This window comes from Streptomyces sp. NPDC029138 (assembly GCF_055564375.1).
In genome coordinates this window covers 1-55,389 of sequence record NZ_JBVHWM010000069.1, presented here as the reverse complement: position 1 = coordinate 55,389, position 55,389 = coordinate 1, and the positions used below count along the sequence as shown (strand labels likewise).

The window sequence follows — 55,389 nt, the reverse complement described above, 5'->3', positions numbered from 1 at the left end:
CCCCTCCCACCCCCCTGTGCCCGGCGCTCTCCCCCCCCCCCCCCCCCCCCCCCCCCCCCCCCCCCCCCCCCCCCCCCCCCCCCCCCCCCCCCCCCCCCCCCCCCCCCCCCCCCCCACCACCTGGTCCTGGTCAGACCCTCGCCGCGCCGTTGAGGGCGGTGAGCGGGGTGTCGGCGAGGCCGAGTTCGCCCGCCTTGTCGAGGAGCTGCTGGAGGTGCCCGGCGTTCGTGCCGCCCGACTTCATCAGCCGCATCAGCAGGGCCGAGACGGTGAGGTTCTGCACGTCGGCCGTCGAGACCGAGCCGAGGATGCGGGCGAGGTCGTCGGTGAAGCTCGACGTGCCGTCCAGCCAGGGCTTCGCCAGCGTCTGCGCGGTCTCGGAGTGCTGTACGAAGGCGTCGACGCCCTTGCCGAGCGCGATCGAGCCGACCAGTTTGTCGAAGAAGACCGAGTCACCGCCGACGATGTTGATGTCGGCGTTCTCCAGACCGGTGGCGAGAACCGTGGCCTGCGCCTCCGCGACCTGGCGCTGCACGTCCAGTCCGGCCAGTCGGATGTCCTTCTCGGCCTGGATCCGCAGCCGGTACTCCTCGTGGCCCCGGGAGGCGTCGTCGAGGGCGGCCATCGCCGCGGCCTTCTCGGTGAGGCCGGCGGCCTCCGCCTTCAGCTTCTCGCCGATGCCCTCCGCCTCGGCGAGCGCCTTGGCTCGCACGCCCTCGGCTTCGGCCCGCAGCCAGGCCTCGGTCGCCTCCGCCTCGGCGCGGCCGACCTTCTCGATGACCTCCGCCTCCTTGTCGCGGACCTGCACGGCGGCGAGTCCCTCGGCGGCGGCCTCGGCCTGCACACCCTCGGCGAGCCTCAGCTTGGCCCGCGCGTCGAGGTCGGCCGTCTTCAACCGCGCCTCTGCCAGAGTCAGTTCCTCGGCGGCGCGGTGGGTGGCGGCCTGCTCGGCGGCCTCCGCGGCCTTGATGTCCTTGACCAGCTTCTCCTGCGCCTCGGCCTCCGCGGCGATGACCACGGCCTGCCGCTGCCGCTCGGCCTCCTCGACCGCGCGCAGCTTCTTGATGGCCTCCTCCTGCTCGGCGACCGTGCGGTCCACGGCGACCCGCTCGCGGATGACCTCGGCGATCTCCCGCTTCTCCGCCTCGACCTCCTTCTCGGAGGCGATCCTCGTCAGCTGGGTCTCCCGCTCGCGTGCGATGACCTCCAGCAGGCGGTCCTTCTCGATGCGCTCGTTCTCGACGGCGATGACCCGCTCGCGGTTCTTGGCGGCGACGGCGACCTCGCGGGCCTGGTTCTCCCGCTGCACGCCGAGTTGTTCCTCGGTCCGCAGGAAGGCGGACTGGGCGCGCAGCCGCTCCTCCTCCACCACCCGCGCGGTCTCGGCCTCCTCGCGGGCCCGGGAGGTCTCGATCTCCCGGCGCTGCTTGATCTCGGCGTCGGCCTGACGGCGCTCCAGCTCCAGGATGGCCTCGCGGGCGTCGACGTTCTGCCGGGTGATCTCCTTCTCCTCGGTGCGCTGGTACTCGTTGGTGCGCACGTGCTCGATCGTCGTCAGCTCGGTGATCTTCCGGATGCCCTGGGCGTCGAGCACGTTGGCGGGGTCGAGCTGGGTGAGCGGTGTCTGCTCCAGGTAGTCGATCGCGGCGTCCTCCAGGTGGTAGCCGTTGAGGTCGACGCCGATCAACTCGATGATCTTGTAGCGGAGTTCCTCACGCTGGGTGTAGAGGTCGGTGAAGTCCATCTGCTTGCCGACGGTCTTCAGCGCCTCGGAGAACTTCGCGTGGAACAGCTCCTGTAGTGTCCGCTGGTCACTGGCCCGCTGAGTGCCGACGGCCTGGGCGACCTTGATGACGTCCTGCACGGTCTGGTTGACCTTGACGAAGAACGAGATCCGGATGTCCGCGCGGATGTTGTCCCGGCAGATCAGCCCTTCCTTGCCGGCCCGGGTGATCTCGATGGTCTTCACCGAGATGTCCATCACCTCGGCCTTGTGCAGCACCGGCAGCACGACCTGCCCGGTGAAGGTGACATCGACCTTGCGCATCCTGGAGACGATCAGCGCCTTGCCCTGCTCGACCTTGCGGAACAGCCGGGAGACGACCAGCAGTACGACGGCGACGACGAGGAGGAAGGCGGCTGCGAGCACGCCGATGACAGTCATGGCATACGTCCTTGAGGCAGAGGCGGTCGACGAGACAGGCGCGCGTCAGTGAACGGTGCACTGCTTCGGTGCGGGTTCCGGTGCATTGGCACCTGCCGGTGTCCGGCACCGGAACCCTCCGCAGTGCTCCCCGCAGGTCATGATGGGCGACCGGTGCACGCCCGCGCATTGCCGGTGTCCGGCAGTGTTCACTAGGGTCTGCATGCCGGTGACCCGCTAAGAAAACGTCATCGGCGCGTCAAGATTCTGGGGGCGGCGTGACGGGGCGGGACATTCCCGAGCAGTACCTGGACGGCTATGCCCGCATCCTGGCCGATGTCTCTGCCACGGGCCGTCGCCTCACCCGGGAGGAGATCGAGTCCCGGCGGATTCTTGGCGAGCAGGCAGCGGAGGCGGGCTACGGACTACGAGCCCTCGTCAGCGCACATCTGACCGCCGCGCGCCCCGTCCGCTCGCAGAGCCCCGGCTCGCTCGACAGCACGCTGGCCGCCGTGCAACAGGCTGTGGACGCCTTCGCCGAGGGCTACGAACGCGCCCAGCACCTCGCCGTGCGCCAGGAAGAGGCCGTGCGCCGGGAGTTCATCGACGACCTGCTTTACGGCCGCAGCGACCTGGGCCGACTCGCCGAGCGCGCCGAACGCTTCGGCCTGCGCCTGTCGCACGCCCACGCCGTCGCCGTCGCGGAAGGCCCGGTGGCCTACGAGGAGGGCGCGCCGGTCGCCCGGCAGGTGGAGCAGGCGCTGCTGGCCCGCTTCGGCAACCGCAGCGTCCTGCTCACCACCAAGGACGGCCGGCTGCTGTGCATCGCCCCCGGCCACGAGGACGAGGTCCTGCCCTACTTCGCCAAGCAGGCCCACGCCGCCACCGACGGCGGCACGGTCGCCATCGGCCGCCCGCAGCCCGGCCCCGGCGGGGTGGTCCAGTCGTACGAGGAAGCCCTGAACGCCCTGGAACTGGCGGAACGGCTGGGTCTGGACGACCCGGTACTGCGCGCCGCCGACCTGCTCGTCTACCCCGTCCTGACCCGCGACCGGCAGGCCATGGCCGACCTCGTCCTCGGCACGCTCGGCCCGCTCACCACGGCCCGCGGCGGCGCCGAGCCGCTCCTCGACACGCTCACCGCCTACTTCGACTCGGGCTGCGTCGCCGCCGAGGCCGCCCGCCGCCTCTCCCTCAGCGTGCGGGCCATGACCTACCGCCTGGAACGCATCCACAAACTCACCGGCGCCAACCCGGCCGACCCCGCGCACCGCTACATGTTGCAGACCGCGGTCATCGGCGCCCGGCTGCTCGACTGGCCGGCCAAGGACCTCTGAGCGCGGCTGGAGGCACGGAGGTGTGCAATAACGGCCCTTGTGGCCGTGCCGCTCACTACCGAGGCTTTGGCAGTCCTGCTGATGGGGTGGGCCTCGATCTTTGCTGGTGCCGCGTCGACGCCTGCGGCACCCATGGGCAATGTCCGGGCGGCGCGGAATTGACACCGCCTGGCCGACGGGACCTCGCATTCCGGTTGCCTGGCATCAGCGGACTGCGTGGCAGCCTCACCAGAGCGCAGGGCGAGCCGCTCCCTGCTCCTGCGTCCGGCTCCACGCCTACCCCGGGCATCCGCTGTCGGAGGGAGTCCCGCCACCCCGTGACTATGTCTTCCGCCTCTTCGTGGCTGTGCGAGCCGACTTGGCGTTGACGGCTGCGTTGGTCCGGGCTGCGTGCGCACGCTGCGCTACTTCGGCTCCGAAAGATGACCAACCGGAGAGAGACGCGAGGAGTTCGGATGCGGCGGCTGCCGCTGCTGTCAGTCCAGCCATCGCTCTGGACATGGACGCTGCAGACCCAATCAGAGACGCGTACCGCCCGTTCGCGCCGGCCGTCCTCTCCGAGCACGCCACGGAATGGTTCATGTCGGCGGGCGCCCCCTTCATGTACCGTGTCGCCACCGTCCGACGGTGCCGAGCCGACCGCGTCGCGGCGGTCACCCACCACGACGGCACCGCCCGCGTCCAGTCCGTCGCCGCCGACCACCGGGGCCTGCGCGATCTCCTTGAGCAGTTCCGCGACCTCACCGGACTGCCGCTGCTGCTGAACACATCCTTCAACCGCAAAGGCACCCCGATCCTGCGGACCGCTGAGCAAGCCGTGGCAGCGGCGGTGGACCTGCGCCTCGATGCCCTCGCCGCCGGGACACCCTGCTGCTCGCCGACCACGTCCCCGATCCCCGTGCCGCGTCCCTTCGTACGAGGTGAGGCGGATGGACCCCATCGATCTCGACCACGTCCTGACCGTGCTCGGTGCCGCCGCGTGGAGCCCGGACGAACAGTCCCGCGCCCGCGTGGCCGCCGGCCTCGCGCTCACGGTCTACGACCGCCACACCCGCGACCACGGGGCGGTCTGGATCACGGGCCGGATCTGCTTCCGGTAGACCTCCTCGGTCAATTGGTCCGGGAGGCCAACTGTCCTGCAGCGTCATGGACGTATGTCAGCGTGCGGCCGTTGAAGTCCGTCTCCGCGGTAAGCCGGCCCGCCTCGTCGTAGGCGCCTTGATGTCGGCGGTCTTGATGTCCAGGACCTTGCCGGGCACCTTGCCGTCGCCCACCGATGAACCCCCGTTCGCAGTCGCGGTATCCGACCCCAGGGGAGACGGGTCAAGGAAAGGTCATGCCAACGGCATGCGCGCGCAATGTGTCGGCGGGTGAGAGTGCCCAACGCATTCTCCGCCGCCGGCGCGACGTCGGCCTCCGCTGGGTCCGGGAGGGGATCGGCTGGCTAGGCTTCGCGCGTGACGACCGAGTTGATCCTGCTGTCCCGCGTCGCCTGTCGTGGGCGGGAGGTCACCGCGCCTCGGCTGCGTGGGCTGGTGGCGTTGCTGGCCGGGGATCTGCGGGCCGGGTGCAGTACGGGGCGGCTGGTGGAGGGGCTGTGGCCGGACGCGGTGCCGGAGCGGCCCGGCAAGGCGGTGCAGGTGCTGGTGTCGCGGCTCAGGGCCCAGGTGGGTGCTGAGCTGGTCGTCAGTACGCCGACGGGGTACCGGCTGGCGCTGGACGAGGCCCAGGTCGACAGTTCCGCGCTGCTGCTGTACGAGGCGGCGAGCGCCGGGCGCGCGAGGGCGGGGGATCACGCGGGTGCCCTGGCGCAGGCCGAGGCGGGCTTGGCGCTGTGGGACGGGAGTGTGGGTGCCGGGGCAGGAGAGGATCTGCACGATCCGGTGGTGGCGCTCCGTACTGACCGGCTTCGGGCACACCGCTCGCTCGTTCGTTCCCGTGCGCTCGCGCTCGCCCGGCTGGGGCGGCGGGAGGAGGCCGCGGCGCCGCTGGCCGAGCTGGCCCGGGAGCTGCCCCGGGACGAGGAGGTGCTGGCGGAGCTGCTGCGCTGCGAGGCCGCCACCACGGGCCGGGCCGCGGCGCTGATCCGGTACGACGCCTATCGGCGCGGGCTGCGCGACGAGTTGGGCGCCGATCCGGGTCCTGAACTCCGGTCCCTGTACCAGGAGTTGCTGAACGCGGACGCGCCTCGGGTGCGGCAGGGAGTGCCGCACGAGCCGAATCCGCTGCTGGGCCGGGACGCCGACATCGCCGCCGTGGCCGCTCTGTTGCGCGAGGCCCGGGTGGTCACCGTCGTGGGCCCCGGCGGGCTGGGCAAGACCCGGCTGTCCCACGCGGTGAGCCGGGCGGCCGAGCAGCCCGTGGTGCACTTCGTGCCCCTGGCCGGTGTCACCGCCGACGACGACGTGGCCGCCGAGGTGGCCTCGGCCGTCGGCGCGGGCGAGGGCCGGCAGTTCGCCGGGGGCGGCGACGCGGTGAGCGGCATCGTCGGCGCGCTCGGTACGGGGCCCACGCTGCTCGTACTGGACAACTGCGAGCAGGTGATCGCCGGCGCGGCCGCCCTCGTCCAGGCCCTGGTGTCGCGGTCGAAGGAGCTGCGGGTCCTGGCCACCAGCCGGGCCCCGCTGGGGCTGACCTCGGAGTCCGTGTACGCCCTGCCGGAACTGTCCCTGACCACCTCGGTCGCGCTCTTCGAGCAGCGGGCGCGGGCGGCCCGGCCCGGCGTGGACCTGCCCGCCGACCGGGTCGCCGAGATCTGCCGCCACCTGGACGGGCTGCCGCTCGCCGTGGAACTGGCCGCGGCCCGGGTACGGGTGCTCTCCGTGGCCGACATCGCGCGTCGCCTCCGGGACCGTTTCGCGCTGCTGCGCGGCGGCGCACGCGACGCGCCCGAGCGGCACCGCACGCTGCACGCCGTGGTCGAGTGGAGCTGGAACCTGCTGGAGCCCGACGGCCGGGCGGCGCTGCGCGCGCTGTCGGTGTTCCCGGGCGGCTTCGCCGAGGACGCGGCGGAGTACCTGCTCGGTGAGACGGGGGACGCGCTGTTCCTGCTGGAGCAGCTCGCCGGTCAGTCCCTGATCAAGGTGGACGACAGCCCGTCCGGGGCCCGCTTCCGCATGCTGGAGACCCTGCGGGAGTTCGGTGCCGCCCGGCGCGCCGAAGCGGGCGAGGAGGAGGCGGTGACCGACCGGTTCCTGCGCTGGGCACGGGACTTCGGCCGCGCGCACCATGATGTGCTGTTCAGCAGCGACCCGGCGTCCTCCTGGTACCGCATCCGCGCCGAACAGGACAACCTCGTCCTCGCGCTCCGGCACGCGCTGGCCCGGTCCGACGGGCCCACCACCGCCGCGCTCACCGCCGTACTGGCCTCCCTGTGGGCCACCGACTCCCACTTCACCCGGCTCACCGCCCTCATCGCCGACACCGGCGGGCCGCTGTCCCGTTTCCGCCCCGGCCCCGAGGACGTCGAGCCGGCCCGCACCGCCGCGGCCGTGTGCACGGCCAGCCTCTTCATGGCCCACGGCCCGCACGCCGCACGGCCGTTGGTGACGCTGCGCCGGCTGCCGCCCGCTCCGCCCGACACGCTGCTGCGGGCGCTGGCCGTCGTGCTGTGCGCGGTCCCGGACATCCATCCGCCGGACTACGCGCGGCTGCGGGAGCTGTGCGACGCGGAGGAACCCCTGCTGGCGGGTGTGGCGGCGTGCTTCGCCAGCTACGTGTGGGACGCGGCGCACGAGACGGAGCGGGCGCTGGAGTACGCCCGCCGGATGCTCGACGCGCTGGAGCCGCTCGCCAACCCCTCCATGCAGCTGCTCTGTCACGGGCGGATCAGCGAGCTGTGTCTCCAGTCCGAGCGGGGCGCGGAGGCGTACGACCATCTGCGCGCCGCGCTCGACGCGCTCGACCGGTTCGGCGACTGGTCGGACTCGGTCGGTGTGCGGTGGGGGCTGGTGCTGGCCTGTCTTCAGCGCGGGGAGGTCGACGAGGCGGAGTACTGGCTGGGACTCGCGGCCCTGGACCAGCCGCCGGAGTCCGCGCAGATCTACACCCCCGATCTCCCGGCGCGCGCGGAGATCGCGCTGGCCCGGGGGCTGACGGAGGTCGGGCTCGGGCTGTGGCGCCGGGCGGTGGAGCGGGTGCGGGAGGACAGCCTGCTGTACGCCGGTGATCCGTTCGTGCATCCGTGGTCGCTTCAGGTGCAGTCGGCCGCGTTGGCGGCGCACGCGCGGCACGGGCGGCTGGAGCCGGTGGCGGGGCTGGCCGGGCAGCTGCGGGAGCGGCTTCTCGGGATGCTGTCCGGCTCCGCCAACGCCTCCGGCTCGTCGGGCTCTGGCGGCTTGTCCGCCTCCGGCGGCTCGTCCGGCTCCGGCGGCTCGTCCGCCTCCCCAGGTACCGCCGGCATCCCCAGCTCGCCCAGCACCCCCAGCTCCTCAGGAACCGGATCTCCGGTGGAACTGCCCGTCTACGGCACGGTGTTGCTGGCGCTCGGCCTCGCCGGGCTGGCCAGGGGCGAGACGGCGGCCGTACGGCTGGTGGCGCTGGCGGAGCGGATGCCGGTGGTGCGGGACTTCCCGACCCTGTCCTCGGCCCGGTCCCGGCAGGCGGCCGAGAACGCCGACAGGGCGGCGTACGCCGACGCGAGGTCGAGGTACGCCGCCCTGGGGCGGGAGGAACTGCGGGCGGCGGCGCTGCGCGAACTGAGCGCCGGGTGAGCTGTCGGGAGCCGAAGCCCGGGTGAGCCCCGAGAGGCTGAACACCGGCTCAGCTCCGCCGGGTTCAACGCCTCGGTTCCCGGTTGTACTGCGCCTTGGACCACAGGTAACCGAGCACGGTCAGCCCCACGCACCAGGCGACGGCGAGCACCGCGTTCTTCGTGCCGATCCCGCTGCCGAGCAGCAGCCCCCGCAGCGTCTCGATGAAGGGTGAGAACGGCTGGTACTCGGCGAACCAGCGGAACCAGCCCGGCATGGCGTCCACCGGCACGAACGCGCTGGACAGGAACGGCAGCATCACCAGCGGCGTCCCGATGTTGCTGGCCCCCTCGGGGTTGGGGCTCACCAGGCCCATGCCGACCGCGATCCAGGTCAGCGCGAGGCTGACGAGCGCCATCAGTCCGGCCGCCGCGATCCACTCCAGCGGCGTCGCGTCGGGCCGGAATCCGATGGCCAGTCCGATGCCCAGGACGAGCACCAGGGCCATCAGCGTCTTGATCACGCTGCCGATCACGTGGCCGATCAGCACGGAGGCGCGGGAGATCGCCATGGTGCGGAACCGGGCCATGATGCCCTCGGTCATGTCGGTGCACACGGATACCGCGGTGCCGAGCGAGGTCATGGCCACGGTCAGGAAGAGGATGCCGGGGACGAGGTAGGCGACGTAGTCGGCACGGTCCGCGTGCCCGCCGTTGATGCCGGCGCTCATCACGTCACCGAAGACGTAGACGAACAACAGCAGCAGGATGACCGGGGTGAGCAGGAGGTTCAGGGTGAGGGACGGATAGCGGCGGGCGTGCAGCAGGTTGCGCCGCAGCATGGTGAGGTTGTCGCGGAAGGCGTGGCCGGCGGTGCTCATCGGACGGTCTCCTTGTCGGTGGTCTGAGCGGGTACGGAGCTGCCGGTCAGGGCGAAGAACACGTCGTCCAGGTCCGGGGTGTGGACGGACAGCTCGTCGGCCTCGATGCCGGCGGCGTCGAGCCAGTCGAGGATGGCGCGCAGCTCGCGCTGGCTGCCGTCGCTGGGGATCTGAAGGGTGAGCCCCTCGTCGTTCCGGGTGGCCTCGCGCAGCGCGGTGGCCGCCCGCTCGTACGCCACCGGGTCGGAGAAGCGGAGTCGCACATGTCCGCCGGGGACGAGCCGCTTGAGCTGCTCGGCACTGCCGTCGGCGACGATCTTGCCTCCGTTGAGCACCGCGATGCGGTCGGCGAGCTGGTCGGCCTCCTCCAGGTACTGGGTGGTGAGGAAGACGGTCGTACCGCCGGAGACCAGTTCGCGGATGATCTGCCACATGGTGTGCCGGGAGCGCGGGTCCAGGCCGGTGGTCGGCTCGTCCAGGAAGATGATCCGCGGGCTGCCGACCAGGGTCATGGCGATGTCGAGACGGCGTTTCATGCCGCCGGAGTAGGTGGAGGCGGGCTTCTTCGCGGCCTCGGTGAGGTCGAACCGCTCCAGCAGCTCGGCGGTGACCCGCCGTCCCTCGTGCTTGGAGAGGTGGTGCAGGTCGGCCATGAGGAGCATGTTCTCCTCGCCGGTGATCAGCCCGTCGACGGCGGAGAACTGACCGGTGACCCCGATGGCGGCCCGTACCGCCTGTGCCTCGGCGGCGAGGTCGTGCCCGGCGATCCGCGCCTGGCCGCCGTCGGCGGAGATCAGCGTGGACAGGATGCTGACCGCCGTGGTCTTGCCGGCACCGTTCGGCCCGAGGAGGGAGAAGACGGTGCCGGCGGGCACCTGGATGTCGATGCCGTCGAGGACGGTCTTGTCCCCGTAGGACTTGCGCAGCCCGGTGGCCGCGATCGCGAGTTCGTGTGCGTGGTCCGTCGTCGTCATGCCGGGAAGCGTGCGGCCCAGGCGGTTCAGTGTGGCTTCAGGACGGTTTCAGGCGCTCGGGCGGGGCGGGAGGACGTTGAAACCGCGGGCACTCCACCCCGCGGCAGGTGCCCACAAAGCGGCCACGAGTTCCATCTGTCTGAGGACCAGGTCCACCGCCTCGGGTTCCTCCTTCGGTGGGTAGTCGAACATGGCCAGGACGCGGCGGATGCGGGTGCGGAGCTTGGCGCGTACGGGTTCGCGGGAGAGCCAGTCGACGGAGAGGTTCTTCCGGATGTCCTTCACCAGGGCACGGGCGATCTCGGCGAGGGTGTCCTGGCCGCCCTCCATCAGCTCGGCCATGTCCTGGTGGGCGAGTGCGTCGTAGAAGGCCAGTTCCGCGCGGGTGAGGGGCGGGTCGAACCGCTCGCCGCGGCGGGACTCGGCCGACACCTCCCGCGCCAGGGCGGCGAGTTCGGCGATGATCCGGGCGCTGGTGAGCTGCTGGAGCATGTACCGCTTCATCAGGTCGTCCAGGCGCTTGGAGAAGCTCTCGTTCCGGACGACGTTGTGCTCGGTCGCCTCGCGCATCCGCCGCTGGATCAGGCGCCGCAGCGCCTCGGTGACCAGGTGCGGCGTCTCGGAGTTCGCCAGCTCGCGCAGCTGCGCCTCGTCGAGGCGGGTGATGTCCAGCCGGCCGATCCCGGCCTCCGCGTACAGGTCGGTGATCTGGTCGGCGTCGACGACCGAGGCCGCCAAGGCCTGGAGGTAGCGCTGGACCTCGGCGCTGAGCGGTTGCCCGCTCGCCTCGCGCTGGGCGGCGTCGAGCTTGATCATCCAGGCCCGGACCTCGCTGAAGAAGGCGATGTCCCGGCGCCAGTCGGCCAGGTCCGCGCAGCGCTCGGCGATCTCGCGGCTCATCGCGCAGACGCGGTAGAAGCGGTCGAGCCGGGCGGCGGTGTCCTTGAAGCGGGCGGAGAGCGGCTTGGCGCCGGGCCGGACCCGGTTGCCCGGGTTCCTCGGGTCGCGCAGGAAGTCGGCGGTCAGGCGCAGGGCACGTCTGCGGGCGTCGGGGCGGGTCGTGTCGGCCAGCCAGTCACTCCAGCCGCAGCCGGCCAGCAGGCTTCTGACGGCCGACAGTTCGGTCCTGACCTCGGTGATGGCCCGGTCGATGTCCGCGCCGAGCGTCTGGTCCCCGCGGTCCTGGTCCGAGTACTCGCGCAGGGCCTTGGCGAGGGGGTCGGTGAGGGGCGCGTAGCCGACGAGGAGGCCGTCCTGCTTGCCCCGGAAGCGGCGGTTGACGCGGGCCAGGGCCTGCATCAGGTTGGCGCCCCGCATGGGGCGGTCCATGTACAGCGTGTGGATGGGCGGCGCGTCGAAACCGGTCAGCAGCATCGAATGGACGATGAGCAGTTCCAGCTCGTCGTCCGGGTCCTTGGCGCGGGCCTGGACGACCCGCTGCTGGGACGGGCGCAGGGCGTGGGCGCGCAGGTGCTCCTCGTCGGAGGGGTCACTGTGGAACACGATCTTCATGACGCCCTGGTCGGCTTCCTTGCCCACCCATTCCGGCCGCCGTTCGGCCAGCGCGTCGAAGAGGTGTACGCAGATGTCCCGGGTGGCGCAGACGACCATCGCCTTGCCGGGGCCGCCGATGTCCGGCCTGACCAGTTCCCGGCGTGTCTCCCAGTGGGCGATCAGGTCATCGGCGAGCTTCGCTGTGCGGCCGGGGGCGCCGTAGACGGTGTTCATCGTGGTGGCGTACGCGAGGGCACGGCGGCGCTCGGCGTCGTCCAGACCCTCGGTGAGGGCGTTGGCCTGCTCGTCCAGCGCACCCGGGTCGATGCCCTCGGGCAGGTCGACCTCGATGATGCGCGGCTCGTGGAACACGCGGACCGTGGCCCCGTCGTCGACGGCGCGCTTCAGGTCGTAGACGTCGATGTAGTCGCCGAAGACGGCGCGGGTGTCGGCCTCGGCCTTGGAGACGGGCGTGCCGGTGAAGGCGAGCAGCGTGGCGTGCGGGAGGGCGTCGCGCAGGTGGCGGGCGTACCCGTCGAGGCTGTCGTAGTGCGAGCGGTGCGCCTCGTCCACGATCACCAGGATGTTGCGGCGCTCGGAGAGCAGCGGGTGGCGCTTGCCGGCCTGCTTCTCCTCCTTGCTCAGGCCGAACTTCTGGAGGGTGGTGAAGACGATCCCGCCGACGGTGCGGCTCTTCAGCGCGGTACGCAGCTCTTCGCGCGAGTCGACCTGGACGGGCTCCTGCCCGAGCAGGGCCCCGCTGTCCCGGAAGGTGTCGTAGAGCTGGTCGTCCAGGTCGTTGCGGTCGGTGACGACGATGACGGTGGGGTTGTTGAGCGCCGGGTGGCGGGAGACGAGCGCGGCCGTCTCCACCATCTCCTCCGACTTGCCGGCGCCCTGTGTGTGCCAGACGACGCCGGCCTGCCCGGTCGAGCGGGACGCCTCGACGACGGCGTCCACCGCCTTGGTGACCGCGAAGTACTGGTGCGGCTTCGCGATCCGCTTGCCGGAGAGGGGCTCGCCCATCCTGGGCGGGGGGAAGTTGACGAAGTCGCGGGTGAGGGAGAGGAACCGGTTCCGCGTGAACAGCCCCTGGAGGGCCAGGTGCAGTGCGTCGGGGCCGTCGTGTCCCGGCGCGTGGGTGTCGACGCGCAGGCCCGCGTGGTCGACGTTCCACGGCGCGAAGTGCTCGTACGGCGTGAAGACCGTGCCGTACTTGGCGGTGATGCCGTCCGAGACGAGGCAGAGCACGTTGTAGCGGAACGCGATCGGGAATTCCGCGAGGTAGGTCTGGAGCTGCGCGTGCGCGGACCTGAGGGTGGCGTTCTCGTCGGAGGCGCTCTTCAGTTCCACCACGGCGAGGGGCAGGCCGTTGACGTAGAGGACGATGTCGAAGCGGCGGTGGCTGCCGTCGGTCTCCCGGACGGTGACCTGCCTGACGGCGAGAAAGCTGTTGGCGTCCGCGTCCGTGAAGTCCACGAGACGGACGGTCGGGGTCCGCTCGGCGCCGAACTCGTCGGTGTACGTCAGCCGGATGCCGGCGGTGAGGTGCTCGTGCGCCTGCCGGTTCTCCGGGTAGGCCTCGCGGGAGGTGGGGTCGGTGGCGATGCGGAACGCTTCCTGGACGGCCGCCGGGGACAGCTCCGGGTTCAGCCGCTCGATCGCCGACCGAAGCTCGTCGTGCAGGATCAGGTCGTCCCAGTCGTGGCGGTGCCCGGTGCCGGGGGCGATGTCCCTGCCGGCCTTGACCTGCCAGGCGAGCCGGCCGAGTTCGCGCAGGGCGAGGTCCTCCCAGGCGGACTCGGTCATCCTGGCGGCCAGGGGGGCGAGGCTGTGCCCCCCGATTCCGTCGGCGGTCATACGGCGTCCTCCATGATCTTCTCCGCGTCCCGGACGCGCAGCTTGCCGGACATCAGTCGGGGCACAAGGGTGTCCCGGAGGGCGGCCAGGGTGCGCGATTCGGCCGCTGCCTGAACGGCCCTGCCGTGCAAGGGCGACACCGCCCGCGCGAACTCGGCGATGCGCTGGTCGTCCGCCAGCCGGATCGGCATCGCCTTGAAGTTCTTGCGGCTCAGCTCCAGGAAGGTCGACCCGTTGGCCAGGCCGGTCATCTCGTCCACGCGCGAGCGCATTTCATGGAACAGCCACCACCGCAGCTCCTCGCTCGGTGGCAGGACGACGATGAATCCCTGGTTCACCGCGGCGGGCATCTGCGGCAGGGCGAAGGCGCCGATGGTCGCACGCGAGGTCATGAAGATGGACCGCGCCGGATAAAGCCGCGAGGCGCAGTTCTCCAGTCCCTCGTCCGTGAGGGTCCGGCCGGTCTCGAAGAGATACGGCGCGGACAGCGCGGTCACATCGGTCGGAGTGGTCCACGCGATGCCCCCGCCCCAGTACTCCTCCGTCTTCGTGCGGGGCGTTCCCCCGCCGACGACGGGCGCCGTCGAGCCGAACGTCCCGGGCCCGGGGTCGAGGTCCCGGACGGCATGGGCGTACCGGGCGTCCGCGCACTCCAGGGCGGCCGTCGTGATGCGCCCGTTCACCGCGATCTTGTCGTCCAGTGCCCCGAGCACCCCGGCGATCGCCGCCTGCTCCGGCAGCCCGGGGAGCGCCACGGGAAATGCCTCGAACGTGGACTTGTTCACGATCGGCGTGGTGGAACCGCTGGCGATCCGGCGGATGTCCGCGGCGCGATACCGCAGCAGGTAGTAGGCGAAGTCCGCGTCAATGACCGCCGGATCGGGGATCAGCGTGTTGATCTGCTGGTTCGTGACAGCGGGCCGAGAGGTACGGGCCACCTTTCCGGTCGAGAAGCCGATACAGGCGAACAGCACCGATCCCGCCGGTACGAGCTTGCGCCGCAGCGCGGCCAGGCCGTCGTCGGACAGCCGCCGGCAGCCCGCGGGGTCGCGGTCCGAGTAGCTCATCTCCGTGGGGGTGACGAAGTCGACCTGGTCGCCCCACGCGCTCTCGTCACCCGTCCGCGGTGTCGCCCCGGTGACCACACGCCCGAGCCCGCCGATCGTCATGGTCTCCCAGGTGTTCGACCCGGCCTCGTGGTTCACCCCAGCCTCCCGAGCTGCTCCCGCACCACGGCGTCCAGCCGGGCGGCCTCGTCCAGCTGCGCGAACAGCTCCTTGGTCAGCCGGGCGATCCGCTCCTCCACCGGCTCGGCGTCCGGGTCGTGCCCGGCCTCGGACGCCCCCACGTACCGGCCCGGGGTCAGGACATGGCCGTGCTTCCCGATCTCCTCCAGCGTCGCGCTGTAGCAGTAGCCCGGAACGTCCTCGTACGAAAGGCCCCTGTCCCGCGCCGACTTCGTCCCCCGCCAGGCGTGGTAGGTGCCGGAGATCTTCTCCAGGTCCGCCTGGGTGAAGACGCGCTCGGTCTTGTCGACCATCGTGCCCATCGACCGCGCGTCGATGAACAGCACCCGGCCCCGCCGGTCCGCCAGCCCCTTCGCGCCCTGCGGGGACTTGTCCTTCGTCAGGAACCACAGGCACGCCGGGATCGCCGTCGTACGGAACAGGTTGCCCGGCAGGGCGATCATGCAGGAGACCAGGTCGGCCTCGACCATCGCCGCGCGGATCTCCCCCTCGCCGGACTGCTTGGACGACGTCGAGCCGTTGGACAGGACCACGCCCGCGCTGCCCCGGTCGTCCAGCTTCGAGACGATGTGCTGGAGCCAGGCGAAGTTGGCGTTCGACTGCGGCGGAACCCCGTACTTCCAGCGCCGGTCGTCCGTCTTCCGCGCCCAGTCCGGCATGTTGAACGGCGGGTTCGCCATCACGAAGTCGGCCTTCAGACCGGGCAGTTTGTCGTCGGCGAAGGTGTCCGCCCAGCGGTCGCCGATGCCCTTCGGGTCCATGCCGTGAATGGCGAGGTTCATCTTGGCCAGACGCCAGGTGCGCTCGTTGGCCTCCTGGCCGTAGATCGCGATGTCGTGCGTGCGGTCCTTGCCCAGCCGCTCCGCGATGAACTTGCCGCTCTGCACGAACATGCCGCCCGAGCCGCACACCGGGTCGTACACCCGCCCCTCGTACGGCTCCAGCACCTCTACGATCAGCCGGACCACGCTCACCGGGGTGTAGAACTCGCCGGCCCGCTTGCCCTCGGCGCGGGCGAACCGCTCCAGGAAGTACTCGTACGTCTCCCCCAGCACGCCCTGCGCCGGACGGTCGCCGTGGCCGGTGAACCGGGCGTCGCTGATGAGGTCGACCAGTTCCTTCAGGCGGTTCCGGTCGACGTTGTCGCGGTTGAAGATCTTCGGCAGGACCCCGGTGAGGGCCTTGTTGGCCTTCATCACCTCGTCCATGGCCGTGTCGAGAAGCTGTCCCACGCCGCCCTCCGCGCCGGCCGCGTTCTCGGAGATGTGGTCCCAGCGGGCGGTCGGGGGCACCCAGAAGACGTTCTTCTCCGTGTACTCGTCCTTCTCCTCCAGGAAGGCCGCACGGCGGTGCTCCGGGATGCGGGCCAGCTCGGGGTCGGCGGCCAGTTCCGCACGGCGCTCGGCGAAGGCGTCGGAGACGTACTTCAGGAAGACCAGTCCGAGCACGAACTCCTTGTACTGGGCGGCGTCCATGGAGCCGCGGAGCTTGTCCGCGGCCTTCCACAGGATGTCCTGGATCTCCTTGGCGCCGGCGACGCCGGGCGGTTCGCCCTGGCCGCCGGCCGCCGCGGCTCGCTTACGGGGAGGCATGGTTCCTTCTTCCGGCTGGTCGTGTGCGGACTATGGGCGAGGGGCGGGCCGGGAGCGCGGATCGGCGAGGGTGAGCGTGCCGTCCGCCAGGCCGGCGACCGTCAGCCGGCGGGCCTCGGCGAGGGCGTCGGCCTGGACGCGCAGCAGGCGTTCCCGGCGCTCGGTCTCGGCCAGCAGGGCGTCGAGGCGCAGCAGCTCGTCCGGGTCGAGGTCGGGGAGCTGGTAGTCCTCGACACGGCGGGCCGGGCGCACCGCGCCGGGACTGCGGGCGGTGCCCCGGGCGGCACCGAGCAGGGCCGCCAGGACGCGCGGGGTCAGCGGACGGGCCGCGTCGGGGCGGACGCGCAGGACGCGGGCCGGGAAGGCGACCACCGAGAAGCCGTCGTGGTCGACGTAGAGGCCGAGGCGGGGCGTGAGGGTGTAGACGACGTCGCCCGGCTCGGTGAGCGCCACCCGGTCGTACGCGGCGGCCAGCACCAGCCGGTCGATACGGCGCTCGCCGACGGCCCGGCCGCCCGTGATCTCCTCGGGCCCGAGGACGGCGTGGTGGCCGTCCGCCGTGACGTGCCGGCCGTCCACCCGGTGGCCCGGCAGCCGGGTCACCCGGTGCCCGGCGATCAGCTCACCGAGGGTGGTGCGCCGGGGCGGGCGTCCGACCCGGCGCAGCACGCCTCCCCGGTACGGCCCCTGTTCCCCCTCGTACGCGCGGAAGTCGCCCGTCGCACGCTCCAGGCGCGCCTCGGCCTCGGCGATCAGGGCCGGGCGTTCGATCACCGTGTCGGACCAGACCGCGGACGCCGGCGGCGCGGGCGGTGTCAGCGGTCCGCCGAAGGCCCGGTCCAGGTCGGCGACGGGCACCACACGGCCGTAGCGGGGGTCGTGGCCGTCGAGCCCTCGGAAGCCTTCCGCGCGCCAGATGAGCACGTCCTCGGCGAGCCGCGCGCGTACCTCCGCGGTGAGCGGCTCGGAGCCGATGTCGGCCAGCAGCACCTTGCCCTCCGCTTCGGGGACGGGACCGCGGGTCAGCGTCCACAGCGCGGGGCGGTAGCCGGGGCGGAAGGGCAGGACGCCGCCGGGAAGCGCGATGACGGACTCGACGACGTTGCCGCGCAGGAGGGCCGAGCGGAGCCGCTGAAGCCCGTCCGCTACAGCTTCACCCCCGGGCCCGTCCGCAACCGCGCGGTCCGGGGCGCCCTCCGTGTCCACGGACTCGGTCAGCGGGCGGCCGTCGAGGTGGCGCAGGCACAGAAGGCTGCCCAGCGTCTCGACCAGCTGCCATGGCGTGAACCGCTCCCGCAGCGCGTTGACGCCGAAGAGCGCCAGCTCGGACCGCAGCTCCGCCGGGGCGGCGTTGCCCAGGCCGGACGCGATCAACCACTCGGCCACCTGGGCACCGTCGAACAGCGGCCTGCCCGAGTTGTCGGACCCGGCCTCGGGGAAGTCCGGGTGCCGGCGGCGCCAGGTGGAGACGACGGGACGCTTCACCCGGGCCAGAGCGGCGATCTCGGACATCGACAGCAGGAGGGGCGCGACCATCGTGTGCACCCCTCCCCGTCGCTCTCTCGGTCCCATCGGCCACTGAACGATACGAGCGGGTCGGGGGCCGCACACGACGCGGTCTGATAACCAGGGTTATCAGTGCGCGCTGTTACGCCCCCGACCCGCACCCGGGGGCGGTCGCCCCGGTCAGGACGCGGGGCGGCGCATGCCTCGCCTGGCCGAGGCGATGGCGCCGGACACGGCGGCGGTCCCGGCGAGGCTGCCGATCATGACCAGGCCCACGCCGATCACGAAGAGGCCGCTGGCGTCGTCCGACCAGTCGTAGGAGGCCGCGGCCGTCAGCCCCGCCGTGGTGCCGAGGACCGCGCTCACGGTGTGTCCCCGGGACACGGCCCAGTACACCGGCACCAGCAGCGTCAGTACCAGCCCGGTCACCTGCCAGGCCTCGTACGGGCCGGTCGTCGAGCCGTCCGGGTGCACGTCCCGCTGCTGGTCCCAGCCCAGCCAGGCGGCCCACGCCACCAGGGCGACCAGGGCGGGTGCGAGGGCCGGGAGTATCCGGAGAAGCGGTTTCAGGAGTCCTTGGCGCATACCGGCAGCCTTCCGCTCCGCGCCGGCACCGGCCAGAGCGCACATACTCAGCCGCGTCCGAGTACCCCGGCCCACTGGTGCGCCCGAGTACCCCGGCGCGGCCGGGCTCTAGGCTTCCAGACATGAAGGAAGCCCCGTTGAACTTCTGGTCGCTCTACAGCCACGGCTTCGCGCGCATCGCCGCGTGCACCGGCCACACCGTCATCGCCGACCCGCGGGCCAACGCCGATGCGGTCCTGCGCCAGGCGCGCGGGTGCGCGGACGAGGGCGTCGCCGTCGCCGTCTTCCCCGAGCTGGGCCTCACCGGCTACTCGATCGAGGACCTGCTGCTCCAGGACGCGCTGCTCGACCAGGTCGAGGCGGCGCTCCGGACCATCGTGGCCGGGTCGGCGGAGCTGCTGCCGGTGCTGGTCGTCGGCGCCCCGCTGCGCCACCGCCACCGGATCTACAACTGCGCGGTGATCGTGCACCGCGGTCGCGTCCTCGGTGTCGTACCGAAGTCGTACCCGCCGACCTACCGCGAGTTCTACGAGCGCCGCCAGATCGCCGACGGGCACGACGAGCGGGGCGGGACCATCCGGGTCGCGGGCGCCGAGGTGCCGTTCGGGGTGGATCTGCTGTTCGCGGCCGAGGACGTGCCGGGGCTCGTGCTGCACACCGAGATCTGCGAGGACATGTGGGTGCCGGTGCCGCCGAGCGCGGAGGCCGCCCTCGCCGGGGCGACCGTGCTGGTCAACCTCTCGGGCAGCCCGATCACGGTCGGCCGGGCCGAGGACCGCAAGCTGCTGTGCCGCTCGGCGTCCTCCCGCTGCCTCGCCGCCTACGTGTACGCGGCGGCCGGGCTCGGCGAGTCGACCACCGACCTGTCCTGGGACGGGCAGACCATGATCTACGAGAACGGGGTGCTGCTCGCCGAGAGCAACCGCTTCCCGCTCGGCGACCAGTACGCGGTCGCCGACGTGGACCTCGACCTGCTGCGGCAGGAGCGGCACCGGATGGGCACCTTCGACGACAACCGACGGGCCCACGCCGCCCGGACCGGGGACTTCCGGACCGTCTCCTTCGAGCTGGACCCGCCGCTCACCGACCTCGGGCTGCGCCGGCGCGTCGAGCGCTTCCCGTTCGTCCCCGCCGACCCCGAGCGGCTCGCCCTGGACTGCTACGAGGCCTACAACATCCAGGTCGCCGGGCTCCAGCAGCGCCTCGCGGCGATCGGCGGGCCCAAGGTCGTCATCGGGGTGTCCGGCGGACTGGACTCCACGCACGCGCTGATCGTCGCCGCCCGGGCGATGGACCGCGCCGGCCGGCCGCGCAGCGACATCCTGGCGTTCACCCTGCCCGGCTTCGCCACCAGCGACCACACCAAGGACAACGCCCACAAGCTGATGCGGGCGCTCGGCGTCACCGCGGCCGAGCTGGACATCACGCCGACCGCGCGGCTGATGCTGAAGGAGATCGGCCACCCGTTCGCCTCCGGCGAGCCGGTGTACGACGTCACCTTCGAGAACGTGCAGGCCGGTCTGCGCACCGACTACCTGTTCCGGCTGGCCAACCAGCGCGGCGGCATCGTCCTCGGCACCGGCGACCTCTCCGAGCTGGCGCTCGGCTGGTCCACGTACGGCGTCGGCGACCAGATGAGCCACTACAACGTCAACTCCGGGGTGCCGAAGACCTTCATCCAGCACCTGATCCGCTGGGTGATCAACAGCGGCCAGTTCGACGAGGAGACCGGCGAGATCCTGGCCGCGATCCTGGACACGGAGATCAGCCCCGAGCTGGTGCCCGGCGAGGAGATGCAGTCCACCGAGTCGAAGATCGGCCCGTACGCGCTGCACGACTTCACCCTCTTCCAGGTGCTGCGCCACGGCTTCCGGCCCTCGAAGATCGCCTTCCTGGCCTGGCACGCCTGGCACGACCCGAAGTCCGGCGCCTGGCCGCCGAACTTCCCGGAGGCCAAGCGGGTGGCGTACGACCTGCCGGAGATCCGGCACTGGCTGGCGGTGTTCTGCCGCCGCTTCTTCGCGTTCTCGCAGTTCAAGCGCTCGGCCATGCCGAACGGCCCGAAGGTGTCGGCGGGCGGCTCCCTCTCCCCGCGCGGCGACTGGCGCGCCCCGTCCGACGGCAACGCGGAGGCGTGGCTCAGGGACCTCGACCGGTTCGACTTCGACAGCGCCGCCGCCGACCGGTAGCCGGGACCGGCTCAGGTGTTCCAGGTCTCGTCGTACGGGTCGCGCGGCGCCGGGACCGGGCGGGTGGACGTGACCTTCAGCGCGGGGATGGGGCCGTCGTTGACCGGGTCGTGGATGAGCCGGGGGGTGTACGTGCCCGTCACCTCCAGCCAGGCGTCCGGGCGGAGGACCGGCGGCAGCGTGCCGGTCAGCGCGATCTTCACCGGCTGGGCGTCCGCGGCACAGCAGTTGAGGGCCATGCGGACCAGGTAGGGCCGGCCCGCGTGGTCCAGGGCGAGGAAGCCGGTGACCCGGACGGCACGGCCGTGCAGGGAGCGGCCGTGGCCGTAGGCCGCGCGGGAGGCGTAGTCCACGACGGAGAGCGGCACCGGGTCGCCCGCCGGCAACGGGCCGTAGGCGTACGGCTTTTGCAGCGCCGTACCGGAACGCAGGGCGCTGTAGGAGCCGAGGGCCGGCGGGGCGATCAGGATCAGGGCGAGGAGCGGCAGCAGGAGCAGCCAGGCGACGCGCGGCTCGGGGTGCGGGTGCGGGTGCGGGTGCCGCTCCCGGTCGCGTCGGCGCTCGTACCAGGCCGTCGCCAGGGCCGCCGCGATCAGCACCGCGCCCGAGGCCAGCAGCAGCGGGCGCAGGCCCGCCTTCACGTACCGCAGGTACAGGTCGGTGGCGCCCGCGTGCAGCAGCGCGCCGCCGAGCAGGAAGAGGACGGCCGCCTGGGCCTGGCGGTTCACAGCAGCACCACCCCGGTCAGTACGGCGCCCGCGACGGCCAGCGCCAACGTGGCGGGCGCGAAGCGCAGCGCGAAGGTACGGCCGAAGGTGCCGGCCTGCATCGCGAACAGCTTGAGGTCGATCATCGGGCCCACCACCAGGAACACCAGCTTGGCCGTCGGGGAGAACTGGGTGAGGGAGGCGGCGACGAAGGCGTCCGCTTCCGAGCAGATCGACAGCAGGACGGCGAGCACGGCGAGGGCGAGCACCGAGACCAGCGGGGTGCCGGCGGCCGTGCGCAGCCAGTCCGCCGGGACCGCCGCCTTCAGCGTGGCCGCGGCCGTCGCGCCGAGCACCAGGAATCCGCCCGCGTGCATGACGTCGTGCCGGACCGCGCCCCAGAACGCCTCCCCCTTCGTCGCGCCCTCGTGCGCGCCGTGGGCCGGGGGGCGCAGCCAGTCGGTCCGGCCCAGCCGCTGCCACAGCCAGCCCATCGCGCAGGCCACCAGCAGGCTCGCCAGGAACCGGGCCAGGACCATCTCCGGGTGCCCGGGGAAGGCGACGGCGGTGGCGGTCAGCACCACCGGGTTGATCGCGGGCGCGGACAGCAGGAAGGCGAGGGCGGCGGCGGGGGTCACGCCCCGGCGGACCAGGGCGCCCGCCACCGGCACCGACGCGCACTCGCAGCCCGGCAGCACCGCGCCCGCGATCCCCGCCACCGGCACGGCCAGGGCGGGCCGGCGCGGCAGGGCGCGCGCGAAGAAGGACGCCGGGACGAACACCGCGATCGCCGCCGACAGCAGCACGCCGAGCACCAGGAAGGGCAGCGCCTGGACGGTCACCGCCACGAACACCGTCATCCAGCTCTGCATGAGCGGAGTGCCGAGGGCGCCGCGGATCGGGGACTGGGCGAGCACGGCCAGCAGGAGCGCCAGGGTCAGCGCCAGCGGGGAGCTGAGCCGCCGGCCGCGCGGAGGCTCGGCACCGCCCCTGTCCGTGCCGGGCGGGGCGTCTTCGGTGATGGCCACGGATGGTTCCCTCCGGCTGTTGCTCCTGCTCCCCTTCCCTACGCGGGTTCCGACCCGGGCGTTCAGGCCGTTGCTGGAACCACTCAACTCCTTGGGGCACTCTTTTCCCTTGTGGCGAGCGTTCCGTATCAAGGGGGGCCGGGGTCCCCGCCGGCGCACATGGTGGTGTGCGGTGACGACGGGCTCGCGCACCGGCTGGCCGCCGAGTTGCGCGGGGTCTACGGCGAGCAGGTCACCCTTGTCGTGCCTCCGAACGAGCGCACCGTCCGGCCCCCGGTGGTCGGCCGCGCCCGGTCCGCGTCGGCGGCGCTGTTCGACCGCGTGGTCAGCGCCGCCGTGGGCACCGTCGGCCGGTCCGGCGCGGCCGGGCAGCCCGCGGGTGCCACGACCGGCGGGCGCCCCGACGGCGAGGCGGTCCTGGAGGCCACCGAGCTGACCGAGGCGGTGCTCGCCGAGGCCGGGGTGGCCCGGGCCGCCGCGCTGGCCCTGGTGTACGACGACGACGAGACCAACATCCGCGCCGCCCTGACCGCCCGCCGGCTCAACCCCCGGCTGCGGCTCGTCCTCCGGCTCTACAACCGGCGGTTGGGCCAGCACATCGAGGAACTCCTCGACCAGGCCGCCGCGTTGGCCGCCGGGGACGACGACGGCCAGGGCACCGGCATCGAGGCCTCCACCACCGTCCTGTCCGACGCCGACACCGCCGCGCCCGCGCTGGCCGCCACCGCCGTCGCCGGCACCAGCAGGGTCGTGCAGACCGAGGGCCTGCTGCTGCGGGCCGTGGAACGGCCGCTGTCCGGGGACGGCACCGGCACCGGCACCGAGGCCGGGCTGCTCACCCTGGCCCTGCTCTCCGGCGGCGACCCGGCCGGCACCGACGGCCCGTTCGGCGCCGTGGAACAGCAGCCCCGGCTGCTCCCCGACGACGAGGAGGTACGGCAGGCCACCGGACGGCAGGCCGTGGTGCTGGAACACGTCTCCGCCGGGACCGGTACCGAGTCCGCCGCGCCCGCCCGCCGCGCGATGACCGGCGTACCGCCGCTCGGCTCCCTCTTCTCCCGGCGGCTGCGCTGGTCCCTGGCCGTTCTCGTCGGCTGCGTGGTCGGCCTCGCCGTCGCCCTGTGGGTGGTCACCGGCATCCATCCGCTGCGCGCCTTCTACATCACCCTCCTCGACCTGTTCGCGATCGACGACCCGGCCCTCAAGCAGCCCCTCGGCCGCCAGCTCCTCCAACTCCTGTCCGCGCTCGTCGGGTTGCTGCTGCTGCCGGTGCTGCTGGCCGCCGCGCTGGAGACCTTCGGCACCTTCCGCACCGCCTCCGCCCTGCGCAAGCCGCCGCGCGGCCTGAGCGGACACGTGGTCCTGCTCGGGCTCGGCAAGATCGGCACCCGGGTGCTGACCCGGCTGCGGGAACTGAACATCCCGGTGGTGTGCGTCGAGTCCGACCCGGAGGCACGGGGCCTGGCCACCGCCCGCCGGCTGCGGGTGCCGGTGGTGCTCGGGGACGTCACCCAGGAAGGCGTCCTGGAGGCCGCCCAGATCCAGCGCGCGCAGGCACTGCTCGCGGTGACCAGCTCCGACACCACCAACCTGGAGGCCGTGCTCTACGCGCGGACCGTACGACCCGGTCTGCGTGTGGTGCTGCGGCTGTACGACGACGACTTCGCCACCGCCGTGTACCGCACCCTGCGCACCGCCTACCCGCACGCGCTGACCCGGAGCCGGAGCGTCACCCACCTGGCCGCCCCCGCGTTCGCCGGGGCCATGCTGGGGCGGCAGGTGCTCGGGGCCGTCGCCGTCGAGCGGAGGGTGCTGCTGTTCGCCGCGGTGGACGTGGACGGGCATCCCCAGCTGGAGGGGCGGACCGTGCGGGAGGCCTTCCGGGCCGGGTCCTGGCGGGTACTGGCGCTGCTGGGCCGCGCCGACACCTCTTCCTCCCACGTCCTGGAGAAGGGGGACCGGGTGGTCGTCGCCGCCACCCGCCGGGGCCTCGCGGAGCTGCGCTGACCTAGGGCCTGTCTGACAATTCGCGTCGTCGCCCGAAGGGCGGCCGCGCGGCGTCAGGTGCGTGCTCTGGGGGTACCCCCGGCCGAAGGCTGGGGGAGTGCCGGCCCCAGGCCCTCGTACTGGACGTACTTGGGTCTGGGGCCGGTGCGGCGAGAGTGCGTGCATGGCGTCGCGCGGCAGACGGGAATCGTCAGACAGGCCCTAGGCCGGCAAGTGCCGTGCCGCGAACTCCAGTTCCAGTCTCACCTGCTTGATCCGCTCCTCCACCACGAGCGAGCCGTGACCCGCGTCGTACCGGTACACCTCGTGGACCGCGCCCCGGGCCTCGAGTCTCTTGACGTAGTTGTCGATCTGGCGGATCGGGCAGCGCGGGTCGTTGACGCCCGCCGAGATGTAGACCGGGGCCTTGACCTGGTCGACGTACGTCAGCGGGGAGGACGCCTCGAACCGCTCCGGGACCTCCTCCGGGGTGCCGCCCAGCAGGGTGCGGTCCATGGCCTTCAGGGACTCCATCTCGTCGTGGTACGCGGTGACGTAGTCCGCGACCGGCACCACCGCGATGCCCAGCGCCCAGGCGTCCGGCTGGGTGCCGACGCCGAGCAGGGTCAGATAGCCGCCCCAGGAGGCGCCGGTGAGGATCAGACGGGCGGGGTCGGCGAGACCGGAGGAGACCGCCCAGTCGCGCACCGCCGCCACGTCCTCCAGCTCGATCAGGCCGACCCGGTGCTTGAGGGCGTCCGTCCAGGCGCGGCCGTAGCCGGTGGAGCCGCGGTAGTTGATGCGGACCACCGCGTAGCCGTGGTCGACCCAGGCGGCCGGGCCCGCCGCGAAGGAGTCGCTGTCGTGCCAGGTCGGTCCGCCGTGCAGGTCGAAGACGGTGGGCAGGGGGCCCGTGACACCCGCCGGCTTCTGGACCAGCGCGTGGATGCGGCCGCCGGGGCCCTCCACCCACACGTCCTCCACCGGCACCGACGGCGGGCACGCCATGCCCGGAGGGTCCAGCACCACCCCGCCGGCCGTGGAGCGGACCGCCGGGGGCTCGGCGGCCGACGACCACAGGTACTCCACGCTGCCGTCGGGGCGGGCGGTCGCGCCGGAGACCGTGCCGGGCAGGGTGGGGATGCGGGTCAGCTCGCGGGTCGCCACGTCGTACCGGAACAGCTCGCTGCGGGCCTCGAAGCCGTGGACGATGAGCAGGGCCGAGCCGTCCGGATACCACTCGGCGCTGACGTCACCGGGCAGGTCCAGGGCGAGGTCGGTCTCCTCGCCCGTGGCCACGTCCCACACCAGCGGTTCCCAGCGGCCCCGGCGCTGGTGGCCGATGAGCAGCCGGGTGTCGCCGTCGACCGGGGCGAAGCCCAGCACCTCCAGGCCCAGCTCCTCGGTGCCGCCCCGGGTGTCGTCCAGCTCGGCGACCGTCGTGCCGTCCGGGCGGAGCACCCGCAGGGCCGCGTGCATGGCGTCGCCGTGCTCGGTGTGCTCCACGGCGATCAGGGTGCCGTCGTGCGAGAGGTCGCCGACGCCCGCCGACTCGCGGTGGCGGTAGATCTCCACCGGGTCCGCGCCCTCGCGGGCCAGGTGGATCGTCGTACCGTCCTCGTCGGTGGAGCGGCCGACGACCGCCGTGCGGCCGTCGCGGGACAGGGCCAGGCCGGCCGGGTAGGACGGGTCGAGACCGGGCACGGCCGGGTCGTCGGGGCCGCCCGTGAAGGGCTGGCGGCGCCAGATGCCGAACTCGTCGCCGTCCTTGTCGTCGAACCACCAGATCCAGGCGCCGTCCGGGGAGAGCACGCCGTCCGTCGTGCCGTTCGGCCGGGCCGTGGCCTGCCGCTGCTCGCCCGTCGCTCTGTCCCAGGCGTACAGCTCGTACGTCCCCGTCGCGTTCGACACGAACAGGGAGCGGTCCGGCGCGTCCTCCGCCCAGTCCGGCAGGGAGACGCGTGGCGCCCGGAAGCGCTTCTCCCAGTCCGGCATGTCCGGTGTGTCCGGCGTCCTGCTCTCACTCATGGCCCCAGTCATGCGCCCATATTGCCTGGCCGCGCCGACAATTGGGTGGCGGGTGTGCGCAGCCTGTGGATAACTTCCGGCGCATGACCGTTTCCGCCACATCCCCGTCCGCCCCCGAAGGTTCCCCGTCTGCCCCCGAGGGCTCCCCGTCCGTCCCCGAGGGCTGGCGCGAGGACAACCGGGCCATGTGGGACGAGCGGGTCCCGGTCCACGTCGCCGGTTCCTTCTACGACCTCGACGGCTTCCGCACCCGCCGGGACGACCTGCGGGACTTCGAGCGGGCGGAGGTCGGGGACGTCACCGGGAAGTCGCTGCTGCACCTTCAGTGCCACATCGGCACCGACACGCTCTCCTGGGTCCACCACGGCGCCGCCCGCGTCGTCGGCCTGGACTTCTCCGCACCGGCGGTGGAGGCGGCCCGCGCCCTCGCGGCCGACCTCGGCCACGGCCCCGACCGGGCGGCCTTCGTCACCAGCGACGTGTACGACGCGGCGGCGGCCGTGCCCGAGCCGTCGTACGACATCGTCTACACCGGGCTGGGCGCCCTGTGCTGGCTGCCGGACCTCCGGCGCTGGGCGGAGACGGCCGCGTCCCTCGTCGCGCCCGGCGGGTTCCTCTACCTCGCCGAGTTCCACCCGATCACCGAGACCCTGGACGACGAGACCGGCACCCGGGTCGTGCGCGACTACTTCACCCGGGACGCGCAGGTGTGGAACGAACCGGGCACCTACGCCGACCTGGACGCCGTCACCGTCCACAACCGCAGCGTGGAGTGGCTGCACCCCGTCGGGGACGTGGTCTCCGCGCTGGCCGCGGCGGGGCTGCGCATCGAGTTCCTGCACGAGCACGACGTGTCGCTCTTCCCGCGCTTCAGGAACTTCGAGGTGCGCGACGGCTACCACCGGTTCCCGGCGGGCCATCCGCGCATCCCGCTGATCTACTCGCTGAAGGCGAGCAAGAGCTGACCCGAGGCCGAGGCACCGGGCCGGGCGCCGTACCGTGGAGGGCGTGTACCGGTTTCTGCTGACACCCCGCTGGTGGGGCATCAACGTCTTCGTGCTGCTCGCCATCCCGTTCTGCGTCTTCATGGGGTCGTGGCAGCTGAGCCGGTTCGAGGGGCGGGTGCAGGACCATCGCGCCGCGACCGAGCAGGCCGCCTCCGACCGGGGCGAGGCCGCGCGCCCGCTGGACTCGCTGCTGCCCGTCGACAAGAGCACGTCGGGGCGGCGGGTCACGGCGAGCGGGCGGTACGGGGAGCAGTTGCTGGTGCCCGGGCGGGAGCTGGACGACAAGCGCGGCTTCTACGTCCTGACGCTGCTGCGCACCGGTTCCGGCAAGGCGCTCCCGGTGGTGCGGGGCTGGCTGCCGGGTACGGCGGACGCGGCGAAGGCACCCGCGCCGCCGCGAGGTGAGGTCACCGTCACCGGTGCGTTGCAGGCGCCCGAGACCCCCGGGGACAACGGGGTCAGCGCGCAGGGCGGGCTCCCCGCCGGGCAGACCGCCGCGATCAGCTCGGCGTCGCTGGTGAACCTGGTGCCGTACCGGCTGTACGACGCCTGGGTCACCCTGGACAAGGGGGACGCCGGGATGAAGGCCGTGCCCGCGAGCGCGCCGGGTGGTACGGGCCTCGACCTGAAGGCGTTCCAGAACCTCGGTTACACCGGCGAGTGGTTCGTGTTCGCGGGCTTCGTGGTCTTCATGTGGTTCCGCCTGCTGCGCCGGGAGCTGGAGTTCCAACGGGACGCGGCGCTGGGTCTGGTGGCGGAGGAGTCGGAGCAGTCCCCGGTACCGACCGGCTGACGCGGGGAACCGCGCGACCGGCCACGACGGGCCCGCGGTCGCGCACGCTCCCCCAGCCGGACGGCGGTCAGGCGCCGGCCAGCACCCCGGTGTAGTAGACCGTCCCCGCGCACGCCCCGGACACCACCGCCGTCGCCGTCGGGGAGCCGCCCTGGGCCGTGTGGGTCACCGCGACGCTGCCGTCGGCCGGACCGTCCTCGGTGAGCAGCTGGGGGGCCGTGCCCTCGGAGCCGGTGGTGTCGGTCGTGTCGCCGGAGGCGCTCGCCTCCTGGCTGGACGACGGATCGGGCGTCGGGTCGGTCGGGCCGGGGCCGCCCGTGCCGCTGTCGCCGCCGTCGACGGGGCAGGTCTCCGAGGGGACGAAGGCGAACTTCTCCTCGTAGGCCGCGCCCGGCTGGAGGACCAGCCCGTCGATCTCCTGGGACGGGTCGGGCAGGGCGGTCGCCGCGTCCCCGGCCACATGCCGGGCGCTGAGGACCTTGGCCGGATCGGCCGCGCCCTGGGCGGTGGGCGTGATGCTGCCCGCGCCTGCGACCGTGCAGGCGGTGCCGGAGATGTTGGTGACGCGGAAGGTGCCGTAGACGACCCCCGCGGTGTCGGGCGCGTTCACGCTGCCGGTGGCGGAGCCCAGCTGGGTCGCCGTACAGAGCGGGACGCCGGAGGCGAGCGTGGCGGAGGGGTTGGCGCCGCCGGCGGAGCCGCCGCCGCTGCCGCCCTTCGTGCCCTTGTCGTCGGGCTTGCCGGACTCCTTGCCGGGCTTGACCGTCGTACTGCCGGCGTCCTTCGTGCCGCCCTTGCCGGTGCCCTTGTCCTTGCCCTGGCCGGTGCCGCCCTGGGCCTGGGAGGACTGGCCGGCCATCGCGGTTTTGGGGTCGGAGCCGCCGGCCTGGGAGACGTGCACGAGGGCGGGGATCGCGGTGCCGATGAACAGGGCCGCCGCGGCCATGCCGACCACCGCCTGCCGCTTGCGGGCGCGCCGCGCGGGGACGGCCCGGCGCAGGTGGTCCAGCGTGCCGGTGCGCGGTTCGATGTCGTCGACCGCCGACTGCAACAGCCGGCGCAGGGCCAGTTCGTCGGAGTCGAGTTCGTCCAGGCTGTGGACTCCGTCGAGCCTCTCCGGGCCCTTGTCGTCGGGGCCGTGGTTCACAGTTCCGTTCCCAGCGTGCGATGGCGTGTGCTGTTGCCCGTTGCGCTCTGTCGGCTCGTGCCAGGCGTAGGGCTCATGACGTTCATGGGAGTGGCGCTCATGGGAGTGACTGTCATGGGACTCGCCCTCTTCGGCGTGGCCGCTCATGCCGGTGTCCCCATGGCCACCCGCAGCGCGGCGATGCCCCGCGAGCCGTACGCCTTGACCGAGCCCAGGGATATGCCGAGCGTCTCGGCGACCTGGGCCTCGGTCATGTCCGCGAAGTACCGCAGCACGAGCACCTCGCGCTGGCGGCGCTGGAGCCCCTTCATCGCCTTGATGAGGTCGCGGCGCTCCAGCTGGTCGTAGGCGCCCTCTTCCGCGCTCGCCATGTCGGGCATCGGCTTGGAGAGCAGCTTGAGGCCGATGATGCGCCGGCGCAGCGTGGAGCGGGAGAGGTTGACGACCGTCTGCCGCAGGTAGGCGAGGGTCTTCTCGGGGTCGCGGACGCGCTTGCGGGCCGAGTGGACGCGGATGAAGGCCTCCTGGACGACGTCCTCGCAGGAGGCGGTGTCGTCGAGGAGGAGCGCGGCGAGACCGAGCAGCGAGCGGTAGTGCGCCCGGTAGGTCTCGGTGAGGTGGTCGACGGTCGTGCCGGCGGCCTCGGTCGCCACGGCGCCCGCGGATTCCTCGGCGCCGTCACGCTGACTGGGTATGCGGGCGGGCCGCGCTGCGGGCATGGGCGCGATCACCGGCATGCCGCCGGGCGTGCGGGGCCGGAGCGCCGCGCGGGGCCGCAGGGCTGTACCACCGCGGGCCACACTGAGTTCGAGTACCTCTGCCACGCCTGTTGGACACGCTTCCCCCCGAGAGGGTTGTACGTGCCGGGCGTCACATGTGCGACAACCGGCGGTGCCTCAAGTGCCGTCATGCGTCCCGCTCTTCCCTCATGTCCCATTTGAACGGGCGTCCCCACGCCCTGATCACGGCGTCCCCACGCCAGGATCATCACGTCCCCAGGTCCCGCAAGGGTGACCGCAAAGACGCTCCCCGCCTCCGTACGGTTGCGGAAGGCGGGGAGAGAAATCCTCTGTCGTCGGCAGGGGGCGGTTCAAGAGATCTGGACCATGCTCCCGGCCACAGTGCTTACCGAGATCCTACAAAGTTCAACGGTACTTGGGCGCGGTCATTTCCGCCGCGATCAGTTCCGCGATCTGCGCGCAGTTCAGCGCGGCGCCCTTGCGCAGGTTGTCGCCGCACACGAAGAGTTCCAGCGCGGTCGGGTCGTCCAGGGCCCGGCGCACCCGGCCCACCCAGGTCGGGTCGGTGCCCACCACGTCGGCGGGGGTGGGGAACTCACCGGCGGCCGGGTCGTCGCACAGCACCACGCCCGGCGCGGTGGCGAGGATCTCCCGGGCGCCGTCGACGCCGACCTCCCGCTGGAAGCGGGCGTGGACGGTCAGCGAGTGCGTGGTGATCACCGGCACCCGGACACAGGTCACGGCGACCGGCAGCGTCGGCAGGCCGAGGATCTTCCGGGACTCGTCGCGGACCTTCATCTCCTCCGACGACCAGCCGTCCTCCCGCAGCGATCCGGCCCACGGGACGACGTTCAGCGCGACCGGCTCCGGGAACGGCCCGGTGTCGTCCCCGACGGCCCGCCGTACGTCCCCGGGCTTGGTGCCCAGCTCGGTCCCGGCCACCAGGGACAGCTGGGCCCGCAGCGTCTCCACGCCGGCCCGCCCGGCCCCGCTCACCGCCTGGTACGACGACACCACCAGCTCGCGCAGCCCGAACTCGGCGTGCAGCGCGCCCAGGGCGACGATCATCGTCAGGGTCGTGCAGTTGGGGTTCGCGACGATCCCGCGCGGCCGGGACCGCACGGCGTGCGCGTTGATCTCGGGCACGACGAGCGGCACGTCCGGGTCCATGCGGAAGGCGCCGGAGTTGTCGACGACGACCGCGCCGCGCGCGGCGGCGACCGGCGCCCACGCGGCGGCGACCTCGTCCGGTACGTCGAACAGCGCGACGTCGACCCCGGCGAAGGCGTCCTCCGTCAGGGCCACCACCTCGACCTCCTCGCCGCGCACGGCCAGCTTGCGGCCGGCCGAGCGCGGGGAGGCGATCAGGCGGATCTCGCCCCAGATGTCCGCGCGCTGGGACAGGATCTGGAGCATGACCGTGCCGACGGCTCCGGTCGCTCCCACGACCGCGAGCGTCGGCTTGCCGGTCATCGGCGCGTGTCCCGGCTCATCGGCCGGTGCCGCCGTAGACGACGGCCTCGTCGCTGTCCGAGTCCAGACCGAAGGCGGTGTGGACGGCGCGGACGGCCTCCGGCACGTCGTCGGCGCGGGTGACCACCGAGATGCGGATCTCGGAGGTCGAGATCAGCTCGATGTTCACACCGGCGTCGCTGAGCGCCTCGAAGAACGCGGCGGTGACGCCCGGGTTGGTCTTCATACCGGCGCCGACCAGGGAGATCTTGCCGATCTGGTCGTCGTAGCGCAGCGAGTCGAAGCCGATGCCGGAGCGGTTCTTCTCCAGCGCGTCGATGGCCTTGCGGCCCTCGGTCTTCGGCAGCGTGAAGGAGATGTCCGTCAGGCCGGTGGAGGCGGCGGACACGTTCTGCACGACCATGTCGATGTTGATCTCGGCATCGGCGATGGTCCGGAAGATCGCGGCGGCCTCACCCGGCTTGTCCGGCACGCCGACGACCGTGATCTTGGCCTCGGAGGTGTCGTGCGCGACACCGGAGATGATGGCCTGCTCCACCTTCATGTCCCCAATCGGCTCACTGCTGACCCACGTGCCCTGGAGTCCGCTGAAGGACGACCGGACGTGGATCGGGATGTTGTAGCGGCGGGCGTACTCCACACAGCGGTGGAGCAGCACCTTGGAGCCGGAGGCCGCGAGCTCCAGCATGTCCTCGAAGGAGATCCAGTCGATCTTCTTCGCCTTCTTCACCACGCGCGGGTCGGCGGTGAACACGCCGTCGACGTCGGTGTAGATCTCGCAGACCTCGGCGTCGAGCGCGGCGGCGAGCGCCACGGCGGTGGTGTCGGAGCCGCCGCGGCCCAGCGTGGTGATGTCCTTCTTGTCGGCGCTCACGCCCTGGAACCCGGCGACGATGGCGATGTTGCCCTCGTCGAGAGCCGTCCTGATCCGCCCCGGCGTGACGTCGATGATCCGGGCTTTGTTGTGGACCGAGTCGGTGATGACGCCTGCCTGGCTGCCGGTGAAGGACTGGGCCTCGTGGCCCAGGTTTTTGATCGCCATCGCCAGCAGGGCCATGGAGATCCGCTCTCCGGCGGTCAGCAGCATGTCGAACTCCCGCCCGGCAGGCATGGGAGAAACCTGCTCGGCGAGATCGATCAGCTCGTCCGTCGTGTCGCCCATCGCGGAAACGACGACGACAACCTGGTTGCCGTTCTTCTTCGCTTCCACGATCCGCTTGGCGACGCGCTTGATGCCTTCGGCATCGGCTACGGAGGAGCCTCCGTACTTCTGCACGACAAGGCCCACGTGCGCTCCTCGCTCGGTTCGTTTGTGTCGGCTCAGTCTATCGAGCGTCCGAATTCCACCACCCTGCTCCCGCATGGTGAGACATCCGCCCGCTCGGTCTCGACCCCTGCCCAGCGATCGGCGCGCCACTCGGAAAGTGCCCTGGCTCACAGGGCGCCGGGCCCGGACACAGCCGGGGCCGGCTACTGCCCGGGGCGGACTCCCAGGGGGCCGGCGATCTCCTGGGCCATCACCCGGCCGGCCTCGAACTCCAGGGTTTCGTCGCCCATGGCGGCCTGGTCGGTGTCGAGGCCGTCCAGTTCCTCCAAGGGCTGGTTGAGGCGGACGTGGATGAGGACGGACTGGAGGGCGCGCAGCACGGCGGAGGCCGTCGGGCCCCAGTTGGAGAAGTAGGAGAACTGCCACCACCACAGGGCCTCGGTGGTGCGGCCCGCGCGGTAGTGGACCATGCCGTGGCGGAGGTCGGTGATGATGTCGGCGAGGTCGTCGGAGATCCGGGCCGGCACCGGCGCCCTGCGGGGCTCGTACGGGTCGAAGACCTCGGAGTAGACGTCGATCGGGTCCAGGAGCCGGGCGAAGTTCTCGCGCAGCTCGTCCACGTCCGGTTCGGGGCCCGGGTCGGGCTCGTAGCGCTCCTCGGGGACGATGTCCTCGTGGGCGCCCAGCCGACCGCCGGCCAGCAGGAGCTGGGAGACCTCAAGGAGGAGGAAGGGGACCGCCGATTCGGGCTCGTCACCCTTCGCCACCTCCGTGACGGCCACCAGGAAGCTCTCGACCTGGTCCGCGATCTGGACCACGAAGTCGTCCGGGTTCTGCGTCGAGGCGTGCAGTGTGGCGTCAGACATCTAGGAGTCGTCTCCCCTCGAAGGCGCGGCCGAGGGTCACCTCGTCCGCGTATTCCAGGTCGCCACCCACCGGGAGGCCGCTGGCCAGGCGGGTGACCTTCAGGCCCATGGGCTTGATCATGCGGGCGAGGTACGTCGCCGTCGCCTCGCCTTCCAGATTCGGGTCCGTGGCCAGGATCAGTTCCGTGACCGTCCCGTCGGCCAACCGTGCGAGAAGTTCCCGTATACGCAGGTCGTCGGGTCCCACGCCCTCGATCGGGCTGATCGCGCCGCCGAGTACGTGATACCGGCCCCGGAACTCGCGGGTGCGCTCGATCGCGACGACGTCCTTCGGTTCCTCCACCACACAGATGACGGAGGGGTCGCGGCGCGGGTCGCGGCAGATGCCGCACAGCTCCTCCTGCGCGACGTTGCCGCAGGTCGCGCAGAAGCGGACCTTCGCCTTCACCTCCAGGAGTGCCTGCGCGAGCCGCTTCACGTCCGTCGGCTCGGCCTGAAGGATGTGGAAGGCGATCCGCTGCGCGCTCTTGGGACCGACGCCGGGCAGCCGCCCCAGCTCGTCGATGAGGTCCTGGACCACGCCTTCGTACAACGGACTGCCCTTCCTGAAGACCTTTCGGTACGTACGGTAGTTGCCTGACGCCTCCGCTCGGAAGGCGGAGGCGTCAGAACGGCAGACCCGGGATGCCGCTGCCGCCGCCCAGCCCCTGGGCCAGCGGGCCGAGCTTCTGCTGCTGGAGCGCCTGCGCGTTCTCGTTGGCCGCCTGCACGGCCGCGACGATCAGGTCGGCGAGGGTCTCCGTGTCCTCCGGGTCCACCGCCTTCGGGTCGATCTTCAGCGCGCGCAGCTCACCGGAGCCGGTGACCGTGGCCTTCACCAGACCGCCGCCCGCCTGCCCGTCGACCTCCGTGTTCGCCAGTTCCTCCTGCGCCCGCTGGAGATCCTGCTGCATCTTCTGGGCCTGCTGGAGCAACTGCTGCATGTTGGGCTGGCCACCACCGGGGATCACGATCAGCTCCTCGCCGTCTTTTTTCTCCGTCGGAACGAGCCTACGTGGTCCACGCGGCCACTGCTCCGCCACTCTTTCGAGTGAGAACCGCGTCGGCCCTATACCTGATCAAGGCCCTCTTACGGGCGGAAAAGTCGGGAAAGCCCCCTCTCCGCCACCCGTTGGGCGGTAGGAAGGTGCCCGCGCGTCGGCATGGAATGTCACGCAACGTGACCGGTCGTGATCAGTAGGGAGTGCCGGGTGGGTCAGCCGGAGATGCAGCCCGAGGGTCCGCCTCAGGACGGGCGGGGCGAGGGTGCGGCCGGGCTGCGGCCGGGCGATCTGACCGGGCGGGCCTTTCCGCTCGGGGACTGGGGGGAGCCCGCCGAGCGGCTGGACGAGCTGTACCGGTGGGTGGAGCGGCGGGCGCTGGAGACGGCCGCCTGGTATCTGCGGGACCGGGTGTGGAAGCGGCGCGGGGCGCGCGTGCTGCGGGTCGGGGCGGCGGCCGGAGCGGTGGCCGGAGCGGCGCTGCCGCTGCTGGATCTGACGGGGGTGGCCGACGGGGTGGCGCCGTGGGGCTGTCTGGCGCTGCTGCTCGCGGTGTCCTGCGTCGGCATCGACCGGTTCTTCGGGGTCACGTCCGGCTGGATAAGGGACGTGGCCACGGCCCAGGCGGTGCACCGGAGGCTCCAGGTGTTGCAGTTCGACTGGGCGTCGGAGTGCGTGCGGGAGGTGCTGGGGCCGGCGGAGGGTACGGCGAGCGAGGCGGCCGAGCGGTGCCTGTCGGTGTTGCGGCGGTTCTCCGAGGACGTCACGGAGCTGGTGCGCACGGAGACGACCGACTGGATGGTGGAGTTCCGCACGGGGTCCGCGCCGCTGGGCATCCAGACGGCGGTGGCGACGGTACCGCGCCAGGAGACCGGGGGTCCGGGTGGCCGCTTCCCCTTGCCACCGGCGAACGGCAGCCGCCCCAACATGCCCCGGCAACGCCCGCCGGAGCCGCGGTGAGCGCGCCGAAGGGGCGCGGGGAACCGCGCGATCGGCCACGACGCGCCCGCGGCGACGAAGAGACCCCTACGCGCACAGTTTCATCCCCTCCGGTGTCCAGCACGGCACGTGCCCATGGGTGCGGATGACGGACTGGCCGTTCCCCCGGGACAGGTACGTCAGGAAGCTGGAGGCGAGGGAGTCGGCGGGCGGGCTGCCGTAGGTGTAGGCGTACTCGATCTCCCGGTACGGATAGCCACCGCGCCCGTGCTCGATCGCGTCGACGGAGGGCGCGTCGCCGTCGAGGCTCAGCACCCGCACCCCCTTCGCCCGCAGGGCCAGGTTCAGCTCGCTGTAGCCGACGGCTCCGGGCAGTTCGGCCACCTTCGCCAGCACCTGGTCGGTGGAGTCCAGCTCGCACCGGGTCACCCGCGCCGACGGATAGTCCTTGTGGACGCAGTCGACGGACGAGTTCGCCGTCTCGCCCCGCCCCAGCACCCGCCGCTGGAAGACCTGCCGGGTGCCGGAGTTGGCGTCCCGGCTGACCAGACGGACCGGCAGCGAGCGCCCGCCGAGCCTCGCCCAGTCGCCGATCCGCCCCTGGTACAGCCCGCGCACGTCCGTGGTGGACAGGTCCCGTACGCCCACGTCGTCGTTGACCACGAGCGCGAACACGGACAGCGCGACCCGGGTCTCCCGCAGCTCGGGCATGTCGCCGGGCTTGGGCCCGTCCGAGAAGGCGACGAGCGCCGGCGCCCCCTTCCCCTTCGCGGCCGCCCCGGCCGCCGCCAGCTCCCGGATGCCGGCGGTGGACCCGTGCACGTCGACGGCGATGTCCGCGCCCTCGCAGTCCTCCTCGTACTCCTTCGCCACCTCCCGCAGCACCGGCGCGAAGGCCGTCGAGCCGATCACCGTCAGCGTGCCCTGCTCGCAGCCGACCGGCGGCGGGCTGTCGTCGCGGGCCACGACGATGCCGGCGAGGGTCATCACGCACACCGTGAGCATGATGCTGATGAGCCGGGAGGCGCGGCTGAACAGGGGCGGCTGGTCGTCCGGCGTGGCGCTGCGGTTGGGGTGGACCTCGCCCTCCCGGATGCCGCCGATCAGCCGGATCTCCCGGCCCACGTCTCCGCCGGACAGCAGCACCAGCAGCTTGAAGTGGTCGCCCTTGTTGAGCGGGACGCGCGGGATGCGCAGGGTGTTGCCCTCGTAGCCGAAGCCGCGCTCGGCGGTGAAGTGGTCCATCAGGTGGTCGGTGTCGGTGGGCTGGGTCACCGAGACGCCCCGGATGGTCCGGTCGGTGAACACCGCGGTGAGCCCGTGCCGTTCGGGGCTGGTGTAGTCGTCGCGGTCGATGCCCTGCGAGCCGTCGTTCTCGACGCGCAGCAGGACGAGCGTGGCGTCCTCCATGTCGGGCGCTTCGAGGAAGAGCCCGAGCCGCCGGTTGACCCGCCCGGACCGGACGTCGTCGCCTATCGGGTTGTCCATCTGCACGCGGTAGCCGACCCGCTTGCGCCGGGGCACCCGGCGCTCGTACCAGACCATGCCCGCGGACGCGGCGATGCCCAGCACCGCGGTCCCGACGGCGACGACGTTCTCCGCGTTCAGCCACTCCATGTGGGTGCCCCCGCCACTCCCCGGAGCCGGATGATGGTGGAGTCACGGTACGCGCGCGACAGGGCGCCGGCGGGACCGGTCCACGAACGTTCGCCCGACGTTCAACTACCCCTGGGGCACCGCGCGTTTCCGGTCGCCACGGTCAGTCCTTGGTGTACGTCAGGCTCTCCCCGCCGCTCGCCTTCGCCCGCTTCAGCCGCCCGTCCGGCAGCAGGGTGACCTCGGTGGCCTCGCCCGGGGTGCAGGAGGAGGCGGGCTCGCCGGTGGTCACGGTGGACGGCCCGATCTCCAACGGTCCGCCGCCACTGGGCTGTTCGGCCAGCTCCGCCTCGAAGACGCAGTGGTACGACCCACCGCCCTCGGTCGGCCCGTCGGCGACCAGCGTCAGCACGGTGTCGCCCACCTCGCCCTGTCGGATGGTCAGTTCGCGGGTGTTGGAGCCGCCCGCGTTGTCGATGGTCGTCCGCCAGGTGCCCAGATAGGCGTCCGGTACCGCGCCGGCCGTGGAGGCGGAGGGGGACGGCTCCTCCGTTTCGGACGGGGTGGGCGTGCCGGTCTCGTCGGGCGATCCGGAGGTGACGGTGGGCGCCGGGCCGACCGTGCCGCCCTTGTCGTCGGTCCCGCCGCCGTCCCTCATCAGCGCGTACACCGAACCGCCCGCGCCCAGCGCGACGACCAGCGCGACCACGACGAGCAGCGCGGTGGACCGCCCGCTGCGCCGCTCGGGCTCCGCCGGCACGCCGACGGCGGGCGGCCCGTACGGCGGGGTGGACCCGGGCGGCGGATACCCGTGGCCGACGGGCTGGGCGTGCGGCGGATGCGGCTGTGCGTACGGCTGCGGAGAATGCGGCTGTGCGTACGGCTGCGGCGGCTGCGGATAGGGCTGCTGCCGCGGGTACGACGGCTGCGGCTGTGGCACCCCGTACGCCGGTCCGAACCCGACAGACGCGGGCGGCACGCTGGGCGGCGGCGGAGCCTGGGCGGAGACCACGGTGGGCAGGCGATCGGCGCTTCCGGCGTCCCCGCCGTCGGAGACAGCGGCATGCTCGGCGCCCCCGCCCTCGCCCGGATTCTCGACCTCCAGCAACCGCACGGCGTGTCTGCCGAGCTGGGCGACCAGCGGACTGGGCAGCCAGGGGTCCCGGGACCGCCCCTCGGCCACGGTGTCCTCCACCCCCGTCCGCTCCAGGAGCGTGTCCAGCGAAGGCCGGGCCCCCGGCTCCTTGCGCAGGCAGTCCCGGACGAGGTCGGCGATCCCCTCCGGCACCCCGGTGAGATCCGGCTCCTCCTGGGCGATCCGGAACATCAGCGCGTGCGCGCCGCTGTCGACGCTCCCGAAGGGCAACGTCCCGGTCGCGGCGTACGCCAGCACGGACCCGAGGCAGAACACGTCGCACGCCGGTGTGATCCGGTCGCCCCGCACCTGCTCGGGCGCCATGAACCCCGGCGACCCGACGAGCGCCCCGGCCCGGGTGAGCCCCTCCCCGCCGGCGGTCGCCGTCTCCAGCGCCCGGGCGATCCCGAAGTCGATCACGCGGGGCCCGTCGATGGTCACGAGCACGTTGGACGGCTTGAGGTCCCGGTGCACGATCCCGGCCGCGTGGATGTCCTTCAGCGCGTGCGCGAGCCCGGCGGCCAGAATCCGGACCGACCGCTCGGGCAGCGCCCCGTGGTCCTGCCCGACGACCCGCTGGAGGCTCGGCCCGGCCACATACCCGGTCGCCACCCACGGCACGGCCGCCTCGGTGTCCGCGTCCAGCACGGGCGCGGTCCAGTATCCGCCGACCCGCCGCGCGGCCCGCACCTCCTGCCGGAACCGCGCCCGGAACTCCTCCTGCGCGGCCAGTTCCTCCCGGACGAGCTTCACGGCGACGGTCCGCCCCCGGTCCGACCGGGCCAGATACACCTGCCCCATACCGCCGGCGCCGAGCCGCGCCAGCAGCCGATACGCACCGATCTGCGACGGATCCCCCGCTCCCAGCTTCTCCATCCCGCGCCCGCCTTCCCCCCATAGGTCTGCGACGACCGAGAATAGTGCGGTGGTACGACGAGGGACCCCTTCACCGGCGATCCACCGCCGATCCGGCGTCGACAACCTGTCGTGCTTTCCCCCGGTCCACGGAACAAGACGCCGATAGGCCTTCCGCATCGCGGACATCTACGCTCGGCCGCATGACCCCTCAGCCCAGCCCCGAAGCCGGCGCCGCGGTGAAGGCCGCGGACCGTGCGCACGTCTTCCACTCCTGGTCGGCCCAGGACCTCATCGACCCGCTCGCCGTCGCCGGCGCCGAGGGGTCGTACTTCTGGGACTACGACGGCACGCGGTACCTCGACTTCACCAGCGGACTCGTCTTCACCAACATCGGCTACCAGCACCCGAAGGTCGTCGCGGCGATCCAGGAGCAGGCCGCGAAGCTGACGACGTTCGCGCCCGCGTTCGCCGTCGAGGCCCGTTCGGAGGCGGCCCGGCTGATCGCCGAGCGGACCCCCGGCGACCTGGACAAGATCTTCTTCACCAACGGCGGCGCGGACGCCGTCGAGCACGCGGTGCGCATGGCCCGGCTGCACACGGGCCGTCCCAAGGTGCTCTCGGCCTACCGCTCGTACCACGGCGGCACCCAGCAGGCGATCAACATCACCGGTGACCCGCGCCGCTGGGCCTCCGACGGCGCCGCCGCCGGTGTCGTCCACTTCTGGGCGCCGTTCCTGTACCGCTCCCGCTTCTACGCCGAGACCGAGGAGCAGGAGTGCGCCCGGGCGCTGGAGCACCTGGAGACGACGATCGCCTTCGAGGGCCCGGCGACCGTCGCGGCGATCATCCTGGAGACCGTTCCGGGCACCGCCGGGATCATGGTCCCGCCGCCCGGCTACCTGGCCGGGGTGCGCGAGCTGTGCGACAAGTACGGCATCGTCTTCATCCTGGACGAGGTCATGGCCGGCTTCGGCCGGACCGGCGAGTGGTTCGCGGCCGACCTGTTCGGTGTGACCCCCGACCTGATGACCTTCGCCAAGGGCGTGAACTCCGGTTACGTCCCGCTCGGCGGTGTGGCCATCTCGCAGGAGATCGCGGAGACCTTCGGCAAGCGCCCCTACCCCGGCGGCCTCACCTACTCCGGCCACCCGCTGGCCTGCGCCGCCGCCGTCGCCACGATCGGCGTGATGGCGGAGGAGGGCGTGGTGGAGAACGCCAAGCGGCTCGGCGAGAGTGTCGTCGGCCCGGGCCTCGCCGAGCTGGCGAAGCGGCACCCGAGCGTCGGCGAGGTGCGCGGTGTCGGCATGTTCTGGGCGCTGGAGCTGGTGCGGAACCGGGAGACCCGGGAGCCGCTGGTGCCGTACAACGCGGCCGGTGAGGCGAACGCCCCGATGGCCGCGTTCACGGCCGCCGCCAAGCGGCACGGCCTGTGGCCCTTCGTGAACATGAACCGCACGCATGTCGTCCCGCCGTGCAACGCGAGCGAGGCCGAGCTGAAGGAGGGTCTGGCCGCGCTCGACGCCGCGTTGAGCGTCGCCGACGAACACACGGTGTGACCGTACGGTGCCTGCCGCCGGGCGGGTCCGAACGCGTAAGGTGACGTGCTCGTAAGCAAAAGCGACTCGCGTAGATCGCGAGTCCGTACGAGTACGTCACCCGGACGTGTGAGGAGAGGCACGGACATGCCCGGCAACGGCACCGTGACGCGCAGCACCCTGCGCCAGCAGATCGCGGACGCGCTCCGCGACGAGGTGCTGGCGGGCCGGCTGCGCCCGGGCCGGGCGTTCACCGTGAAGGAGATAGCCGACCAGTACGGCGTCTCCGCCACCCCCGTCCGCGAGGCGCTGGTCGACCTGTCCGCGCAGGGCATCCTGGAGGCCGACCAGCACCGCGGCTTCCGGGTGCCCGAGTACTCGGTCACCGACTACCGGAACATGATCGAGGCCCGCAGCCTGGTCACCGACGGCATGTTCCAGGCCCTCACCACCGGCCACCCCGCCTTCCGCACCCCGCCCGAGGACCCCCGCACGGCCGCAGCCCTGGCCACCGTTCGCCGCCGCGGCGAGGAGGCCCAGCGGGCCGCGAGCGCCGGCGACCTCACGGTCCTGATCGGCTACGACCTCCGCTTCTGGCGCGAGCTGAGCGCCCTCTTCGGCAATCCCTACCTCGGCGACTTCCTGCACCGCCTGCGCGTCCAGTCCTGGGTCTGCGCGGTGCAGCACCTGCTGCGCCTGCCGGACCTGCGCGGCCGGCTGTGGGCCGGGCACACCGAGCTGGTCGACGCGCTCGCCCGCCGCGAGGCCGAGACGGCCCGCGCGATCGTGGCCGCCTCGAACACCGATTCGCTGACGCTGCTGGAACACCTGACCAACGGGTAAGTGACCGATACGGCCCGTCCGGTCCGCACGAGAGGAGCCGGAGGGGCGCCGCCCCGGGGCCGTACCGACTACCCTTCCCTGACCACCTGCTGCCGTGCGTGACCACGCGCCTGCCGATGTAGGAGCCCTCTTTTGGCCTGTGACCTGTGGCTGGTACCGCTCGTGGACGTGTTGTGCCACACCCCGGACAACCCCTTCGCCGAGGAACTCGCGCAGTACAACAAGGCTCTCGCCGAGGCCGGCCTGCCGCCGGTGCCGGTGTACCAGTACATGCCGGGCCTGTCCGGCGACGTCGCCCCGGTCGCCGGTTTCGACTACGACGCCCTGCACTTCCTGCGCCGGGCCTACCTGCTCCAGGTCTGCGGCCTGCCGGTGACCCCGGTGGACGAACTGGGCGGCGACTACGAGCAGTTGCTGGAGATGTTCGAGTCGACCGCCCAGCAGTCGCACCTGGTCTGGCACTACGACCACGCCGGCGCGTACGTCCCCGTGGACTTCCCGCACCCGCTGTCGAACGACGAACTCCTCGCGGGCGGCGGCCCGTTGGGCTCGTCACAGACGCTGCTGCGGGAACTCCAGTACGTCGCCCCGACCATCGGCATCGACCCGGCGAACCCCCCGGAGCCCCCAGCCCCGCCCACGGCCCCCACGGAGCTGGAGGAACCGGCCGTTCCGGCCCCGTACGACCCCAGCCCCTTCGCCCGCGAACGGCACGTCTGGCTGGGCCTGCACGCGGCGGCGACCCGCTCGCTGGCGCAGGGCTCGATGATCGTCTTCAGCTGAGCAGGGTACGCAGCAACAAGGTGTGCACGAACCGGTCCGGCGCGGTGGGCCGGTAACGCCACCCGAGCGGCCATGTGGGCCCGTCCAGCGCCGGTACGGGGATGAAGCTGACCCGGTACGGCCCACTGGTCAGCCGGGTCACATGGTCCGGCCAGGCATGGTGCGCGGTGCTCCCGGGCGCGACGAGGAAGTACACACACCGGCGTCCACTGGAGGACTCGATGACGGGCCCCGGATCGCCCCCGGTGAGCCGCGCGAGCCGGTCGGCGACGTCCCGGCCGTGGCCGTCGTCCAGCCGTACGGCGTCGAATTGGGCCCCTGCCTTGCGGAGATGGATGCCGGTGGCGGGAATCCACTCCACCGACAGGTGACTTTGCGTATTCATGCGGTCAGTGTCAGTGCAGGGCGCTACCTTCTTCCATAACTCTCCGTCCACTCCCCCGAACGGTCCGGAGTCGACGTGGAGTGCCGATGACCGTTTGAGTTCGGTTGAGTCCGGGGGTGACCGCGATGGCGCGGGCAGAGAACAAGGTGGAAGCGGGCGGCACGGCACATCTGGTGGCCGCCCTGGCGAAGGCGCTGCGCGAGCAGCTGGGCCTCACACAGGAGGAGCTGGGCAAACGACTCGGGTACACGGCGTCGGCGATCAGCGCGATGGAGACGTGCGCGCAGCCGGCGAGCGACAAGATGCTGGTGGGCCTGGAGGAGGAGATCGGCGGCGGCCTGGGCGTCTTCCAGAAGGCCCGCAGGTGGATGCTCCTGGAGAAGTACCCGGCGCGGTTCAGGGGGTTCTCGGAGATGGAGGCGGGGGCGATCACGATCAGCTCGTACGAGACGCTGGTCGTGGACGGGTTGTTCCAGACGGAGGAGTACGCGCGGGCGCTGATCGGAGGCGGTTATCCGCCGGTCTCCGAGCAGAAGCGTGAGGAGCTGGTCGAGGCTCGGCTGGCTCGCAGGGCCCTCTTCGACCGCGATCCCGCCCCGATGATCGAGCTGATCCTCGAAGAGAGCGTGCTGCGGCGGCCGTTCGGGTCCTGGGAGATCCTCCGGGGACAGCTGCGCTCGCTCATCGAGGACGCGCAGCGGGACAACGTCTGCCTTCAGGTCCTGCCGATGGACCGAGGACTACGGGGCACTTATGCAGGCGCTCGGGGCTCCATGAAGCTCGTCGTGACCAAGGACCATGAACACGTCGTCTACATGGAGATCGAGGACCAGGGCATTCTGGTCAGCGATCCGCCAGAGGTGTCCCAACTCGCCCACCGCTATGCGAAGATCCGGGCACAGGCTCTGAGTCCGGACGACTCGATCAGCCTCATCGAACGGTTGGCAGGGGAGAAGCAATGACCGGCACCGGAACCCCTCGGTGGTTCAAGTCCAGCTACAGCGACGACGGCGGCGGCAACTGCTTGGAAACCGCCTACACCTGGCGCAAGTCCTCGTACAGCGACAGCGGCGGCGGTGACTGCGTAGAGGTCGCCTCCTGCCCCGCCGCCATCCACATCCGCGACTCCAAGACGCCCGACGGCCCTCACCTCTCCGTGAACCCTGACGCCTGGTCGGCGTTCCTGGGCCAGGCTGCGAAGTGAGGGCCGTGAAGTGAGGGCCGTGCGGCGGCGGTCTAGAGGAACGAGTTGATCTCGATCGTCTCGTCGCGGCCCGGGCCCACGCCGATCGCGGAGATCGGCGCGCCGGACATGTCCTCCAGCGCCTTGACGTAGTTCTGGGCGTTCTTCGGGAGGTCGGAGAAGGACTTCGCCTTGCTGATGTCCTCGCTCCAGCCCGGCAGCATCTCGTAGACCGGCTTCGCGTGGTGGAAGTCGGTCTGGGAGTACGGCAGTTCCTCGACGCGCTTGCCGTCGATCTCGTAGGCCACGCAGACCGGGATCTGCTCCCAGCCGGTGAGGACGTCGAGCTTGGTGAGGAAGAAGTCGGTCAGGCCGTTGACGCGGGTCGCGTAGCGGGCGATGACCGCGTCGAACCAGCCGCAGCGGCGGTCGCGGCCGGTGGTGACACCGCGCTCGCCGCCGATGCGGCGCAGGGCCTCGCCGTCCTCGTCGAAGAGTTCGGTCGGGAACGGGCCCGCGCCGACGCGGGTCGTGTAGGCCTTGAGGATGCCGATGACCCGGCTGATCTTCGTCGGGCCCACGCCGGCACCGGTGCAGGCTCCGCCGGCGGTCGGGTTGCTGGACGTGACGAACGGGTAGGTGCCGTGGTCGATGTCCAGCAGCGTGCCCTGGCCGCCCTCGAAGAGGACGACCTTGTCGTCCTCCAGGGCCTGGTTGAGGATCAGGACCGTGTCGGCGACGTACGGCTTGATCTGCTCGGCGTAGCCCAGCAGCTCCTCCACCACCTGGCTCACGGCGATCGCGCGCCGGTTGTAGAGCTTGGTGAGGATCTGGTTCTTGACGTCGAGGGCCGCCTCGACCTTCTGGGTCAGGATCGACTCGTCGTAGAGGTCCTGGACCCGGATGCCCACGCGGTTGATCTTGTCGGCGTAGGTCGGGCCGATGCCGCGACCGGTCGTGCCGATCTTGCGCTTGCCGAGGAAGCGTTCCGTCACCTTGTCGACGGTCACGTTGTACGGCGTGATGACGTGCGCGTTACCGCTGATCAGGAGCTTTGACGTGTCGACGCCACGCTCGTTCAGACCGCTCAGCTCGGAGAGCAGGACCGACGGGTCGACGACGACACCGTTACCGATGACCGGCGTACAGCCGGGGGACAGGATTCCGGAAGGGAGGAGGTGAAGGGCGTACTTCTGGTCGCCCACGACGACCGTGTGGCCGGCGTTGTTGCCGCCCTGGTATCGCACCACATAGTCGACGGAGCCACCGAGCAGGTCCGTCGCCTTTCCCTTGCCTTCGTCACCCCACTGAGCACCGAGCAGCACAAGTGCGGGCACGCGCGTACACCCCTTCCGGGCGGGGCATGTCCAAGGTCGGGGGCTTGGGCGTAAGGTTCACCGCCGCGTACCACCGCGACCGTCGTCGGTCGCACAACCGTCGGACCGGATGCCCCGGAATAGACGAAGCCCCTGGCGCAATAGCGCAAGGGGCTCTTGCACAAAGATGCTACCCGAGGAAGCGAGGCAGGACCGAGGTGGCGACTTTCGCGACGTCCGATCAGCTGCTGGTGATCATCGATCCGGCGGCACGGCAGGCGGACGGAGAGTCCGTACGGATCGCGAAAGACGTGCTCAGCGCGGGTGCGGCGGCGAAAGTGTGCCTGCCGGACGGGCCGGAGGAATTCGCCCGCGCGCTCGGCCGAAGGGGGTCCCGGCGGCCGGTGGTGATCGGTGACGACCGGGCGCTGGTGCGGGCCGTCACCCTGCTGCACCGGCAGCGGGAGCTGGCCGGATGTGCGCTGTCGGTGGTGCCGGTGGGGGACGCGGCGCTCGCCGAGTCGCTCGGGGTGCCCAGCGGGACGGTGGCGGCGGCGCGGGCGGTCCTGGACGGCGCCGAGCGGCGGCTTGACCTGCTCGTGGACGACAGCGACGGGGTCGTGCTGGGCACGCTGGGCATTCCGCCGACGCGGGCGGCCGCCGCCGAGCCGGTCCCGGCCGCCCCGGACCGGCCCTGGCTCCGCTCGCTGGTCCGCACCCTCGCTCCCCGCCCCGTGCGCCTGTCCGCCGTGCCGTCCCCGCGCGTGACCCGGCTGCGGGTGGAGGTGGACGGGGAGACGGTGGTGGACCTGGACCAGCCGGTGGAGGCGGTGTCGGTGACACCGGGCCGGACCGGGACCGCCTCGGTGGAGGTGCGGCCCCTGTCGGTGGGCGCGGAGGCGACCCCGCTGCTGGCCTCCGGCCACACGGTGACGGTCACGGGCACGGACTTCCGCTACCGCGCGGACGCGGCGGTCTCGGGCCCGGTACGGAGACGGACCTGGCGGGTGCTGGAGGGCGCCTGGATGCTCACGCTGCCCCGTACTTCTTCTCCCGGTACGCCCGCCGGCGTTCCGTCCTCCCCGCCACGTCCCGCTCGATGAACTCCTGAACACGACCTCAGTCGACGTACTGCTGGTTCCCGTTCGTCACTTTCCTGAGTCCGATCCGGCCGTCGATGAACTCGAACCTGACGGCCTCGTCCTCACGCTCGGCGAAGTCGGCGATCCTCTCGAACGTATCCAGCGACAACTGAGACGACGTGCGCTCTGCCATAACCGTCATGGTGCCTCCCTCCGCAGGCGGGCACCAGTGATCAGCTCAGCTCGACGCTCAGGCCCTCCAGGCCCCGGATCACGAAGTTCGGCTTGCGCTTCGGCTGCTCCGCCAGGGTCAGGGTCGGGGCCTGCTGGAGGAGGGCTGTCATGGATGCCGCCAGCTCCATGCGGGCCAGGGGGGCGCCGATGCAGTAGTGGATGCCCGCGCTGAAGGAGATGTGCGGGTTGTCCTCGCGGGTGAGGTCCAGACGGGCGGGGTCGGTGAAGACCGCCGGGTCGTGGTTGGCGGAGCCGAAGAGCATGGCGATCTCCGAGCCCCTCGGGATCGTCGTGCCGTCGATCTCGATGTCGTCCAGGACCCAGCGTTCGAAGAGCTGGAGCGGGGTGTCGTAGCGCATCAGTTCCTCGATCGCGGAGGGGATCAGGGAGTGGTCGGCGCGGAGGGCCGCCAGCTGGTCCGGGTTGCGGAACAGCGCCCACCAGCCGTTCACCGTGGCGTTGACCGTCGCCTCGTGGCCCGCGTTGAGGAGCAGGACCGCCGTGGAGATCATCTCCTGCTCCGTGAGGCGGTCGTCCTCGTCGTGGGCCGCGATCAGCCCCGAGATCAGGTCCTCGCGCGGGTCCTTGCGGCGGGCCGCGATCAGCTCCCGCAGACAGTCCGAGAACTCCACCGACGCCCGCACCGCCCGCGCCGCCGTCTCCTCGGACGGGTTCAGCTCGTACATGCCGCAGATGTCCGCCGACCAGGGGCGCAGCTGCCCCCGGTCCGCCTCCGGAATGCCCAGCATCTCGGCGATCACGGCCACCGGCAGCGGCTCCGCCACGTCCGTCAGCAGATCACCACCGCCGTTCCTGACGAGGGCGGCCACCAGGTCGTTCGCCAGGCCCCGCACATACGGCCCCAGCCGCTCCACCGTGCGCGGCGTGAACGCCTTCGACACCAGGCGCCGGATCCGGGTGTGGTCCGGCGGCTCCAGGTCGAGCATGCCGTGGTCGTTGAGGGTGTGGAACGGCTCGTGCTCCGGTGGGGGCGGGGTACGGCCGAACTCCTCGTGACTGAACCGGTGCTGGTACGTCCGGCCCAGCCGGCGGTCGCGCAGCAGCGCCGAGACGTCCGCGTGGTGCGGGACCAGCCACTGGTCGGTCGGCTCGTACCGGATCACCCGGCCGCGAGCCCGCAGCTCCGCGTAGGCCGGGTACGGGTCGGCGAGGAACGCCGGGTCCCAGGGATCGAACGCGAGGTCGCTGGAGCCTGCCATGCGGGGACGCTAGCGCGCCGGGCGACATCTGACCAGGCGGTTCAGGTGACCGGATCCGTGCTGACCAGGACGTAGTCGAAGTACAGCGGGTCCCCCTCCTCGTCCACGGGGTACTCGAACGAGCTGTTGTTGGCGAAGGACATCTTCAGCTCGGGCAGGGCGTGGAAGTTCACGACGTACTTGCCCGGGGCCGCTCGGCTCCCGGCCGATGGCTGACACGGCCCGGCGTCGGGGCGATCTCCATCGCCTCGTCGAACGGCATACCGAACCGGAACGGCCCGACGCCGACGTGCGGCCGGATCTCGGCGTTCACGTGCGCTCAGATCCGGTCCGCGACGAGGACGTAGTCGTAGTACAGGGGGTCGCCGTCCTCGTCCACCGGGTACTCGTGGCTGCTCTGGTTCGCGAGGATCACCTTCAGCTCGGGCAGGGCGTCGAATCCGAGGTCGTTCTCCTCGATGGTGTGGCCCCGTTCCGCCAGTTGTTCGAAGAGGTCCTCACTCGGGGTGCGGAAGACGTCGAGCCCGTCGAGCAGCACCCGGACGTCGGCGTCCTCCTTCCGGAAACGGATCAGCTCCACTCCGCTCAGCGCGCCTTTGCTGAAGCCCAGCACGATGTCCATCTGGGAGTCGTCGTGCGTGAGGACGATCTGCCCGGGCTCCTCGTCGCCGGCGACGGTCCGGAACACACCCCACTCCTCCACCGCGGCGCGCGCTTCCTCGACCGGCATGCCGAGCCGGAAACGCCCAACGCCGACATGTGGCACCAGTTCCAGTTCCATGTTCACTCCCTCGATCACACGCCCCGGGCCCTCACGCCAGCAGAGCGCTCTCGTCGATGGTCCAGCCCCGCTTCTTGAGCATGTCCTGAAGGGGCTTGTTGTGCTTCAGGCTGGCCACCATCTCCTCGATGTGCCGATCGTACTTACCGGGGAACCGCCGCTTGATGTCGTCGATGTCCATCCGCATGGCCTCGGTGATGCGCCCCTGGTTGATCAGCTCACGCTGGTACTGCTGCCACGCCTGGGCCTGCAGGTGGTAGCCCGTGCTGTAGAGCTGCTCATGGTCGGCCTGCTCCATCCGGATGGCCGGGCCGTTGTTGACCTTCTGCTTCTTGTGGGGCTTGTTGGCCATGTAGAAGCCGGGCTCGATGACGTCCTTGTACGCGGACTTGGCCGGGATGTGATTGACCTCCATCCTCTGCGGGTACTTCTGGCCGTTCGCCATCCGGTTGGCGGGAAGCAGTCCGCCGTACCAGCCACCGATCTGCGTGCAGCCCTTGGCGACCAGGCCCTCGGGGTCCATCCACGTGTGCGGGTTGACGACGTACGCGGCCGGGTTCGGCGCGGGGACGAGGCCCAGGGGGTCGGCCGAGACATAGCGGGCCGTCTCGGGGTCGTAGTGGCGGTTCAGGTTGTAGTGCAGGCCCGTCTCCGGGTCGGCGTACTGGCCGGGGAAGCGCAGCGGTGTATGGGCCCGGGCGTGACGGTTGCGGGCCGTGATGCCCCAGACCGTTGAGCGCTTGTACCAGGCGACGTCGCCCTGCTCGTCCACGAGTTCGGTCGGGGTGCCGATGAGGTCGGTGACGATGGCGAAGAACCGGCTGTCCACCTCGCTCTGACCGGCGTCGGCCGGCAGTCGGCGCTCCAACTGGGCCATCGGCTGCGGCCCTTCGTACTCCCAGGTCAGCGTCACGCCGGTGGCCGTGTCGGTCTCCTCGGCCAGCTGGGTTCCGTCCCAGGCGAAGCGGACCGTGGCCGCGACGCCCTGCCCGTCGGGGCGCATGCGGTGCTTGGCGGTGCGGCGGCCGAGCGCGTCGTAGGTGTAGCGCCACACGGTGCCGTCGGGGGTGGTGCAGGAGACCAGGCGGTCCTCCGCGTCCCAGGTGTACCGCCAGGTGTCGGGCTTGCGGGACAGGCGCCGTTTCCGGCGCAGCACGACGCGGCCCGCGGCGTCGTACTCGTAGCGCACACCGTCCCCGCCGAGCAGCCGGGTCCCGTCGTAGACCCGCGCGCCACGGCTCTCCGCGTGCGGGGCCCGGTCGGGCCAGTGGGCGTCCGTCTGGTTCCCGACGGCGTCATAGGCGTACCGCTCCGACCAGTCGCCCGCGGTGACGCCGAGCGGACGCCCCACGGGGTCGAGGTCGAAGTGCCAGTCCAGCCCGTCCGGCCCGTCCTGCCGGTCCGTGACGTCCGTCAGGAAACCGTCGGCCCGGTAGCCGTAGGAGCGGTCCCGGAGCGTGCCGCGGGGCGTGGTCAGCGACCGGGCCGCGAGGCGGCCGGTCACGTCCCACCGGGAGGTGAGCGTCACGGGTGCCGGCCCGGAGCCGAGGGTGCGCCGGGTCTCGCGGCCCAGCAGGTCGTGGGTGAAGCCGAGCGCGTGTCCGGCGAGGTCCACGCGCACCCGGTTGCCCGCGCTGTCGTAGGAGTACGACGTCGTGGCCCCGGTCGGTGTCGTGCGTGAGACCAGTTCGCCGTGCCCGTCGTAGCCGAACCGCATGCTGCGCCCGTCGACGGTCTCCGCCAGCAGACGGCCCAGGGCGTCGCGTTCCAGGGTGAGCGAGGAGGTCGGGGAGACGGCGGCGACGAGCCGGTCGGCGTCGTCGTACGTGTAGCGGGTGACCACGCCGTCGGCGTCCTTCGCCAGCACGTTGCCCACCGCGTCGAAGGTGAAGGCGATGCGCTGCCCGAGCGGGGTCGTCCGGGTGACGAGGCGGCCCGCGGCGTCGTACTCGTAGCGCGCGACGCGTCCGTCGAAGTCGGTCTCGGAGTCGGTGAGGCCGGACGGGCCGTACCGGTAACTCCACTCTCTTCCCTGGGGGTTGCGGACCGTGCTGATCCGCAGCTCGGTGTCGTACGTGAACTCGTAGCGCGCCCCGTCCTTGCCCGTGCGGGCGGCGAGCAGGTCGAACCAGGTGTACTCGAAGCGGGTCACGCCGCCGAGCGGGTCGGTGTGGGTGAGGCAGTTGCCCTCTTCGTCGTACGTCCACGACTCCGTGGCCCCGTCCGGCGCGGTACGCCGGGTCAGCCAGCCGTCCGCCGTCCACTCCAGGCGGGTCACGGAACCCGCCGGGTCGACCGACTCGTACGGCCGGCCGAAGGCGTCCCGGCGCACCGTGTGGGTGGCACCCCGCGGGTCGGTGACCGAGAGGGTCAGCCCCGCCTCGTCGTGGGTGCGGGTCTCCGTCTCGCCGGTCGGGAACGTGACCGTGGCCACGGCACCCGTCGCGTCGTGGGTGAACGTGGTCGCGGTGCCGTCCGGTGCGACGACCGCGGTGCGGTTGCCCCGCTCGTCGAAGACGTTGCGCCACACGGTGCCGTCCGGTCCGGTCGTCGTCTCCGGCAGGTGCAGCGCGTTGTACGTGGCCGACGACCGGCGCCCGTCCGGGTAGTGGACGGTGAGGAGGTTGCCGGCGTCGTCGTACGTGAACCGCGAGGTGTGTCCCAGTTCGTCGGTGCGGGACAGCAGGTTGTCGTGGCGGTCCCACTCGAAGTGCACGGTGTTGCCGAGCGGGTCGGTCTCGCTGAGCGTCTGGCGGAGCTGGTTGAAACGGGTGACGGTGACCGCGCCGGTGGAGTCGGTGAAGCGGGTCTCGCGGGCGGCGGTGTCGTAGGCGAAGCGCGAGGAGAGCGCGCCGTCGGGGCCGATCGTCTCCACGACCCGGCCTGCCGCGTCGTACACATAGCGGTAGGTGTGGCCGTTGCGGTCGGTCCACGAGGTGACGCGGCGCTCGTCGTCGTAGGTGAACCGCAGGGGTACGCCCCGGGAGCCTGAGACGCCCACCAGGTCGTGGGACTCGTCGTACGCGAACGAGGCGACCCGGACCGGGCCCGCGGGGGTCTCCAGGTCGAGGGCCGTGACCCGGGCGGTATCCGGGTCCCGGGTGACCCGCACGCGGTAACCGCCCTCGTGGACGAGCACCGTGGGCAGGCCGTCGTCGTCGCGGACGAACCGGACGCCGTTGCCGTTGCGGTCCTCGATGTCCGTCAGCCAGTACAGGCCGCCCGAGGAGTACGGGCTGCCGGTGAAGCTGCGGGTCAGACCGGAGCGGACGTCGATCGTGGCGTACGTGACCTCGCCGAGCGCCGACCGCTCGACGAAGGTGAGGGCGATCCGCTCGCCCTCCGCCGGCAGCACCTCCTCGCCCGCCTCGCGCGGCAGGTGCGGATAGACGAGCAGGGACCCGTCGGGGCGGGCCCAGACCGCGCCGGTGCCGGTCGGTTCCAGCCGCTCGTCCAGGGTGGACGCCCAGCTGGGGCCGAAGCAGTGCCCGTACCCGTATCCGGATATGTGGGTGCGCCGCACCACCAGCGGCAGCACGCCGGGCAGCGCGAGATCCGTCTGGGAGAGCACCATCTCGCCGCTCGCGAGGTCGACCGGGTCGGTCTTGCAGCGGCGCTGTACCAGGGCGATCGCCCTCTCGCGGACGCTGTCCAGCGCCGTGCGCAGCGACGCGGGGCGCTTGCGGCCCGGTCCGCCGACCCGCCCGTGGCCGTCGCCGCCGTCGCCGCCCCTCTTTCCGCCGTCGATGGCGTCGACCCGGTCACGGACGCCGAGGTCGATGCCCTTGTGCAGGCGGGAGGTGGCCTTCACCCGGTCCGGGATGGTCTCGGTGACATGCTTGGCGATCTTGGACAGGGCCTTCTCCGTGCCCTTCAAGGCGCCTTCGAGGACCGAGTCGAAGGCCTTGGTGAAGGGGTCCCTGCCGTGGGTGCGGCCGAAGGCGCCCCTGGCCTTCACGAGCGAGCCCGAGCCGGCCCGGTGCAGCTCGCCACCGTGGAAGGAGACCTTGCCGGCGCCGTCCTCGAACTCGACGTGGTCGATGACGGTCCGCTTCCCGGCCCCGGCCCCGCCTCCTCCGCCGCCGGCGGAGGCCAGCTGCATGCCGCCGTGCTTGCCACCGGCCCCGCCTGAGCCGCCAGTGCCGTCCGGGTGACCGTCGCCCGGTGCGGGAGGCAGCGAGAAGGCGCCGTCCACCAGGTCGAAGACCATGTCCTCGACCATGGCCTCCAGTTTGGCGTTGACCGGCTCGGTCACCCGCGCCACCAGCTCGTCCACGATCCGGTCGGCGGCCTCGTCGATGATCCGCTTGATCGCCTGGCGCATCGCCGCGGTCTCGGCCGCCCCGATGACCGCCGACAACCCGCCGGTGACGACGGCCAGACCCACCGAGATGCCCAACGAGGCGGCCATCGCGCCGAGTTCTATCTCGGCCTTGGTCTTCATCCCGAAGATGATGTCCGCGACCACATCGCACGCGTCCGCGAACAACCGGGCCAGCTCCGGGACTTTCTCCAGGTGCGCCGCCTTGACCCGCGACCAGTGTTTCTCCATCGCATCGACGGCCCACCCTTCCGAGGAGGACAGAATCCGGGACACCGCCAGGTGCGCGTCACCGCCATGCCCCTCGAACCTGTCCGCGAAGTCCCGCATGGCGTCCGCCATTTCGCGGTAGTCGTCCTCGTCGACGTTCGGCCAGTTGATCCCGATGAAGTCCAGGATCTGGTCGGCCCATCCGGGCAGAACGTAGCCCATCCCCCGTGTGCCTTCCCGTCACCTCGAAGCCATTCGCACATGCGATCCGCATGCATACACCTTCGAACACTAGTCGGCAACAGGCAGGCCTCGCACCCGCTATGACAGTGGGTCAGCCGGGTGTCACCAGCCGTGCCTCGTACGCGAACACCGCCGCCTGGGTGCGGTCGCGCAGGCCCAGTTTCACCAGGACGCGGCTCACATGGGTCTTGATCGTCGACTCCGCCACCACCAGCCGCCCGGCGATCTCCGCGTTCGACAGGCCCTGGGCGATCAGGATCAGTACCTCCGTCTCGCGTTCCGTCAGTTCCCCGTACGCCGCCTGGGCCGCCGGCATCAGGCGGGGAGTGTCCGCCAGGCGGGAGAACTCCGTGATCAGGCGCCTGGTGACCGAGGGGGCCAGCAGGGCCTCGCCCGCCGCCACCACCCGGACCCCGTCGGCCAGCTGGCGCGCCGAGGCGTCCTTGAGGAGGAAGCCGGAGGCGCCCGCGCGCAGCGCCTGGTACACGTACTCGTCCAGGTCGAACGTGGTCAGCACCAGCACCTTCGCCGTCTCGTCGGCCGCGACGATCTCCCGGGTCGCCTCGATGCCGTTCAGCTCCGGCATGCGGATGTCCATCAGGACGACGTCCGGGGACAGTTCACGGACCCGGTCCACCGCCTCCCGGCCGTTGACCGCCTCACCGACGACCTCGATGCCCGGCATCGCGTTCAGCAGCACCGAGAATCCCTCGCGGACCATCATCTGGTCGTCCGCGATCAGTACGCGGATCGTCATGACCCGCCCTCGATCGCGGGAGCGGCCGCCGGCACCGGCAGGAACACCGCCACCTCGTAGCCCCCCTCGTCCGTGGGGGCCGCCGTCATCTCGCCGTTCAGCATCGAGACCCGCTCCCGCATGCCCGTGATGCCGTGTCCGGCGCCGGGCGAGGGCTTCAGCAGACTCGGCGCCGGGGGCGGTCCGTTGACTATCCGCAGGCCCAGGCCGCCCAGGACGTAACCGATCTCGACGCGGGCGCTCGCGCCGGGCGCGTGCCGCAGGGTGTTGCTCAGCGCCTCCTGCACGATGCGGTACGCCGACAGCTCCACCCCCTGCGGCAGCTCCCGCACCGCGCCGGTCACCACCTTCTCCACCTCCAGGCCGGCCTCCCGGACGTTCGCGAGCAGCCCTTCCAGGTCGGCCAGGGTGGGCTGCGGGGCGTCCGGGGCCTCGTAGTTCTCTGCGCGGACCACCCCGAGGACCCGGCGCAGCTCGGTCAGCGCCGCCACCGCGTTCTCCCGGATGGTGGCGAACGCCTTCTCCAGCTCCGGCGGCGGATTCTCCACCCGGTACGGCGCGGCCTCCGCCTGGATGGCGACCACCGACATGTGGTGGGCCACCACGTCGTGCAGCTCCCGGGCGATCGTCGTGCGCTCCTCCAGCAGGGTGCGCCGCGAGCGCTCGTGCTCGGTCACCGACTGCTGGGCGGTCACCTCCTGCTCGGCCTCCCGGCGCACCTGCCGGACCGTGACGACCAGCAGGGCCAGCGCGGACAGCACCAGCATGGGGCCGGTGTCGGTGTCGTAGTGCCCGTAACCGAAGACGGTCTCGGCCCAGAAGCCGTACAGCGCGGTCAGCAGCCACATCCAGGCCGCCGTGCGCGGGCGGGTCCGGCTCGCCACGATCGTGAGCACCAGCAGGTGGGAGACGAGGCTGCCCGGCAGCCAGGGCCAGCTGCCCCAGTCGCTGCCGAAAGCGGAGGTGGCCGCCGTCGCCGCGAACGACAGCCAGAACGCGCCGACCGGACGCACCAGGGTCAGCAGCACCGGGGCCAGGGCGAGCAGCCCGCACAGCAGGGACGGCCCGCCGACGTCGGTGTTCACCATGCCGACGAGCAGCGCCACGAGCCCGCCGGCCACCACCACCGCGTGCGGGGTCCAGGCCGCGCGGGCCCGCATCCGGTCGGACAGGTGGCGGGTGAGGCGGCCGTCCACCGCCATGCGGGGCAGCGGCCGGTAGGCGAAGGCATCGTGGAACAGGTCCTGCCACAGCCCGCGCAGGGCGTCCACGGCCAGCCGGAACTCAGGGCTGCGGGGGGGGGGGGGGGGGGGGGGGGGTGTGGTCTGTGTGTGCGTTGTCTCGGTCACGTGCCATACGGCCGGCGCGGGCCGGGTTCCAGGTCGCCC

General features: G+C 71.9%; 43 protein-coding genes and 2 pseudogenes. 15 read left to right on the top strand and 30 right to left on the bottom strand.

Annotated elements, in window-relative coordinates:
• Positions 1–130: 130 nt before the first annotated feature.
• Positions 131–2,164 carry an SPFH domain-containing protein gene (locus ACZ4WH_RS36145; RefSeq protein WP_468188855.1) on the bottom strand — a complete coding sequence of 678 codons (2,034 nt, stop codon included), beginning with the start codon at positions 2,162–2,164 and terminating at the stop codon, positions 131–133.
• Between the two features lie 257 nt (positions 2,165–2,421).
• Here ACZ4WH_RS36145 and ACZ4WH_RS36140 point away from each other — a divergent pair, with 257 nt between their 5' ends.
• The 3 genes and pseudogenes from ACZ4WH_RS36140 to ACZ4WH_RS36130 all read left to right on the top strand — a co-directional run bounded on the left by ACZ4WH_RS36140 (position 2,422) and on the right by ACZ4WH_RS36130 (position 4,580).
• Positions 2,422–3,480, top strand: a complete 1,059-nt coding sequence (locus ACZ4WH_RS36140; protein WP_468188853.1) for a PucR family transcriptional regulator — start codon at positions 2,422–2,424, stop codon at positions 3,478–3,480.
• 139 nt (positions 3,481–3,619) lie between these two features.
• A pseudogene (locus tag ACZ4WH_RS36135) lies at positions 3,620–4,282 on the top strand (carbamoyltransferase C-terminal domain-containing protein); the annotation flags it as partial.
• 127 nt (positions 4,283–4,409) lie between these two features.
• The gene (locus ACZ4WH_RS36130) at positions 4,410–4,580 is read left to right on the top strand and encodes a hypothetical protein (RefSeq protein ID WP_468188859.1); all 171 of its coding nucleotides are present in this window, start codon (positions 4,410–4,412) and stop codon (positions 4,578–4,580) included.
• 13 nt (positions 4,581–4,593) lie between these two features.
• Here ACZ4WH_RS36130 and ACZ4WH_RS36125 read toward each other — a convergent pair.
• A pseudogene (locus ACZ4WH_RS36125) lies at positions 4,594–4,692 on the bottom strand (RHS repeat domain-containing protein); the annotation flags it as partial.
• 245 nt (positions 4,693–4,937) lie between these two features.
• Between ACZ4WH_RS36125 and ACZ4WH_RS36120 the strand changes: the two are divergent.
• A complete protein-coding gene (locus tag ACZ4WH_RS36120; protein WP_468188851.1) occupies positions 4,938–8,192 on the top strand; it encodes an ATP-binding protein in 3,255 nt (1,084 codons plus the stop codon).
• Positions 8,193–8,256: 64 nt separating this feature from the next.
• On the opposite strand, the gene ACZ4WH_RS36115 is transcribed toward ACZ4WH_RS36120, so the two are convergent.
• From ACZ4WH_RS36115 to ACZ4WH_RS36085, 7 genes are all read right to left on the bottom strand, one after another.
• On the bottom strand, positions 8,257–9,051 hold the full coding sequence (locus tag ACZ4WH_RS36115) for an ABC transporter permease (RefSeq protein WP_468188849.1): 795 nt from the start codon (positions 9,049–9,051) through the stop codon (positions 8,257–8,259).
• Complete coding sequence (locus tag ACZ4WH_RS36110; RefSeq protein WP_468188847.1) at positions 9,048–10,025, bottom strand: ATP-binding cassette domain-containing protein; 978 nt, start codon at positions 10,023–10,025, stop codon at positions 9,048–9,050. The genes ACZ4WH_RS36115 and ACZ4WH_RS36110 overlap by 4 nt, the downstream gene beginning before the upstream one ends.
• A 48-nt stretch (positions 10,026–10,073) precedes the next feature.
• Positions 10,074–13,379 (bottom strand): type I restriction endonuclease subunit R, encoded by a 3,306-nt coding sequence (locus ACZ4WH_RS36105; RefSeq protein ID WP_468188845.1) that lies wholly within the window; start codon positions 13,377–13,379, stop codon positions 10,074–10,076.
• On the bottom strand, positions 13,376–14,584 hold the full coding sequence (locus ACZ4WH_RS36100) for a restriction endonuclease subunit S (protein WP_468188843.1): 1,209 nt from the start codon (positions 14,582–14,584) through the stop codon (positions 13,376–13,378). The genes ACZ4WH_RS36105 and ACZ4WH_RS36100 overlap by 4 nt, the downstream gene beginning before the upstream one ends.
• The gene (locus ACZ4WH_RS36095) at positions 14,581–16,218 is read right to left on the bottom strand and encodes a type I restriction-modification system subunit M (RefSeq protein ID WP_468188841.1); all 1,638 of its coding nucleotides are present in this window, start codon (positions 16,216–16,218) and stop codon (positions 14,581–14,583) included. The genes ACZ4WH_RS36100 and ACZ4WH_RS36095 overlap by 4 nt, the downstream gene beginning before the upstream one ends.
• A 30-nt stretch (positions 16,219–16,248) precedes the next feature.
• On the bottom strand, positions 16,249–17,754 hold the full coding sequence (locus tag ACZ4WH_RS36090; RefSeq protein WP_468188839.1) for a serine/threonine-protein kinase: 1,506 nt from the start codon (positions 17,752–17,754) through the stop codon (positions 16,249–16,251).
• A 150-nt stretch (positions 17,755–17,904) separates the two neighbouring features.
• Positions 17,905–18,309, bottom strand: coding sequence for a hypothetical protein (locus ACZ4WH_RS36085; RefSeq protein WP_468188837.1), 405 nt, complete (start codon positions 18,307–18,309; stop codon positions 17,905–17,907).
• A 122-nt stretch (positions 18,310–18,431) separates the two neighbouring features.
• Between ACZ4WH_RS36085 and ACZ4WH_RS36080 the strand changes: the two genes are divergently transcribed.
• A complete protein-coding gene (locus tag ACZ4WH_RS36080; protein ID WP_468188835.1) occupies positions 18,432–20,498 on the top strand; it encodes an NAD(+) synthase in 2,067 nt (688 codons plus the stop codon).
• Between the two features lie 11 nt (positions 20,499–20,509).
• On the opposite strand, the gene ACZ4WH_RS36075 is transcribed toward ACZ4WH_RS36080, so the two are convergent.
• Both ACZ4WH_RS36075 and ACZ4WH_RS36070 read right to left on the bottom strand, forming a co-directional pair.
• On the bottom strand, positions 20,510–21,226 hold the full coding sequence (locus ACZ4WH_RS36075) for a TIGR03943 family putative permease subunit (protein ID WP_468188832.1): 717 nt from the start codon (positions 21,224–21,226) through the stop codon (positions 20,510–20,512).
• Positions 21,223–22,233, bottom strand: a complete 1,011-nt coding sequence (locus tag ACZ4WH_RS36070) for a permease (protein ID WP_468188830.1) — start codon at positions 22,231–22,233, stop codon at positions 21,223–21,225. The genes ACZ4WH_RS36075 and ACZ4WH_RS36070 overlap by 4 nt, the downstream gene beginning before the upstream one ends.
• Before the next feature lie 159 nt (positions 22,234–22,392).
• On the opposite strand from ACZ4WH_RS36070, the gene ACZ4WH_RS36065 reads away from it, so the two are divergent.
• Complete coding sequence (locus ACZ4WH_RS36065; protein WP_468188828.1) at positions 22,393–24,240, top strand: NAD-binding protein; 1,848 nt, start codon at positions 22,393–22,395, stop codon at positions 24,238–24,240.
• 201 nt (positions 24,241–24,441) lie between these two features.
• On the opposite strand, the gene ACZ4WH_RS36060 is transcribed toward ACZ4WH_RS36065, so the two are convergent.
• On the bottom strand, positions 24,442–26,247 hold the full coding sequence (locus ACZ4WH_RS36060) for a S9 family peptidase (RefSeq protein WP_468188826.1): 1,806 nt from the start codon (positions 26,245–26,247) through the stop codon (positions 24,442–24,444).
• Positions 26,248–26,432: 185 nt separating this feature from the next.
• On the opposite strand from ACZ4WH_RS36060, the gene ACZ4WH_RS36055 reads away from it, so the two are divergent.
• The gene (locus tag ACZ4WH_RS36055) at positions 26,433–27,212 is read left to right on the top strand and encodes a class I SAM-dependent methyltransferase (protein WP_468188857.1); all 780 of its coding nucleotides are present in this window, start codon (positions 26,433–26,435) and stop codon (positions 27,210–27,212) included.
• Between the two features lie 43 nt (positions 27,213–27,255).
• Positions 27,256–28,047, top strand: a complete 792-nt coding sequence (locus ACZ4WH_RS36050) for an SURF1 family protein (protein ID WP_468188824.1) — start codon at positions 27,256–27,258, stop codon at positions 28,045–28,047.
• A gap of 67 nt (positions 28,048–28,114) precedes the next feature.
• On the opposite strand, the gene ACZ4WH_RS36045 is transcribed toward ACZ4WH_RS36050, so the two are convergent.
• The 7 genes from ACZ4WH_RS36045 to ACZ4WH_RS36015 form a co-directional block, all read right to left on the bottom strand.
• Positions 28,115–29,194 (bottom strand): hypothetical protein, encoded by a 1,080-nt coding sequence (locus ACZ4WH_RS36045; RefSeq protein WP_468188821.1) that lies wholly within the window; start codon positions 29,192–29,194, stop codon positions 28,115–28,117.
• A 143-nt stretch (positions 29,195–29,337) separates the two neighbouring features.
• On the bottom strand, positions 29,338–30,018 hold the full coding sequence (locus ACZ4WH_RS36040) for a SigE family RNA polymerase sigma factor (protein ID WP_468188819.1): 681 nt from the start codon (positions 30,016–30,018) through the stop codon (positions 29,338–29,340).
• A 321-nt stretch (positions 30,019–30,339) separates the two neighbouring features.
• Positions 30,340–31,407 (bottom strand): aspartate-semialdehyde dehydrogenase, encoded by a 1,068-nt coding sequence (locus ACZ4WH_RS36035; RefSeq protein WP_468188817.1) that lies wholly within the window; start codon positions 31,405–31,407, stop codon positions 30,340–30,342.
• Between the two features lie 16 nt (positions 31,408–31,423).
• Positions 31,424–32,695, bottom strand: a complete 1,272-nt coding sequence (locus tag ACZ4WH_RS36030) for an aspartate kinase (RefSeq protein WP_468188815.1) — start codon at positions 32,693–32,695, stop codon at positions 31,424–31,426.
• Between the two features lie 182 nt (positions 32,696–32,877).
• Positions 32,878–33,540 (bottom strand): DUF5063 domain-containing protein, encoded by a 663-nt coding sequence (locus ACZ4WH_RS36025; protein WP_468188812.1) that lies wholly within the window; start codon positions 33,538–33,540, stop codon positions 32,878–32,880.
• A complete protein-coding gene (gene recR / locus ACZ4WH_RS36020; RefSeq protein ID WP_030342446.1) occupies positions 33,533–34,132 on the bottom strand; it encodes a recombination mediator RecR in 600 nt (199 codons plus the stop codon). Before recR ends, ACZ4WH_RS36025 begins: the two co-directional genes overlap by 8 nt.
• Before the next feature lie 73 nt (positions 34,133–34,205).
• Positions 34,206–34,550 (bottom strand): YbaB/EbfC family nucleoid-associated protein, encoded by a 345-nt coding sequence (locus ACZ4WH_RS36015; RefSeq protein ID WP_030648347.1) that lies wholly within the window; start codon positions 34,548–34,550, stop codon positions 34,206–34,208.
• A gap of 240 nt (positions 34,551–34,790) precedes the next feature.
• On the opposite strand from ACZ4WH_RS36015, the gene ACZ4WH_RS36010 reads away from it, so the two are divergent.
• Positions 34,791–35,540 (top strand): SLATT domain-containing protein, encoded by a 750-nt coding sequence (locus ACZ4WH_RS36010; RefSeq protein WP_468188809.1) that lies wholly within the window; start codon positions 34,791–34,793, stop codon positions 35,538–35,540.
• A 66-nt stretch (positions 35,541–35,606) separates the two neighbouring features.
• Here the strand turns inward: ACZ4WH_RS36010 and ACZ4WH_RS36005 are convergent, their stop codons facing one another.
• Together ACZ4WH_RS36005 and ACZ4WH_RS36000 are read right to left on the bottom strand one after the other, a co-directional pair.
• Positions 35,607–37,136, bottom strand: coding sequence for a substrate-binding domain-containing protein (locus ACZ4WH_RS36005; RefSeq protein WP_468188807.1), 1,530 nt, complete (start codon positions 37,134–37,136; stop codon positions 35,607–35,609).
• Between the two features lie 142 nt (positions 37,137–37,278).
• The gene (locus ACZ4WH_RS36000) at positions 37,279–39,126 is read right to left on the bottom strand and encodes a serine/threonine-protein kinase (protein WP_468188805.1); all 1,848 of its coding nucleotides are present in this window, start codon (positions 39,124–39,126) and stop codon (positions 37,279–37,281) included.
• A 182-nt stretch (positions 39,127–39,308) separates the two neighbouring features.
• Here ACZ4WH_RS36000 and ACZ4WH_RS35995 point away from each other — a divergent pair, with 182 nt between their 5' ends.
• From ACZ4WH_RS35995 to ACZ4WH_RS35985, 3 genes are all read left to right on the top strand, one after another.
• Complete coding sequence (locus ACZ4WH_RS35995) at positions 39,309–40,664, top strand: aminotransferase class III-fold pyridoxal phosphate-dependent enzyme (protein ID WP_468188803.1); 1,356 nt, start codon at positions 39,309–39,311, stop codon at positions 40,662–40,664.
• 126 nt (positions 40,665–40,790) lie between these two features.
• A complete protein-coding gene (locus ACZ4WH_RS35990; RefSeq protein WP_468188800.1) occupies positions 40,791–41,486 on the top strand; it encodes a GntR family transcriptional regulator in 696 nt (231 codons plus the stop codon).
• A gap of 132 nt (positions 41,487–41,618) precedes the next feature.
• On the top strand, positions 41,619–42,269 hold the full coding sequence (locus ACZ4WH_RS35985) for a hypothetical protein (protein ID WP_468188797.1): 651 nt from the start codon (positions 41,619–41,621) through the stop codon (positions 42,267–42,269).
• Here the strand turns inward: ACZ4WH_RS35985 and ACZ4WH_RS35980 are convergent.
• Positions 42,262–42,654, bottom strand: a complete 393-nt coding sequence (locus ACZ4WH_RS35980; protein ID WP_468188794.1) for a hypothetical protein — start codon at positions 42,652–42,654, stop codon at positions 42,262–42,264. The genes ACZ4WH_RS35985 and ACZ4WH_RS35980 overlap by 8 nt on opposite strands.
• A gap of 125 nt (positions 42,655–42,779) precedes the next feature.
• Here ACZ4WH_RS35980 and ACZ4WH_RS35975 point away from each other — a divergent pair, with 125 nt between their 5' ends.
• Together ACZ4WH_RS35975 and ACZ4WH_RS35970 are read left to right on the top strand one after the other, a co-directional pair.
• Positions 42,780–43,616, top strand: coding sequence for a helix-turn-helix domain-containing protein (locus ACZ4WH_RS35975; RefSeq protein WP_468188791.1), 837 nt, complete (start codon positions 42,780–42,782; stop codon positions 43,614–43,616).
• Positions 43,613–43,858, top strand: coding sequence for a DUF397 domain-containing protein (locus ACZ4WH_RS35970; RefSeq protein ID WP_468188788.1), 246 nt, complete (start codon positions 43,613–43,615; stop codon positions 43,856–43,858). The genes ACZ4WH_RS35975 and ACZ4WH_RS35970 overlap by 4 nt, the downstream gene beginning before the upstream one ends.
• A 32-nt stretch (positions 43,859–43,890) precedes the next feature.
• Here ACZ4WH_RS35970 and ACZ4WH_RS35965 read toward each other — a convergent pair whose 3' ends face one another.
• The gene (locus tag ACZ4WH_RS35965; RefSeq protein WP_468188785.1) at positions 43,891–45,174 is read right to left on the bottom strand and encodes an adenylosuccinate synthase; all 1,284 of its coding nucleotides are present in this window, start codon (positions 45,172–45,174) and stop codon (positions 43,891–43,893) included.
• A gap of 197 nt (positions 45,175–45,371) precedes the next feature.
• Here ACZ4WH_RS35965 and ACZ4WH_RS35960 point away from each other — a divergent pair, with 197 nt between their 5' ends.
• The gene (locus tag ACZ4WH_RS35960) at positions 45,372–46,256 is read left to right on the top strand and encodes a diacylglycerol kinase family protein (protein ID WP_468188783.1); all 885 of its coding nucleotides are present in this window, start codon (positions 45,372–45,374) and stop codon (positions 46,254–46,256) included.
• 16 nt (positions 46,257–46,272) lie between these two features.
• Here ACZ4WH_RS35960 and ACZ4WH_RS35955 read toward each other — a convergent pair whose 3' ends face one another.
• The 7 genes from ACZ4WH_RS35955 to ACZ4WH_RS35925 all read right to left on the bottom strand — a co-directional run bounded on the left by ACZ4WH_RS35955 (position 46,273) and on the right by ACZ4WH_RS35925 (position 55,350).
• Positions 46,273–46,437, bottom strand: coding sequence for a hypothetical protein (locus ACZ4WH_RS35955; protein WP_468188780.1), 165 nt, complete (start codon positions 46,435–46,437; stop codon positions 46,273–46,275).
• Positions 46,438–46,468: 31 nt separating this feature from the next.
• Complete coding sequence (locus ACZ4WH_RS35950) at positions 46,469–47,689, bottom strand: cytochrome P450 (protein ID WP_468188778.1); 1,221 nt, start codon at positions 47,687–47,689, stop codon at positions 46,469–46,471.
• Between the two features lie 41 nt (positions 47,690–47,730).
• Positions 47,731–47,862, bottom strand: coding sequence for a hypothetical protein (locus ACZ4WH_RS35945; RefSeq protein WP_468188776.1), 132 nt, complete (start codon positions 47,860–47,862; stop codon positions 47,731–47,733).
• Between the two features lie 146 nt (positions 47,863–48,008).
• Complete coding sequence (locus ACZ4WH_RS35940) at positions 48,009–48,470, bottom strand: hypothetical protein (protein WP_468188774.1); 462 nt, start codon at positions 48,468–48,470, stop codon at positions 48,009–48,011.
• Positions 48,471–48,501: 31 nt separating this feature from the next.
• Entirely contained in the window at positions 48,502–53,223 is a 4,722-nt protein-coding gene (locus ACZ4WH_RS35935) for an RHS repeat-associated core domain-containing protein (RefSeq protein ID WP_468188772.1), read from the bottom strand.
• Positions 53,224–53,335: 112 nt separating this feature from the next.
• Positions 53,336–54,001: a response regulator gene (locus ACZ4WH_RS35930; protein WP_468188769.1), complete on the bottom strand. Its 666-nt coding sequence runs from the start codon at positions 53,999–54,001 to the stop codon at positions 53,336–53,338.
• Positions 53,998–55,350: a sensor histidine kinase gene (locus tag ACZ4WH_RS35925; protein ID WP_468188767.1), complete on the bottom strand. Its 1,353-nt coding sequence runs from the start codon at positions 55,348–55,350 to the stop codon at positions 53,998–54,000. Before ACZ4WH_RS35925 ends, ACZ4WH_RS35930 begins: the two co-directional genes overlap by 4 nt.
• Between the last annotated feature and the right edge of the window lie 39 nt (positions 55,351–55,389).

What these genes read in the sequence shown, in the direction of transcription:
- ACZ4WH_RS36105 (WP_468188845.1), bottom strand. Translation starts at nt 13,379, where the DNA reads ATGACCGCCGACGGAATCGGGGGGCACAGCCTCGCCCCCCTGGCCGCC.
- ACZ4WH_RS35935 (WP_468188772.1), bottom strand. Translation starts at nt 53,223, where the DNA reads ATGGGCTACGTTCTGCCCGGATGGGCCGACCAGATCCTGGACTTCATC.
- ACZ4WH_RS35980 (WP_468188794.1), bottom strand. Translation starts at nt 42,654, where the DNA reads ATGAATACGCAAAGTCACCTGTCGGTGGAGTGGATTCCCGCCACCGGC.
- ACZ4WH_RS36095 (WP_468188841.1), bottom strand. Translation starts at nt 16,218, where the DNA reads ATGCCTCCCCGTAAGCGAGCCGCGGCGGCCGGCGGCCAGGGCGAACCG.
- ACZ4WH_RS36080 (WP_468188835.1), top strand. Translation starts at nt 18,432, where the DNA reads ATGAAGGAAGCCCCGTTGAACTTCTGGTCGCTCTACAGCCACGGCTTC.
- ACZ4WH_RS36085 (WP_468188837.1), bottom strand. Translation starts at nt 18,309, where the DNA reads ATGCGCCAAGGACTCCTGAAACCGCTTCTCCGGATACTCCCGGCCCTC.
- ACZ4WH_RS36090 (WP_468188839.1), bottom strand. Translation starts at nt 17,754, where the DNA reads ATGGTCGCGCCCCTCCTGCTGTCGATGTCCGAGATCGCCGCTCTGGCC.
- ACZ4WH_RS36130 (WP_468188859.1), top strand. Translation starts at nt 4,410, where the DNA reads ATGGACCCCATCGATCTCGACCACGTCCTGACCGTGCTCGGTGCCGCC.
- ACZ4WH_RS35970 (WP_468188788.1), top strand. Translation starts at nt 43,613, where the DNA reads ATGACCGGCACCGGAACCCCTCGGTGGTTCAAGTCCAGCTACAGCGAC.
- ACZ4WH_RS36060 (WP_468188826.1), bottom strand. Translation starts at nt 26,247, where the DNA reads ATGAGTGAGAGCAGGACGCCGGACACACCGGACATGCCGGACTGGGAG.
- ACZ4WH_RS36005 (WP_468188807.1), bottom strand. Translation starts at nt 37,136, where the DNA reads ATGGAGTGGCTGAACGCGGAGAACGTCGTCGCCGTCGGGACCGCGGTG.
- ACZ4WH_RS35940 (WP_468188774.1), bottom strand. Translation starts at nt 48,470, where the DNA reads ATGGAACTGGAACTGGTGCCACATGTCGGCGTTGGGCGTTTCCGGCTC.
- ACZ4WH_RS36000 (WP_468188805.1), bottom strand. Translation starts at nt 39,126, where the DNA reads ATGGAGAAGCTGGGAGCGGGGGATCCGTCGCAGATCGGTGCGTATCGG.
- ACZ4WH_RS35990 (WP_468188800.1), top strand. Translation starts at nt 40,791, where the DNA reads ATGCCCGGCAACGGCACCGTGACGCGCAGCACCCTGCGCCAGCAGATC.
- ACZ4WH_RS35955 (WP_468188780.1), bottom strand. Translation starts at nt 46,437, where the DNA reads ATGACGGTTATGGCAGAGCGCACGTCGTCTCAGTTGTCGCTGGATACG.
- ACZ4WH_RS36110 (WP_468188847.1), bottom strand. Translation starts at nt 10,025, where the DNA reads ATGACGACGACGGACCACGCACACGAACTCGCGATCGCGGCCACCGGG.
- ACZ4WH_RS36065 (WP_468188828.1), top strand. Translation starts at nt 22,393, where the DNA reads ATGGTGGTGTGCGGTGACGACGGGCTCGCGCACCGGCTGGCCGCCGAG.
- ACZ4WH_RS36035 (WP_468188817.1), bottom strand. Translation starts at nt 31,407, where the DNA reads ATGACCGGCAAGCCGACGCTCGCGGTCGTGGGAGCGACCGGAGCCGTC.
- ACZ4WH_RS36115 (WP_468188849.1), bottom strand. Translation starts at nt 9,051, where the DNA reads ATGAGCACCGCCGGCCACGCCTTCCGCGACAACCTCACCATGCTGCGG.
- ACZ4WH_RS35975 (WP_468188791.1), top strand. Translation starts at nt 42,780, where the DNA reads ATGGCGCGGGCAGAGAACAAGGTGGAAGCGGGCGGCACGGCACATCTG.
- ACZ4WH_RS35950 (WP_468188778.1), bottom strand. Translation starts at nt 47,689, where the DNA reads ATGGCAGGCTCCAGCGACCTCGCGTTCGATCCCTGGGACCCGGCGTTC.
- ACZ4WH_RS35995 (WP_468188803.1), top strand. Translation starts at nt 39,309, where the DNA reads ATGACCCCTCAGCCCAGCCCCGAAGCCGGCGCCGCGGTGAAGGCCGCG.
- ACZ4WH_RS36145 (WP_468188855.1), bottom strand. Translation starts at nt 2,164, where the DNA reads ATGACTGTCATCGGCGTGCTCGCAGCCGCCTTCCTCCTCGTCGTCGCC.
- ACZ4WH_RS35930 (WP_468188769.1), bottom strand. Translation starts at nt 54,001, where the DNA reads ATGACGATCCGCGTACTGATCGCGGACGACCAGATGATGGTCCGCGAG.
- ACZ4WH_RS36025 (WP_468188812.1), bottom strand. Translation starts at nt 33,540, where the DNA reads ATGTCTGACGCCACACTGCACGCCTCGACGCAGAACCCGGACGACTTC.
- ACZ4WH_RS36055 (WP_468188857.1), top strand. Translation starts at nt 26,433, where the DNA reads ATGTGGGACGAGCGGGTCCCGGTCCACGTCGCCGGTTCCTTCTACGAC.